The sequence below is a fragment of the Plantactinospora sp. A48 genome (assembly GCF_055793945.1).
The window spans coordinates 1-52428 of the sequence record NZ_JBTIXF010000047.1; the positions used below are offsets into that span (position 1 = coordinate 1).

The following is a 52428-nucleotide window of genomic DNA, read 5'->3' on the forward strand; positions in this document are numbered from 1 at the left end:
TCGGTTGTTCTCGGGGTGGGGGATCCGGACTCTGGCGGTGGGGGAGGGTCGGTACAACCCGATCGGTTATCACACGGGTACGGTGTGGCCGTTCGACAATTCGTTCATCGCCTGGGGGTTGCGCCGGTACGGTTTCGTGGAGGAGGCCGCCCGGCTCGCCGACGCGATGATCGACTCGGCGGAGTACTTCCACGGCCGGTTGCCGGAGGCGTTCGCCGGCTACGACCGCGAACTCACGAAGTATCCGGTGCAGTACCCCACGGCGTGCAGTCCGCAGGCGTGGTCGAGCGGGGCGCCGCTGCTGCTGATGCGTACGATGCTCGGCCTGGAACCGCACGAGGGGCACCTCGCGGTCGACCCGGCGCTGCCCAGCACGATAGGCCGGGTCGAGTTGCTGGACATCCCCGGCCGCTGGGGCCGGGTCGACGCCTTCGGCCGGGGCCGGATCGACGTCCGCGACCGGCGGCGGTTCACCGCCGACTGACCCGCACGCCGACTGACCCGCACGCCGACTGGCCCGCGCGCCGCCTGGCCGCACTCCGACTGATCCGCGCGCCGCTTGGCCGCGCGCCGCTTGGCCGCACTCCGTCGGGCCGGTCGTCCGACGGCGGCGGTGGAGCGGCAGAATCGGTGCGTGGTCGGTGTCGCGTCGGCGCCGACGAACCGCCGATCGAGGATGTGGTCACATGCCTGTCATGGTGCCGCCGGTCGCTGACGAGCGGGAGAACCTGCTCCGCTACCTCGACCATGCCCGGGACGCCGTCCGAAGGGCGGCCCACGGGCTGACCGACGAGCAGGCCCGGGCCACGCCCACGGCCAGCTCACTGAGCATCGGTGGCTTGATCAAGCACCTGGGTTTCGCCGAGCGTCGCTGGATGAGCATGGTGCGGGGACAGGGCCGCGGCGACGGGGACCACCAGGCCAGTTTCCGGATGGGGCCGGCCGAGACGCTGGCCGATGTGCTCGCCGGGTACGCGGAGGCGACCCGGAACACCGCCGAGGTGATCGCCGGAATCGCCGACCTCGACCAGGCGGTACCGGTGCCCCGGGGCGTTCCGGGCTATCCGACCGACGTCGAGAACTGGTCGGTGCGCTGGGTCCTGGGCAATCTGATCCAGGAGACCGCCCGGCACGCCGGGCACGCCGACATCATCCGCGAATCGATCGACGGCGCCACCGCGTTCCCGCTGCTGGCCGCCGTGGAGAACTGGCCGGAGGATGGCTGGGTGAAGCCCTGGCGCCCGCCGTCGCCGACCTCGCCGTGATCATGGGCTCCGCCGCGTGATCGTGCGCTCTGCCGGTCAGCGGCGCGGGTGCCAGCGGAACCGGACCGTGGCCCCCGGTCGGGCCTGGGCGACCAGCCACATGTCGTCCGGGTGGACCACACCCACGACCGGGTACCCGCCGGTGGTCGGGTGGTCGGCCAGGAAGATGAGCGGCTGGCCGTTCGGCGGCACCTGCACGGAACCCCGGACCATCCCCTCGCTGGGCAGGTCTCCCCGGCCCCCGACGGTCAGAGGCGGGCCGGTCAGCCGTACCCCGATCCGGTCGCTCGCCGGGCTGACCTCGTAGCCGGCGCCGACCAGGGCCGCGCGACCGGCGGGGGTGAACCAGTCGTCCCGGGGCCCCCGGAACAACCGCAGCCGGGCCAGTTCCGGGATGGCGGGTCGGGGCGCGACGTCCACCGCCGCGGGTGGGCCGGTCGGGTCGCCCAGCGGCAGGCGGTGGCCGGTGGCCAGCGGCGGCGGGCCGGTGCCGGAGAGCAGGTCGGTGGACCGGCTGCCCAGCACCGGCGGTACGGCGATCCCGCCGGCCACCGCGAGATACCGCCGTACCCCCCGGTCGGCCGGCCCGATCCGGATGGTGCCGCCCGGTCGGACGTACACCGGCCGGTCCGGGTCCACCGCCCGGGAGTCGACCCGGAGCGGACCGGGCGCGCCGGTGACCGCGATCCACCGGGCCGCCGTCAGGCGCAGTTCCGCGCCCAGCAGCGTGATCTCCACCCCGGCGGCCGTCACGGGGTTGCCGACGAGCCGGTTGGCCAGCCGCAGGCTGTCCGGGTCGGCGGCGCCCGAGCGCGGTACGGCCAGGTGGGCCAGGCCGGGCCGGCCCAGGTCCTGGACGGTGCTGAGCAGTCCCGGCGCGAGGACCAGCAGCGCGGCGGACGGGATCACCCGCCCACCGCCCCAGGCTCGAGGACCAGCGCGGCGGACGGGATCATCCGTCCACCGTCCCGACCGGGAGCGCCAAGAGCGCGGCGGAGGTGGGCGCGGTCATCCGTCCACCGCCGTGAACCGGACCCGGGTGCCGGGGGTGAGCAGCGCCGGCTCCGGCCGGTTCTCGTCCCACAGCACCAGCGAGGTCCGGCCGATCAGTTGCCACCCGCCGGGCGAACGGCGCGGATAGACCCCGCTGTACTCACCGGCCAGCCCCACCGCGCCGGCCGGTACGGCGGTGCGCGGCGTGGCCCGGCGGGGCACCCGCAGGCTGGCCGGGGTGCCGGTGAGGTAGGCGAAGCCGGGGGCGAAACCACAGAACGCCACGGTCAACTCGGTCCCGGTGTGCGCCGCCACCACCTCGGCACGGTCCAGACCGGTGTGCCGGCAGACGTCGGCGAGGTCGGCCCCGTCGTACCGGACCGGGATCTCGACCGGTGGACCCGGCGGCGCGTCGGCGGCGGATCCGTGGTCCCAGCCCGCGAGCAGGGTCGCCAGCCGGGACCGGTCCGGCCCGTCCGGGCCGGCGTCCAGCAGCACCGAGCGGGCGCCCGGCACCAGTTCGACGATGCCGGCCAACTCCCCGGCGGAGCGCCGGTCGGCGAGGTGCCGGTGCAGGGCCCGTGCGGCCGGGTCGCTCGCCACCTCCAGCAGCCAGGACCACCGGCCGACCGGGAACACCCGTACCGGGGTCACCGCCCGGCGTCCACGGCGGCGACGACCTGGCGCCGAGCCTCGTCCAGGTAACTGTCGAGTTCGGTGCGGGCCGCCGCCCAGTCCCCGGCCAGCAACAGGCCGGCGATCTCGTGGTTGCGCCGCAGGTACGGCGCGTGGAACTCGCGGGGGTCGGTCAGCGCCAGGAAGCCCAGTCGCAGCTCGGTCATCAGGCGCCGGAACAGCTCCTCGATCCGGGGACTGGCGTGCACCGCGACGAGGAGAGCGTGGAACCGCAGGTTGGCGGTGCCGGCCGTCACCCAGTCGTCCGCCTCGGCGGCCCGGTCGGCCTCGGCCAGCCGGGCGGTCAGGGCCGGCTCGTCGAGGCTGGCCTCCCCGGTCCCGAGCAGGTCGACGGCGGCGAGTTCCAGCATCCGGCGTAGCCGGTAGATGTCGCGTACGTCATCGGCGGTCAGCCGGCGGACGGTCACCCCCTTGTGCGGCTCGTACGTCAGCAGATGCTCGTTGACCAGGAAACGGAACGCCTCTCGCACGGTGTTGCGGGACACCTGGAGGGCCTGCGCCAGGCCGCTCTCCGGCAGCGCGGTCCCGGGCTGGAACCGGCCCTCGAAGATGTTGTCCCGGATCACCTCGGCGGTCCGCTCGGCGGCGGTCGGCAGGGGGGCCAGGGAGGGCAGGTCGAGGGTCGGCGCCGAGCGGGGCCGCGCGGGTGGGCGGCCGTCCGGATGCACCATCTTTTCTCCTGTTGAAGAAATCGACCGTTGGGTGTCGACCGCAGCGGGTGCCGGCGTCGTATTGTCGTCGATTGTAGGACGATCGACATCCAACAACCTACGGGTGAGAGTCGAGGAGAGCAGGAATGAGCGAGCAGGAAGCGACGGTCGCGGTCGCCAGCGCGGCGCGGGCGGCGCGGGCGGCCAGCGGATCGATCGCCGCCGCCGGTGCCGAGCAGGTGGACGCGGCACTGCACGCGATGGCCCGGCTGCTCGGCGAGACCGCCGAACCGGTGCTCGCGGCGAACGCCGAGGACCACCGGGCCGGGCGCGCGGCGGGGATGGGCACCGGCCTGCTCGACCGGCTGCGGCTCGACCCCGAGCGGCTGCGGGGGATGGCCGACCAACTGCGGGCCCTCGCGGCCCTCCAACCCGAACCGGCCCGCCGGTGGGTCCGCGACCTCGACGGCGGGCTGGCGCTGCACGAGTGGCGGCGGCCGGTCGGGGCGATCGGCGCCAACTTCGAGGCCCGGCCCAACGTGGTGGTGGACATCGCCTCGCAGTTGGTGAAGTCCCACAACGCCGGGGTGCTGCGTACCGGGTCCGCCGCGCTGGGCTCCGCGATCGCGCTGGTCGACCGGGTGGTGGCGCCGGCCCTGGCCGAGGCGGGCATCGACCCCGACGCCATCCAACTGGTCCGCCAGCCGGGCCGGGAGTCGGCCGAGGCGCTGGTCCGGCAGCCCGAGCTGTTGCCGCTGGTGATCCTGCGCGGCAGCGGCGAGAGCACCCGACACCTGGCCCGCACGGCGGCACTGGCCGGCGTGCGTACGCTGGCCCACGCCGACGGTGGGGCGGTGCTCTACCTGCACCCGGCGGCCGACCGCGACACGGCGACCGACCTGGTGCTGCGCGGCCTGGACCGGCTCGGGGTCTGCAACCGGCTGAACCTGCTGCTCGTCGACACCGCCTGCTGGGACGAACTGGTGCCGGTCGTGGTGGACCTGCTGGCCCGGCAGGAGCCGAAGATCAACGTGTCGCTGCCGCCGCATCCGCACCCGCTCGGCCACGAATGGGCCCTCGACGACGGCAACGAGGCCACCGTGACGATCGCTCGGGCCGACGGTCCGTTCGACGCGGCCCGGATCGCCAACGAGGAGACCTCGGGACTGGCGGCGGCGATCGTCACCGAGGACGCCGACGCCGCGGCCGACTTCCTCGGCGCGTACGCCGGCACCGGCGGGTTCTGGAACGCCACGACCCGCCTGCTGGACGGCTTCAAGCTGCTGTCGGTGCCGGAGACCGGCATCAACATCGACCGGGTACCCGGTCCCCGCGGCCCGGTCACCTACCGCGACCTGTCCCTGCGGCAGTACGTCGTCGTACCCGCCGGGCGCCTGACCGCCGCCCGCTGAGGGCAGCGCCGGGCGTACTCCTGGTCAGCGTGCTGGCGCGAGGCGGCGCGAGGCGTGCGGGTCGGTGCCGGGCCCGCCGGGCCGGTCCGGCGCGTCGGGCTCGCCGTCGAGATGCGTGGCGAGGAAGTCCGCTACCAGCGCCCGGAGTTCGGGCCGGTCCAGGTCCAGACCATGGCCACCGTGGGTGACCAGGAGGTGGACCGGGTGCCCGGCGGCGAGCAGGTCGGTGGCCAGGTCGAGGCTCTGGCTCACCGGCACGGCGGCGTCCGCCGAACCGTGCGCCAGCAGCACCGGTACGCCCGAACCGATGTGGGTGGTCACGGTGGCGTCGGCGGTGAACGGGTCCTCCGGGGCCGGTTCGTGGCCGAGCAGCCCGGTCCACGGGTTGTCGTGCCGGCGCAGCCGCAGGAAGTCCGGCGCCAGCGGATCCACCGGCGGCCAGAAGGCCAGCACGCCGGCCACGTCGCCGGGCTCGTCCACCCCGCGCAGGCCGACGTGCAGGGCCAGCATCGCGCCGGCGGAGTCGCCGGCAACCAGCAGCGGGAGGTGCGGCTGCGCGGCCCGCGCGGCGCGGGCCGCGGCCCGGGCGTCGTCGAACTGGGCTGGCCAGGTGGCCTCGCCGGTGAGCCGGTACCGGCCCTGGACCACCCGCAGGCCGTGACCGGCCAACGCGGCACCGTCCTCGGTCGATCGGGAGTGCCAGCCACCGCCGTGCAGCCACAGGAGGTTCGCGCGAGTGGTCATGGGCCCCATCGTGCCCACCGCCCGCGGTGGCGACCAAACCGCTCTGCTATGGGCAGAAGGACCCGCCGTGTCCGCGTTGGTCGGGGCCCCGGCTCGGCCAGGCGTCGCCCGCGCCATCCGGTGACCCGTCCGCCCTGCCCGGGTGCGGCCGGCCGGACCGATTGGGCACGGACCAGCCGATCACCTCCCCGTACCGGACGAACCCGGCCGGCACGTCGGCCCGTTCACCCGGCCCGTCGCACCGGGCACACCGCCCGACGGGCCGGTCACAGTCTTCGGCGGGCCGGTCCGGCGGCGTATCCGGCCCGCCCCGCCGGTAGTAGTCGTCGCGGTGCAGGAACTCCACCGGCAACGACCCCGGCAGGTCGATCCCGCTCACCGGGTCGGTCAGCTCGGCCGCGAACGCGACCCCGGACGAGCGGGCCAGCAGCGCGTCCCGCTCGGTGGGCGACAGGTCGGTGATGGTCGGGTCGGCCAGCCGGAACCGGGCCACCGCCCGCCGGACCAGATGCGCCAGCTCGACCGGGGCGTCCGGGCCGGCGAGGTCGGCACCGCCGAGCGCCAGCGTGGGCTGGCGGATCGTCCGCAGCGAGTCGCAGACCAGCAGCACCCGGGCCGAGCCGCGCGGGGGCGCCGCGGGGTCGGCCAGGACGTGCAGCCGGGACGGCCACTGCCAGCGCACCTGCCCGGTGGCGATCCGGGTGGGCGGCTCCCGCCGGCGGTGCCGGGCACCACCGGTCGAGGTGGCGGCGGCGAGGGTCCAACCGGAGCAGACGTACGCGAGCCGCCGATCCGTCACGGTGACGTCGGCGGGTCGGGGCAGCGTCCAGACCCGCTGCTCGCTGTCCACCTGACCGGGCTGGAGCAGGTAGCCGGCGATCTCCGCGCGGCCTCGCCACAGCACCCGCTCGCGGTCCTCCAGCACGAGTTCGCGGCGCCACCCGAGCGAGGGCGTCGTGCCGTCAGCCGCTTCGACACCGTCCAACCGGTGCGGCCGGACGAAGAACGGAGCCGTGTCGGAACTCATCGGGGAAGGGCCTCCTGTCGACGACCTTCTTCCCCGTCAGGTTGCCGGCTGCGCCGGCCCGTGTCATGACGGTCGTTGAGGGGTCGGCCGGTCGGTCGCCGCGTACGAACGGTAGGTGCCGATTTCGTCCGGGCGGATGAGCCCGTCCTCGATCGCCCGGGCGAGCAGCGCCGCCTTCGACGCCGCCGGCCGGCCGACCCGGGCGTACTTGATGCGGGCCCGGTCGACGTACTGCTTGACGGTGTGCTCGCTGATCCGCATCCGACGCGCCACCGACGCCTTGGACATGGACTGGAACCACAGCAGCAGCGCCTCGCGCTCCTGATCGGACAGGGCCGGCCGGTCCGAGCGGCGGTCCCCGACGAGCGCGCCGGCCAGCGACGGCGGCACGTACGGGCGGTCGGCCGCCGCCGCCAGCACCGTACCCACGCAGTGCTCCCGACCCTCGTGCTTGGCCAGGAACGCCACCGCGCCGGCGTCCAGGGCCGCGAGGATCGTCTCCTGCTCGGTGTGCTCGGAGTAGACCACCACCCGGCGTCCGGCGCTGCTCAGCTCGGCCAGCCGGTCCAGCACCATCCGCCCGTGCAGGCGCAGGTCCAACAGGATGACCTCGGCGGTCCGGCCCGGCCCGGCCAGCAGGATGTCCGGGTCGTCGCCGGTCGCCACCACCAGCAGCCGGGGTTCGGCCGCCAACCAGGAGCGGACCCCCTCCAGCACGACCGGGTGATCGTCGATGATCGCGACGGTCACCCGGGGTTCCGCCGGGTTCACCGCGCCCGCCATCGGGCCTGCGTCCATACCGTCCCCCCGTCGCGTTCGGAGAACCAGTCGATCCCGTCGGTGTCGGGTCCGTCCCGGTCCGCCGAAGCCCCGCCGTCCGATCCGGCGCTGTCCGACCCATCCTCCGGCCCGGTGCCGCCCGGCCCGTCCGCTGGGCCGGCGCCGTCCCATCCGGCGGCGTTCCATCCGTCCGCCGGTCCGGGGGCGTCCGGCCCAGCGCTCGTGGTGACGCTTACGACCACCTCGTCCGGCTGCCCGACGACGGTCAACCGGGCCCACTCCCGGGCGGTGGCCAGGGTGGCGGCGACCGGGTCGGCCAGCCGGCGTCGCACCGCCACCGGCAGGTCCGGCAGCTCTCCCACGGTGACGAACTCGACGGCCACCCCGTGCCGCTCGGCGATGTCCGCGCAGGCCCGCAACTCGTGCAGCAGCGGATCCGGCACGTCATCGGACTCGGCGATCAGCCGGCGCAGTCGGGCCGCCGCGAGGGCGCACCGCCGCCGTACCGCCGGGTCCGCCGGGTCGGCCCGACCGTCGGCCAACTCGGCCAGTACGGTTCCGGCGTCGTCGCTGACCACGGCGAGCCGTTCCCGGCGCTCCCGGCGGGTGCGGGCCGCAGCCGCCCGTCCGGCGTCCAACCTGGTACGGGCGGCCGCCGTACCGGCGGTGCTGGTCGCCAGCCGGTTCAGGGCGCCCGCGCCGACCACCAGGATCACCGGCAGTGACACCGTGCCGTAGACGTACATGCCGAACCGGCTCAGGCCGGCGGCCCCGGTGGCGTCCTCGGCCAGCAGCGTGACGAACGCGATGCCGGCACCGGTCACCAGCACCCCGAGCAGGGCGGCGATCCGGCGGTGCCACAGCACCAGGGCGACGAACCAGCCCAGCGTCCCCCAACCCCAGTTGGCCGGGTGGAACAGCAGGTCACCCGGGACGAAGACGAAGGACGTCGCGTCCGCCACCAGGAGCGCGGCCAGCAGCGGCCAGGCCGGCAGCGGTACGCCCCACAGCAGCCCGGCGGCGGCCACCAACCCCACCCCGGAGAACACCAGCCAGGCGGCCCCCTCGGCCCACGGCACCCGGTACGCCGACCAGTTTCCGAGCACCGCCGGCAGGTTGATGGCCAGGTGCCAGGCGAAGGCGATCACCACGGCGGCGATCCGGGTTCCCCGGTCGGCGGTGGCGGCGACGGCCGCGGCGGCGTCCCACGGGCTCCGGCCAGCGGGTTCGGCCCGCGGCTGGCTACCTGACCGGGGCAGGTCGTCCGCCGAGCCGACCGGGGTGGGCCTCGCCGGCCCGGTCAGCAGGTCACCGGTCACCGGCCCACTCCGGGCCGGTCGGTTCCGGGCCGGTCGGCGCCGCGATGGTCGGCTCCGGGCCGATCGCGGACCCCGCCACCGGTGCCGGGGTTCGCCGGCCACTCCAGCCGGATCCGGGTGCCCCGGCCGGGCGCCGAGTCGACGACCGTCCGGCCGCCCACCTCGGCGAGCCGGCCGGCCATCGACTCGCGTAGTCCGTACCGGTGGGCCGGGACCGTGGCCGGGTCGAAGCCGGGACCGTCGTCGGTCACCTCGACCACGACGCCGCCGCCAACAGCGCTGAGCGCCACCCGGACGGCCGCCGCCGGCGCGTGCCGGTCCGCGTTGGCCAACGCCTCCGTCGCGGCGCCGACCAGCGCGACCGCCACCGGGGCGGGCACGGTCACCGGCGTGAACGCCGTGCTCAGCCGCCGACCGGCCAGCACGGCCCGCAACCGCTCGTCGAGCCGTTCCCGGGCCGCCCCGCCCGGCTCGGCGCCGGCTGCGGACCCGGCGCCGCCGGTCACCGACTCGGTGCGGGTACCGGCCAGTTCGGCCAGTGCGCGCAGGTCGGCCGCCGCCCGGTCGCGCAGCTGGTCACCGGCGCGGGCCGCGCCCAGGCCGACCACGGTGAGCGTGGACAGGACGGTGTCGTGCAGGTCCCGGTTCTGCTGCCGCTCGGTGGCCCGCGCGGCGCGTTCCACGATGGACTGCCGGACCGCCGCCTGGTAACCGCCGAAGGTGGCGTCCGCGCTCCGGGCGCTGCGCCGGGCCAGCCAGGCCAGGGCCGCGGCGGAAACCGTCTGGATGGTGAGGGTGGCGGCGTGCGCCGTGCCCTCGGCATCGTTGGCCGCCAGATGCGCGCCACCGGCGTACGCCCCGGCCACCAGCAGCCCGGCCGGGACCGACCACCGGGCCGGTAGGCCCAGCTGGGTGACGATGACCGTGGTGCTGGCCATGATGGCCACCCAGCTCACCTCACCGGGCAGCACCTCGGCGCTGACCAGGCGGCCGAGGAGCAGGCAGGCGGCCACGGTGAGCACCAGGTCGACCGCGATCGGCACCGGTCGCAGACCACGGCGCCAGGTAAACCCGGAGAACAGCAGCGACCAGGTGGTCAGAACGCTCACCGTGGCCACCAGCAGCGGGATCTCGACCGGAGGTCGTCGTACCGCGAGGGCCGCGGCGCCGCAGGCCAGTCCGGAACTACCGTGCAGGACGGCGCAGAAGACCGCGAAGACCCGGTCCAACGCCGACCCGGCCGGCGCGGTGGTCTCCGGTACGACCCCGGACCGTCCGCGATCGCCCTGCGGTGTCCCGGCGGCCAGCGCGGGTAGCGGGATCACCTGATCCGTCCGTCCTCCCGTTGCTCACCCGCGCCGTCGAAACGCACCTCTCAGCAGCAGATTGACGCGGAGAAACAGCATACCGGTCGCTCACCCTCCGTCGATCCCTGACCATCCCCGCGTATCGCTGGAGGGTCAGGCCTGGGCTGTCGGGTCCGGAGCGCCGGTGTAGGCGGCCGTGACCCGTTCGGCGGCGGCTCGGGCCGCCGGCTCGGGCGTGCCCGCCGTGATGCTCGCGACGGCCCAGCGGTCGCTGGACTCCCGGACGAAGCGCCGACCCTCGTCCGAGGCCATCCAGGCCGCGCCCTCGGCGGCGGGGTCGCCGGTGGGGCCTTCGGACAGGTACGTGGCAAGTCCCAGCAGCCCCGAGTCCCAGCCGATGCCGACGGCGCCCGGCCCGAACTGCTCCCACATGTGGTCGTCCACGTGCGCGACATGGGTGATCCGCAGCCGGCTCCGCCCCGGCTTCTCCTCCTGGAGATCGACCTCGATCCAGCTCACCTGGCCGCCGTACTCCCAGGTGGCGGTGAAGGCCCGCGGTGGTTCGCAGCTGGAGATGGTGCCCGAGGCGTTGCCCTCGAGCTGGAAGTGGCCGCCCACCTTGAGTTCGCCGCTGATCGGCAGGAACCACCGGGGGATCCGCTCGGCATTGGTGCAGGCGTCCCAGAGGTCCGCGAGATCCGTGTCGTACGCCTGGCTGATGGTCAGGACCCGGGCCTCGCCGGCGGCCAACCGCCGGCTGCCGAGCTGCCGCTCCACCGTGTTGATCTGGTGGTCCACCTCGATCATCGTTGCTCATCCTCTGCTGTTCGTGGGTTTGTTCCGTCGGATCCCGGCCTGCCGCCGGGCTCCGGTCTGGCGTCGGGCTGCGGTCTGGCGTCGGGCTCCGGGCTGGCGTCGGGCTGCGGTATGGCGCCGGGCTCCGGCTCGGTCGCGGCCAGTCGGCGTTCCCGGCGTCCCCGGGCCAACTCGGTGGCCAGGGCGGCCAGGCGCGGCGTCCAGAACCGCCGGAAGGGATCCAGCCAGGCGTCCACCTCGCGCAGCGGCGCCGGGTCGACCGCGTACAGCCGGCGGGCGCCGGCCGGGCGGACGGTGGCGAAGCCGCTGTCCCGCAACACCTTCAGGTGTTGTGAGACGGCCGGCTGGGAGATGCCGAACTCCGCCTGGATGGTCGCGCCGATGGTGCCGGCCGTCGCCTCGCCGTCGGCGAGCAACTCCAGGATCCGCCGGCGCACCGGATCGCCGAGCACCTCGAACGCGTGCATGGCGGCCAGTGAACAGGCTGGCCTTATATAAGTCAAGCCTTAGATAGCCGTGTCACCCGCCGGGCGGACCGGATGTGGCGGTGCGCCGATCCGGCGGACCGAGTGCGGCGGCACCCGGTCCCACCACGGAACCAGCCGCTCCAACTGCCCGGCCAGCCGCAGCAGCAGGTCCTCCCGGCCGTACCGGGCGACCAGTTGGACCCCGATCGGCAGGCCGGTGGCGCTCTGTCCGAGCGGCAGGCTGATGGCCGGCTGGCCGGACACGTCGAACACCGCCGTGAAGGGCCCGTACGCGAAGACCCGACTCACCCAGTCGGTGAGGGTGCCGGGCGGCTCGTCATACCGGAGGGTGCCGTGCGGCGCCGGTAGCTGGCCGATGGTCGGGGTGACCAGCAGGTCGTACCGGCCGAAGAACGCGCCCACCGCGCGGCTCACCCGGTGCTGCGCGTCGAACGCCGTCATCAGGTCGGCCACCGTCTGCCGCTCGGCCTCGGCGAGGAGCTGCCGGGTGACGGCCTCCAGCCGGTCCGGTTCCGGTGGCCGTGGCGCACGTCGGAACGCGTGCGCCAGGAACGCGGTCTCCGATCCGACCATCGAGGTGAGCACGTCCGGCCAGTCCAGCTCGGGAGCCGCCTCGTCCACCCCGTGCCCCAACTCGGCCAGCAGCCGGGCGGTCCGCACCACCACGGCGGTCACCTCCGGATCCACCGCCACTCCGGACCAGGGCCGGGTCATCAGCGCCACCCGCAACACGGGAAGGTCCGCATGCCAGTCCCGCGCGTACCGGCCGGTGGGTGGGGGCGCCGGCGACCTGTCTCCGACGCTCGGGCCCCGCACGGCGTCCAGCAGGTGCGCCACGTCCCGCACGGTACGGGCCAGCGCGAACTCGTGCAGCAGCCCGGGCACCGGCTCGACCGGGTCCGGCCCGGTCGGGGTACGGCCCCGGCTGGGCTTCAACCCGACCAGCCCGCAACAGGAGGCGGGAACTCGGATCGAGCCGGCGCTGTCATTGGCGTGCGCCACCGGCACCGCGCCGGCCGCCACCAACGCCGCCGCGCCGCCGCTGGAGCCACCGACCCCGCGCGACAGGTCCCACGGGTTGCGGGTCGGGCCGGTCCGCACCGGCTCGGTGGCGAAGTTCAACCCCAGTTCGGGCATGGTGGTCAGCCCCAGGGTGACCAGGCCGGCCGCCCGGAACCGGGCCATCAGGTCGCTGTCCCGCCGGGCCAGCACACCGTCGCGCAGGGCGCGGCTGCCGAGGAAGAACGGCACCCCCTCCGCCATCGGTCCACTGTCCTTGATCAGGAACGGCACACCGGCGAACGGGCCGGTGGGATCGGCGGCCAGGGCCCGCCGGAACAGCGGTACGGCCAGCGCGTTCACCCGGGCGTCCGCCAGCTCGATGGCCCGTCGGGCGACCTGCTCGACCTCGGCCGCGGTCACCTCGCCGGCCCGGATCAGTTCGGCCAGCCCCACCGCGTCGCACCGGGCGTACTCGTCGAGTTCCATCGGTCATTCCCCTCTGCCCGGAGCACACCGGCCGGGTTGGCGAGCCGTCGGTACCTGTCCGCGACAGCGCGACGGCTCCGGGCAGGCACCAGTGTCGGCCGGTGTCGGGTGTCGGAAAATCCCGAAGCCTGGGGATGTCGCCGGTCCACACTCCTAGGCATGACCGTGGGAGTGGAAACCGGCGTACGCGCCCTGACCGCGCTGGCGGTGTCGACGGTGGCCGAGCTGGGTGCCGGGATCTCCGCCGAGGTCGGCCGGCTGGTGCCGCACGACGGCTACCAGCTGCGCGCGTTGGACCCGGTCACCGGGGCCGGTTGCCTCGCGGTCGAGGAACACGGCTACGGCGCCGCGGCGTACCACCGACTGGAGCGCAACGAGGCGGCCGGGCGCGACCTGCACTCGCTGGCCAGCCTGGTCGCCGGGCCGAGTCCCGTTGGTGTGCTCGGTGCCGGCACCCGGGCGGAACGGCACAGCGAACGGCTGCACGAGCTGATGCCGGCCGCCGGGCTCGGCGCGGAACTGCGCGTCGCCTGCCGACTCGGCGGAACCGTCTGGGGCACGCTGACGCTGCTGCGCGCTCGCGGCGCGCGACCGTTCACGGCCGAGGAGGCTCGTCGGGCGGCCGGGCTGGCCGGCCCGCTGGCCGGCGCGATCCGCGCCTTCGTGGCCGGTCGCCGGTTGGTCCCGGCCCGTGGCGGGCCCGCCACGGGCCTGGTGCTGGTGGACGCCGACGACCGGGTCCGGGCCGCGTCCCCCACCGCCCGGGACTGGTTCGGCCGGCTGGTTCCGCCGGCCGTCCGGGCCGATGACGACGCCCTGTTCGGGAACGTCTGGAACGTCGTGCTCGCCGCTCGCCGGTCGGGAACCGAAGCGCTGTCCCGGATCCCGACCTGCCGGGGCTGGCTGGTGCTGCGGGCCCAACCGCTCGACGCGGCGGGGCCGGCCCCGACGTCGAGCCGGGATCTGGACCGGGCCCGGGATCAGGGACCGGGTCCGGTCGCCGGGTCGGGGCCGGGCGGCGGCGCGCTGTCCGGTCCCGGCGCGGCGGAGGTGGCGGTCACCCTCGGGTCGGCCGGCGTCGACGTCCTGCTGCCGGCGTTGACCGCCTGGTACGGCATCAGCGCCCGGGAGCGGGCCGTCCTCGACGCGGCACTGGCCGCCGTGCCACCCCGGCAGATCGCCCGGCGGCTCGGAATCTCGCCGCACACCGTGAACGACCACTTCAAGTCGATCTACCGCAAGACCGGGGTGAGCGGCCGGGACGAGCTGCTGGCCGGCCTCGCTGGATGACGCGGGTCAGCCGGGGCCGTTGTCGAGCCAGCGGCCGACGATCCGGCTCATCCCACCGGCCTGCGGGCGGAACCCGAGCGTGGCGTAGAACGCCGCCATGTCGTCGGTGAACAGCGCGACGTGCTGGCCGGGCACGGTGGCCAGCAGCCGGCGTACCACCTCGGCACCCACACCGCGACGGCGGTAGGGCGCCGCGGTCCAGATGTCCACCAGGTACGCGTTGCAGACGCCGTCGCTGAGGATCCGGCCGTTGCCGACGTACCGGTCTCCGTCGCGGGCGAAGACCACCGCGTGCGAGTTCTCGTGCGAGCGCCGGTACTGCTCCGGCGTCCGGCCGTTGTCAAAGCGGTCGACCCCGAGCGCCGCCTTCAGCGCCGCCCAGTCCACCCCGTCGATGTCCATCGAGAACTCGATCCCGGTCACCTGACCACCGTGCCAGACCGGTCAACCGATTACCGGGTACCCGCCGTGGACGCCTTCCCCGGATGCGAGGGATCCGGGTCGGCCGTACCAACCGACGCCTCGGCGGTGTCGAGGCCGAACAGCGGCAGGCCCGGCTCCAGGCCCTCGATGGTGACCGGCGGGTGGACCGTCCGTTCCCAGTCCGCGCGGGTCAGTCGCAGCCGCTGCGAGACGACCACCCGGCCGTGCAGGAGGTCGCGGGTGATCCCGTCGGGCCGGTAGCCGAGCCGCGCCGAGATGGCCAGCGGCGCGGGGTTGTCCACGAACGACGCCGTCGTCACGTCGGTGGCGTCGAGCCCGGCGAACGCCAGGTGCAGGATCCCGGTCCGCATCTCGGTGCCGAGGCCCTGACCCTGGTGGGTGAGGCCGAGCCAGGACGCCGTCTCGGCCTCGCGCAGGGTGGGGAAGTCCGTCGCCCGGATCTGCTGTACGCCGATGGGACGCCCCCGGTGGAAAACCGCCAGACTCAGACACCAGTGGGCCACGCTCCACGCGCCGAGCTGGCGCCAGTGACTCTGCACAACCGTCCGGGCCCGCTCGGCGGGGGAACCGTCGGTCCACGGGGTGAGGAAGGGCTCCCGGCCGGGCTCGTGCAGTCCGGCCGCGGCCACGTCGGCCAGGTCGGCCAACTCCTCCTCGGTGGGCAACCGGAGTTCCAGACGCGTCGTACGGACGCGCAGTCCCCGCAGCGGCCAGTGATCGATCAGCACGCCGGCATTGTCCAGGAGCGCATCGGTTCGGCGCACCCGGTTTACGCCGTCAGCCGTGCCGGCTTCGCCCGACCCACCGTCCGGCCCGGACGCCCGGCCGCGACGCGGGCGGCCGGACGTCCGGTACCGGGCGGCCCGGCGGGGGTCAGCACTGCCAGGCCCGTGGCCCGGTGGTGGGTTCGTCGGACCGTTCGGCCCGGGCGTGCCCCACCACCAGCCCGGTGTCGGAGACGGCCGCCGCCCGCGCGACCTGACCGGCGGGGACGGTGAGTTCGACCGCGGCGTGGTCCACCAGCACGGATCCACCGGCCACCACCCAGCCGGCGCTGCTCACCGCGTCACCCGGCGCGGCCATCTCCCGCTTGGTGCTCACCGGCCGTCGCGGCCCGACCATGGTCAACTCGCCGGTCCGCAGGTTCCACCGGGCGGCCATCCCCGACGGCCACAGACCGCCGGTCACCCAGTCGCCCCGGCCCGCATAGCCGGCGGCGGACTGGCCGGTCGGCAGCTTCAGCATCCGGCCCCGGCCGTGCTGGTCCCAGACGTACGCGGCGACGGCGACACCATCCTTGTACATCGCGCCCACGATCGTGCCGTCGTCGGTGAGGTCCAGGCCGTTGGCCCCGGGTGGAAGGGGCAGCCTGACCGGCTTGGTCGAGCCGGCGGGCCAGAGCAGGACGATGCTGCCCGCGCCTCCCATCTTCGCGCTCGGCTCCGCGTTGATCAGCACATCACCCGCCGCGTTGATCCTCGGGTTCGGATAGACGCGCCAGCTTCCCGCCGGGGTACGCAGCCGGGTGTACATGCCGTTCTCGTACCGGAAGACATACTCCTCGGACCCGTCCGTGGCCAGGCCGACCACCACACCGCTGGCGTTGACCGCGGTCGCCTGGACCGAGCTGCCGAGCTTCGGCAGGGCCCGAGGTCGCCCGTCGGTCCAGAGGATCGCCCGGAAGTTCTGACCGACGGTGCTGTTGCCGACGATGTACCTGCCGGTCGGGTCCACCGCGTCGGCCGTGGCCCTGGTCGTGGCGTCGGCCATCCCGGCCGGCACCGACAGTTCCACCATCCGGCACGGGCCGGTCGGGTCGGGAGTGCCGGACGGGGTCGGCGTGCCGGTCCGGCTCGGTGCGGCGCCCGCCGCGGCCGGCAGCGCCGTCCCGGTCGTACCCACCTGCTGTGTTTTCCCGGTCCCCACCCTGGCCATCACCGACGGCACCGCCAGCAGTACCGCGGTGGCCAGCACCGCGGCGCTGCCCGTCTGGACCGAGCGGCGTCGAAAGGCCCGCCGACGACCGGCCCGGACCAGCGCGTCCGTCTCGATCCGGCTCGACGGTACGTCGACCGCCGCCAACAACTCGCGTAGCTGCTCTTCCTCGTTCATCACTGGGTCCCCGCTCCCTTCGCGGTCGTGACCGGACGCCGCGTTCCGAGTACCTCGCGCAGGGCGGCCAGCCCCCGGGAGCACTGGCTCTTGACGTTGCCCGTGGAGCAGCCGAGAACCTCCGCGGTCGCCTCAACCGACAGGTCGGCGTAGAAGCGGAGCACCACGATCGCCCGCTGACCCCTGGGCAGGGCCCGCAGGGCGGTCAGCAGCGCGTCCCGCTCCTCCACCGCGTGATCGGGGGGCGACGGCAGGTCGGGGAGGCGGTCGCCGAGCAGCACCTTCGACCAGCCGCGCCGCTGCTCATCCAGGAAACGTCGCACCATGATCCGGTGTACGTACCCGTCGAGGTTGTTCACCCCGGCGGTCCGCTTCCAGTTCACGTAGAGCGCCGTGAGCGTCACCTGGACGATGTCGTCGGCCTGGAAGGCGTTGCCGCACAACAGGTACGCCGTGCGGTGCAACCGGGGCAGCCGCGCGGTCACGTACTCGACGTACTCCCGTTCGTGGTCGGGCCGCATCCCGCTCCCTTCGCATCAGTCTGGACGTGGCGTGTCCGTCGGCTCGCTGGACATGGCGTGTCCGTCGGCTTGTCGGACGTGGCGTTTCCGTCGGATTGATGTCGGAGCCGGACCACCGGAAGGTTGCACGGACGACAGACTCAACCCTGGACGAGCGTGGCGAAGTGCTCGCCGTGGTTGAGCCGGTCGATGAGGTCGAGCACGGCCTGTTTCCCGCCCCGCGCGTCGACCCACCGGTACACCCGGCAGGCGGCCCTGGCGTACACCTGCTCGTCCGAACCGGCGGCGCGCAGCCAGGCCGACAGTGTTTCCGGCAGCGGCTGCGCGGCGGCGTCTGTCCCCGGCGACGCCTGTGCGGTCGCGTCCGTACCCGGCGACGCCTGTGCGGTCGCGTCCGTACCCGGCGGCGCCTGTGCGGCGGTGTCGCGGCAGCGGTCCTGGGCGGACGGCGGCAACAGGTACCGCGCGTCGTTCGAGACCAGGACGGCGAGCCCCTCGTCGAACCACTGGGGGACCTGGTCCCGGTGGGACCCGAGGCGCGCGTGGAACTCGACGTGCGACAGCTCGTGTGCGGCGATCACCGGATCGATGCCGCGAGGCGAGAGCATCAACGCCCGGTTGCGTACCGCGATGCCCCGCTCGCCGCCGCCACCGATCCGGCGATAGCAGCCGGACGTGAAGCACGCCAGCACGGTCGGTTCGCTCTCGCGTCCCCCGTAGAAGTCGTCGACCCGCTGGTTCCCCTCCTGGTACGCCTCGACGAGCCGCTGCCGGTCGGCGTCCGACCGGCCGCGCTCGACGTACAGGCCGTCCTGCACCGCCACCAGCCCGTAACAGCGCGGGCAGGTGGTCGCGGCGACCGACGGGAACCTCAGCACCAGCACCGCGCCCACGGCCAGGACCAGAACCACCAGGCCGGCCGCCAACCACGGCCAGCGCCGCCGTCGACGCGGTTGGCTACTCATTCGGTCTCCCCCTCGGTCCCCGCTCGGACCCGGAGTATCACCGGTCCTCCGAGCCAGGCTCAAGTGGATCAGGGGGCGGCGACCGCGAGGACCGCGGATGCGATCGCCAGCGCGAAGTAGGCGCCGGGGATCGCGATGTTGTGGAAGACGCGGGCCCGGACGTGCGTCACCAGGGCTCCGGCGAAGAACAGGACGAGTCCGATCGCGGCAGCGAACCCGAGGGGTCGCAGGCCGAGCAGCCCCAGCAGGAGCCCGGCCGCTCCGGCGCCTTTGAGGACCCCGAGCGGGATCAACCAGGGCCTCGGCACACCCACCTCCGCCATGTTGGCGAGGACGAACCTGGCCCGCATGAGATCGGCGACCGCCACCCACGCGTTGGCCACAATGGTGACCACGGTGACGATCACGTAAGTTACCAGCACTTTTCGTTCACCCTCTTTTCGTTTCTCCGGCTGCCGGGACCGGCGTCGCGGACGGATCAAGCCTCGTCAGGAGGCCATGCCTGCGTCCAATAGCGGTATCCATAACCTGATGGCATGGACGTCGACACTCGGCTGCTGCGCTCCTTTGTCGCCGTCGCCGAGGAAGGGAATCTCACCCGGGCGGCGGAACGGCTGTTCGTGTCGCAGCCGGCGCTGACCAAGCAGATAAGGCAGTTGGAGAGCCGGCTGGGAACGCCGCTGTTCGTCCGTTCCCGGGCCGGAATGACACCCACCGCGGCCGGACAGACACTCGCCGAGCGGGTACCCACGGTGCTGGCCGGGTTCGACCAGGCGATGCGAGAGGCGCGGAGCGCCGCCAGCCGGGCCGCCCGGGTGCTGCGGGTCGGATCCCTGGCCGGCGCCGCCAACGAGGCCACCCAGCAGATCATCGCCACCTTCGTGCACCGCCGGCCGGGCTGGCGGGTGGAGATGCGCGCCGCCGCCTGGACCGACCCCACCGCCGGGCTGGCCAGCGGCGACACCGATGTCGCCCTGCTGCGACTGCCCTTTCCCAGGCAGGACAGCCTGCGTACCGAGGTGCTGTTCACCGAGCCTCGCTGGGTGGTGCTACCGGTCACCCACCCGCTGGCCGGGCGCGAGCACATCGCCTTCCGGGACCTGTGGGACGAACCGTTCGTCGCCGCCCCGGCCGAAACCGGCTGGTGGCGGGACTGGTGGCTGGCCGTCGACGAGCGGGAGGGCCACCCGGTCCGGATCGGAGCCGTCACCGAAAGTGGCCAGCCCGAGGACTGGCTGACCGCGATCGCCAGCGGCCACGGCATCGCGCTGGCCCCCGAATCGGCGGCCCGTTACTACGGACGCCCCGAGCTCACCTATCGGCCCGTCACCGGCGTCAGCCCCAGCCAGGTCGGCGTCGCGTGGCCGGCGACCGCCGACACCAACCCCGTCGTCCAGGACTTCGTCCGCTGCTGCCTGGACAACAGGTCGCTCCGTGGCGGGGTGCCGGTCCGCGGCACCGGGTGACCCTGGCCGGCGTACGCCTGGTCACGGGTGACGCGATGGGATCGAGGCGGGGTCGATGCCGGCCGAAGATGAGTGACCAGTGCCGTGGCCACGCCCCGCACGGGTTCCGGCGGCCTCGGCCGTACCAGCTGGGGATGCATCCGGCTGATCCGGCCGATCGATCGGTGATCGTGATGGCTGCGATTGTTGATCGGATCTCGATCAGATGTGCGGTGCCGTCGTCCAATGGACGGGAACGGCCGATCACCGTCGCGCACCGTAACCAGGAGGTCGCCATGCCCACTGTCACCGTTCTTCAGGGTCCCCGCACCGTCGACCTGAAACGCGCCTTGGTCGAGCGGATCACCGACCCCTTCGTCGACACACTCGGCGTAACCGCCGACACCGTGCAGATCCGGATCCAGGAGACCCCTACCGAGAACTGGGGCCAAGGCGGGGCCCTCACCGCCGACAAGCGCTGAAGCGGTCCGGACGACGGAGAGGGATTCGACATGCACGCGTGGATACCCGGACGGCGCGGCGCCGAGCCGATCATCATGGCCGAGGTCGATCCTCCACGACCGGCGCCGGACGAGGTCATCGTCTCCGTCGAGGCGTACTCGATCAACCGGGGCGAGACGTTCCTGCTGGAGGCGCCGCCGCCGGGCTGGCGACCGGGCAAGGACGTCGCTGGTACGGTCGTCCGCGCCGCCGCCGACGGGGGTCCCGAGGTCGGCCAGCGGGTGGTCGCGCACCCAGCGCAGGGTGGCTGGGCGCAGGAGGTGGCGGTACCGGTCAGCAAGGTCGCCGCCCTCCCGGCCACTCTGGCGACCACAACGGCCGCCGCCCTGCCGTTAGCCGGCCTGACCGCGCTGCGGATGGTCCGCGTGCTCGGACCGTTGGCGGGTCGCCGGATCCTGCTCACGGGGGCTTCCGGCGGCGTCGGCCACTACTTCACCGAGCTGGCCGCCGGCCAGGGCGCGCTTGTCACGGTGGTCGTCGCCACCTCGCAGCGGGGCCGGCGGCTGATCGAGTGCGGGGCCGCGGAACTGGTGGACGACGTGGAGAAGGCCGAAGGTCCCTTCGATGTGGTCGTCGAATCCGTCGGTGGGCCCACCTTCTCGACCGCCTGGTCGCGGCTGCACCCGCGTGGGTTGTTCCTGTGGCTCGGGCAGGCGAGCCGGACACCGCCCACGATGGACTTCTTCGACTGGCGCGGCGGCGCGAGCGCGACGATGCGCAAGTTCAGCTACCTGGACAGCGACATCCCAGACGGCGAGGACCTTTCCACGCTGGTCCGGCTCGTCACCGGCGGCCACCTGCACCCCGAGATCGGCCGCGTCGAGACCTGGCGCAAGACACCAGAGCTGCTGCGCGCGCTGGTGGCCCGAGAGATCCGCGGCAACGCGGTCCTCACCATCGATTCGCAGCGCGACGCGCATGTTGCACAACATGGCTGAGCGCGACCTGCCAGCAGACCGAGTAGAAGGAGTAGAGATGTCCGGCACCGAACGAAGCAGGGCCGTCGTCCGCGACTATGTCGCCTCCCTGCAGAAGGGTGACGTTGACGCACTACGGGCGAGCTTCACCTCGGACGCGACCTGGTGGCTGCGCGGAGACCTACCCGTATCGGGAACGTGGACCGGGCCGGGAGAAATCCTCGACACCTTCCTCGCCGCGATGGTGGACCGCCTCGATACCAGTAAGCCAGTCACCCAGGTACTCAGGGGAATCGTCGCGGACGGCGACACTGTCGTCGCGGAGTGGACCAGCCGTGCCACCACCCGTAACGGCCAGCGCTACGAGAACGACTACGCCGTCGTCTTCGTAGTCCGCGAAGGAAAGATCGCCGCAGTGCGCGAGTACTTCGACACGGGGTACGCCCAGCGGGTCCTTTTCGGTGATCCAACGGGCGATCAGTCGTGAGCGGCTATCGCACAGGCCCGGAGTAGGGGAGCCACCGTCCGCGACGTCGCGTCCTCCCGGACCGCCAGCGCGGTCGGCATGACGAGCTCGGGATCGGTGGGCCGAAACGCCACCCGGGGCAGGTTCAGGGCACGGGCGTGGGCCTCGTACAGCACGGTCCAGTTCGCTGGACCCGCGGTCATCGCGGCCAGAGTGTTTTCGAGCGTGTCTGGGTGGGCTCCGGGTATCGGCGTGAACCCGGCCGCCGCGCAGGCGCCCAACAAGAGGTCGACCAGTGGCGGGTTGAGCCGGCGGGGCGCGATCCGCAGCGGAAGCTGCGCCAGCGCGGCCAGCCGGACGACGCTCGACCCGGCCAGCTCGTGAGTGGCGGGCAGCGCCACCAACAGTCGATCCCGCCACACCTCGATCAGTTCCACGCCGGGTGCGGACGGCACCCCACGGACGAACGCGGCGTCGAGCTGCCCGCTGGCCACCCGCTCCAGGCGGGCCCGGGTCGGCGCGCTGACCAGAGCCGCCTCCGTGTCCGGCTGAGCTTCCCGCAGTGCCTGGAGTACCCGTGCCAGCCGGTCGCCCAGGCCGGTGCTGCTGCCCAGCCGCAGGGTCCGGGTCGCGGTCCCGCTCGCCGAGGCCGCGACCGCCAGCCGAGCCCGGTCGGCGGCGGTCAACACGGCGCGCGCCTCGGGCAGCAACCGGTTTCCGGCGGCGGTCAGCCGCACGGTCCGCGCTGACCGGTCGAACAGGCAGACCCCCAACTCGCGCTCCAGCCGGGCGACCTGCTGGCTCACTGCGGGTTGGCCGATCGACAACCTCTCGGCCGCACGCCCGAAGTGCAGCTGCTCTGCGACAGCCACGAAGTACTCAAACTGACGCAACTCCATGCGCCCATACTGACAAATCTTCCGAGCAGGTAACCGGCCACGTCGCGTGACCACGCGACGCCGTCTCGCTGTCGCCCTCGACCACCGCCACAGCCGTCACGACGGACCTTCGCATCCAGGCGAAAGATCGCGAACTCCGCGCCCTCGATCAGGGTTGAGGGTTTCGTCTGCTGACAGGTTGGGTGCGCCCGGCAGGATTCGAACCTGCGGCCTTGGGATTAGAAGTCCCCTGCTCTATCCGCTGAGCTACGGGCGCCAAACGGTGCGCCAAGAGGGTACCCGGGAGCAGGGTCCAGGGAGATACCCGATAACCAGGGATGACCGAACCGGCGAGGCCATACTAGGTTTTCCGGGTGAAGGTGACGCGTACCCGGTTTCTGCCGGTCCTGTTGTCGGCGGCCGACCCGCAGGTGGGCCCGGACCACGTGATCGACGAGTTCACCGAAGAGGTCGGCGTCGCCTACTCCTACGGGCCACCGTACGGGCAGCGGTTGGTGACCTGGGCGGACCTGGACCAGATCGGGGTGCCCCGGCGGGTGCTGCGCCGGACGGCGCTGGAGAACCTGGACCGGGCGTTGGTCCGGCTGCGGATCGACGGGCAGCCGCCGGCGCCGATGCTCTCCTTCACCGGCCTCGAACGTGGCCTGGAGTCCTCCGCCCTGCTCGCCGACGAGGTGTGGCTGGATCTGGTCAACGCCGTGCCGGGCGATCCGGTCGTCGGGGTACCGGCCCGGGACGTGGTGATCCTGACCGGTACCGGGTCGCGGCCCGGCCTCGAACGGGTCCGGCGGGCCGTCGACCGGATCTTCTTCGCCGGCAACGATCACCTGCTCAGTCGGGACCTGCTGGTTTGGAACCAGGGGACATGGCTGCCGTACGAGCCGACGCCGGCCCGGGCCGGGACACCGTACGAGCCGAGGTCGGGTCCGCCAGCTCGGGCACCGTACGAGCCGAGGTCGGGTCCGCCGTACGAGCCGCCGAGGTCGGGTCCGCCGTACGAGCCGCCGAGGTCGGGTCCGCCGTATGAGCCGGAGCCGCAACCCCAGCCGTGGGGCGACCGGCCGGCGTACGCGCCGCAGTCTCAGTCGTGGGACCGGCCGGCGTACGAGGCGGAGCCGGAGCCGCGGTCGTGGGACCGGCCGGCGCCGGAGCCGGAGTGGGCTGACCGGCCGGCGCCGGAACTGCCCCCGGGGGCGCGTCGGTACCATCCGCCGGCACCGCGAGCGGCTGACGACCCCGCGGAACTCTGGTCGGATCCGCCGAGGCGTCCCGCAGGGCGTCGTCCCGGACCACGAAGGCGTCCACCCAGCGACCCAGCTCGCTGAACAGGCGTTCCCGGACCGCCGGGCCGGACAACGTGAGGTCGTGCATCCCGCCGTCGAAGCGGGCCACCGTGACGTGTTGGCCGAGCCGGGGTGCCCAGCGCACCATGTGTTCCACGTCCAGCACGGCATCGGCGAGTGCCGCCGAGTCGTGCCACCGGCTGCCCCGGAAGGTCCGGGCCGAGCAGGCCAGCAGGATCGGCGCCGGGATCGCCAGTCCGGCCCGCAGCCGCCGCTGGGCCGCGCGGATCGCGCCGAGCCAGCCGGCCCGGACCGGGAAGCCGGCGAGCGGCTTCCAGTCCAGGTCGTAGCGCCACTCACCCCGGTGGTCGGCGTGCAGGCTCTGGCCGTACACCGGGGAGAGCGTGCGGGGCACGGCGCGGTACGGCGCGCGGCGGCCGACCCGGGCGACGACGGCGGCCAGGGGCCGGCGGACCAGCCACGGGGCGTTGATGTCGAAGAACGGGCTGTTCAGGAACAGTCCGTCGACCAGGCCGTCGGCGCGGCGCGCGTCGGCCCAGACGGCCGCGATGAGTCCACCGGTGGAGTGGCCGTTGATCAGCAGCACGTCGTTGCCGTCCGCCCGGATGAGCCGGGCGGCCTCGTCCAGCTCCGGGAAGTACTCACTGAGGTCCCGGCAGAAGTTGGGCGTCTGGTGGGGCAGCAGGCTGCGACCGTATTTACGCAGGTCGAGCGCGTAGAAGTCCCAGCCACGGGCGACGAAGAAGTCGGCCAGGTGGGTCTGGAAGAAGTAGTCGACGAAGCCGTGCAGGTACAGCACCGCGCGGCCGGTGCGGTTCGTCGCCCGCCGCCGGACCAGGGTCGCGACGACCGGTCCCTCGTCGTCGTGGCCGAGGTCGATGGTCTGGCACTCGTACGGCGGGCCGAGCACATCGGGTTCCACCTGCTCGACGGTAGCGCGCCATAGCAGAGCTTTGCTTGATCAGGTTGTTTTCCACAGGCCGCCCCGTTGTCCACAGCCAGGGAACCGGTGCTGGTGACGGCTCCGGCGTGGACCGAGGCTGGATGGCGAGCCGGTTCGGACCGCAAGCCTCGACCAGTGGAGACGAGATGTTCGATACGTACGTAACGATCGTGGGCAATGTTCTCACCGCCCCCGAATGGCGGCGGACCACCCAGAGCGCCACCCTGGTGGCCAATTTCAAGATCGCCTCGACCGCCCGCCGGCTCGACCGGGACACCGGGCGCTGGATCGACGGGAACAGCCTCCGGGTCCGGGTCAACTGCTGGCGCCGGTTGGCCGAGGGAGTGGCGGCCTCGGTCATGGTCGGTGACCCGGTGGTGGTGGTCGGCCGGCTCTACACCCGGGACTGGACCGACGACGCCGGGACCCACCGCACGCTCTACGAGTTGGAGGCCGTGGCCATCGGACACGACCTGTCCCGGGGCCGGGCGAAGTTCGTCCGGAACCGGCCCAACCTCGCCACCAGCACCGTCGAGGACGACGAGGCGGAGGCGCGGATCAGGGGCGAGGCCAGCGAGTCGGTGCCACTCTCCGAGGCTCCTTCGCGGCCGGGTGAGGTTCCCGTGGACGAGGACGGGGAGCTGGCCGACGAGCCGTTCCCACCCTCCGGCGGCTACCGCTCGATCGTCGCGGCCGACCGGCGATTCCTCGGGTACGGGTCGCCGGACGGCGTCGAGGAGGACGGGTTCATCGTGCCCGGCGACGACGCCGATGAGCCGGTCGATGTCGATGAGCCGGCCGATCGCCGCAAGCCGGTCGGCCTCGATCTGGACCTCGGTCCGCTGCTCGACGTCGACCGCGAGATCGGGCCGGCCGACGTGTCCGGGTCGGCCAACCGTGCCGGGTCGGCCGACGGAGCCGGGTCGGCCGACGGAGCCGGGTCGGCCGACAGGACCGGGGGGACCGGTCCGGAGACGACCGGTGGACCGGAGGGGACCGGCTCGGAGACGCCCAATGGACCGGCGGTGGGGGCCGGTCCGGAGACGACCAGTGGACCGGCGGAGGGGTCCGGTCCGCGGGGTCGACGCGGACGGGCGCGGGCCACCGCCGGCGTCTGACCGTGGGCCGGCCGGGCGGCGGATCCGTCCGGCCGGCCGGGCGCCGCTCGCGGCAACGGGCGGCGCCAGCGGTGGGGAGGCGGTCCTGGGCGGCACCGGGAGGCCGCCTCCCCACCCACCAGCGAGGGCCCTAGGCTGCCCGCACGGACCTGACCGAGGGGGAGGGCATGGACCTGGGACGAGCGGTGCGGGCCTGGCCGGCGGACGCGGTGGGGCTGGCCGCCGGCTATGCGGCGGATGCCGTGTTCGGCGATCCGGCCCGGTGGCACCCGGTGGCCGGGTTCGGCCGGGCGGCTGCCGCGTTGGAGCGGCGGACCTACCGGGACGCCCACGGGGCCGGTGGCACGCACACCGCCGTCGCGGTCGGGGCCACGGTGCTGCTCGGGGTGGCCGGTGCCGCGCTCACCCGGCGCAGCCCCGTGGCGCGTGCCGCGCTGGTGGCCGCCGGGACGTGGGCGGTGCTCGGCGGGCGGACGCTGCGCCGGGAGGGTCGGGTCATGGCTCGGGCGCTGAGCCGGGACGACCTGCCCGGTGCCCGGGCCCGGCTCAACCACCTGTGCGGCCGGGACCCGTCCGAGCTGGACGAGGCCGAACTCGCCCGGGCGACGGTTGAGTCGGTCGCCGAGAACACCGCCGACGCCGTGGTGGCGCCGCTGTTCTGGGGAGCGGTGGCGGGGCTTCCGGGGCTGCTCGGCTACCGGGCCGTCAACACCCTGGACGCGATGATCGGCCACCGCTCCGCCCGGTACGCCCGGTTCGGCACGGTGGCGGCGCGGCTGGACGACCTGCTCAACCTGGCACCGGCCCGGTTGACCGGGCTGCTGACCGTCGCCGTCGCCCCGGTGGCACACGGCGACCGGGAGCGGGCCTGGCGGGTCTGGCGGCGCGACCGGTCCGCCCATCCCAGTCCCAACGCCGGGCAGTGCGAGGCGGCGATGGCCGGCGCCCTCGGGGTGCGGCTCGGCGGTCGCAACGTCTACTCGGGTCGGGTGGAGGTCCGGCCGTACCTCGGTGACGGGCCGCGACCGGAGTTCCGGCACATCACCCGGGCGGTGCGGATCTCCCGGGCCGTGGGCCTGGCCGCGGTGTGCGGCGCCGTCGTCGTGGCGACCGTCCGGTCCGGGGCGGGGCGGCGTCGGGCTGCACGCGCCACCGCGTCCGGGTCACCGGGTGGACGTCCGTGAGCGGCGGGCTGCTGGTCGCGGGGACCACCTCGGACGCCGGCAAGAGCGTCGTGACCGCCGGCATCTGCCGCTGGCTGCACCGCAAGGGTGTCTCGGTGGCACCGTTCAAGGCGCAGAACATGTCCAACAACTCGGCGGTGGTGGTCGGGACCGACGGCCGGGGTGGTGAGATCGGCCGCGCCCAGGCCATGCAGGCCGCCGCCTGCGGGCTCGCCCCCGACCTGCGGTTCAACCCGGTCCTGTTGAAGCCCGGCAGCGACCGTTCCAGCCAGGTGGTGCTGCTGGGCGAGGCCGTCGACACCATCGACGCGGCCAACTTCCGGGCGCTGCGCCCTCGACTCGCCGAGACGGCCTTCGCCGCGCTGACCGAGTTGCGCGACCGGTACGACGCGGTGATCTGCGAGGGCGCCGGCAGCCCCACCGAGATCAACCTCCGCGACACCGACTACGTGAACATGGGCCTGGCGAGACAGGCCGGGCTGCCGGCGATCGTGGTCGGCGACATCGACCGGGGTGGCGTCTTCGCGGCGATGTTCGGCACCCTGGCCCTGCTGGACGCCGCCGACCAGGCGCTCCTGGCCGGGTACGTCGTCAACAAGTTCCGTGGCGATCTCGACCTGCTGCGTCCCGGACTGGACATGCTCACCGAGGTGACCGGCCGGCCGACGTACGGGGTGCTGCCGTGGAACGTCGACCTCTGGCTCGACGCGGAGGATTCCCTCGCCTATGGCCGGGTGCTCGGCCGGCCCGCCGCGCCGCGCGGCACCGAGTGGCTGGACGTCGCGGCGATCCGGCTGCCGCGCATCTCCAACGCGACCGACCTGGAGGCGCTGGCGGTCGAACCGGGGGTCCGGGTCCGGTTCACCGTCGAACCGGCCGAGATCGACGCCGCCGATCTCGTGGTGCTGCCCGGCACCAAGGCCACCGTCGACGACCTGGACTGGCTCCACCGGACCGGCCTCGCCGACGCGGTACGCCGGCACGCCGCGGCCGGTCGGCCGGTGCTGGGCATCTGCGGCGGGTTCCAGATGCTCGGTCGGCGCGTCCACGACGACGTCGAGAGCCGGCGGGGTGAGGTGACCGGCCTGGGGCTGCTGCCGACCGAGGTGGTGTTCGAACGGTCCAAGACGGTGCTGCGGTCCACCGGCACCGCCTTCGACGCCGTCCCGGTGGACGGCTACGAGATCCACCACGGTCGTGTCGTCGCCACCGGACCGGGTTGCGAGCCCTTCCTGACCTACTCCGACGGCCGACCCGAGGGAGCGGTCCTGGGCGGGGTGTTCGGCACCCACTGGCACGGCGCGTTCTGCGCCGACGGGTTCCGCCGCCGGTTCCTCACCGAGGCGGCCCGGCTCGCCGGTCGCCACGGGTTCCGGGTGGCCCCGGAGACCTCGTTCGAAGCGGTCCGCGAGCGGACCCTCGACCTGCTCGGCGATCTGGTGGAGGAGCACCTGGACACCGACCGGCTCTGGCGGCTGATCGAGTCCGGACCCCGACCCGGCCTGCCGTTCGTCCCGCCCGGCGCACCACCGGCCCGACCCCGGTAGCGGCGCACCATCGGCCCGACCCCGGTAGCGGCGCACCATCGGCCCAACCCCGCCGGTCCGGCGCCGGTAGCGGCGCACCACCCCGGCCCGGGCCTACCGGTGGCAGGCTGGGTACCGACCTACCCTCGAACGGCGGAGGAAACGAGCCGGTGTCGACGCTGGAGACGTACGCGGAACTGGCCCGGCGGATCCGGGCGGCGCCGGCCCGACTCGGCGGCGTCCGGCTGGTCGCCGTGGACGGACCCAGCGGCGCCGGCAAGACCCTGTTCACCAAGCGGCTCGCCGCCGCGCTGCGCACCGTCGGGGCCGGTCAGCCGGTGCCGGGCGCGGTCACCGTGCTGCACACGGACGACCTGCTGGACGGCTGGGACGACCAGTTCACCTTCTGGAGCCGCCTGGAGGAGCAGGTGCTGACGCCACTGCGGTCCGGCCGGCCGGGCGGCTACCACCGGTACAGCTGGCTGCGCGAACGGTTCACCGACGCCCGGATACCGGTGCCGGCGCACGGCGTGCTGCTGCTGGAGGGGGTCAGCGCGGCCCGCGCCGTGATCCGCCCCGAGTTGTCCCTCGCGGTCTTCGTCACCGCCGACGAGACGTTGCGGCTGGACCGGGCCCTGGCCCGGGACGGCGCCCGGCTGCGGCCCCAGCTGATCCGCTGGCGGGCGGCCGAGGTCGGGCACTTCGCCACCGACGGTACGGCCGAGGCCGCCGACCTGATCGTCGACGGGGCGCCCGGCGGGCTGCCCGACCCGGAGCATCGGTACCAACGCCTGCGGTGATGGGTTGCCGCAGGGCATGGACGTGGCGGGCCGGCTGCGGCACGATCGGGGCGTGGCCCGCCGGGCACGAAGGCCGGCGGCGGGGCCGGCCGGCGAGCGGAGACACCCATGACGACTGCTGACGAGACCGCCGCGCTACCGGCCCGGCGCCGGGTGGTGCTCACCGGGATCTCGTCCCGGGCCTGGGAACATCCCGCCGACCGGGGTGCGCTGACCGCGTTGCGCGAGCTGCGCGGCTTCGACGAGGTGGTCAAGGCGTTCTTCGGGATGTGGAACGAGCGGTCGTTCCGGCTGTCGTACCTGGCCGCCGGGATCCGCGTCGATCATCGCCAGTATCCCCGGGTACACCAGCGGTACGCCGAGGCAGCCGCCGCGCTCGACCTGCCCGACCTGCCCGAACTGTTCGTCACCCAGTCGCCGATGATCACCGGCGAGGCGGTGGGCCTGGACCGGCCGTTCGTCGTGCTCGGCTCGGCGGCGGTCAACCAGCTGGACGACGACGAACTGCGCTGCCTGCTCGGCCACGAACTCGGGCACGTACGCAGCGGGCACGCCGTCTACAAGACGATGCTGACCATCCTGACCCGGTGGGCGGCCAACCTCAGCTGGCTGCCGGTGGGCGCGCTCGCGCTGCGGGCGATCATCGCCGCGATGCTGGAGTGGTGGCGCAAGGCCGAACTGTCGGCCGACCGGGCCGGATTGCTGGCCGGCCAGGATCCGGCCGCCGCCACCCGGCTGCTGATCAAGCTGGCCGGCGGGGGCGACCTCAGCCAGATCGACACGGCGGCGTTCCTGGAACAGGCCAGCGAGTACGAGGGCGGCGGTGACCTGCGGGACAGCGTCCACAAGCTGCGGATGACGGCGTGGAGCACCCATCCGGTGCCGGTGGCCCGCGCCGCCGACCTGCGCCGGTGGGTCGACTCGGGGGCGTACGGCCGGATCCTGGCCGGTGACTATCCCCGGCGCACCGAGGACGCCACCTCCTCGGTGACCGACGAGATCAGGGCCGCCGCCGAGTCGTACCGGGAGGACTTCGGTTCCTCGGCGGACCCGCTGGTCGGCCTGCTGCGCCGGCTGGGCGACGGCGCCGGTGACGTCGGTGCGTTCGTGGGCGGCGGTGTCGGCCGGGCGCGGGCCTGGGCCGGCTCGGCCGGCGAGGCCGCCGCGCGGGCCGCCCGGGCCCGGCGACCCGGCCAGCCGGGCGGCGGAACCGACGACTACCGGCCGGGACCGGGCGCCGGCGCCGGACCGGACGGCGGCTGACCCATCCCGGGTACGCCGCCGGCCCGGCCCCGCGCGCCGGCGGTCAGCCCGGCGGCGCCCGGCCCGGGGTGGGGGCGCCAGCCCCGGCCGTCGGTCCCGGTGCGGCGGCCTACGATCGCGGTCATGACCACAGCGATCCTCAGCGAGTCCGACCTGCGTGCCGCCGTCGAGCGGGAACTGCCCGGCGTCCGCGCCGACCTGGAGCGGCTGATCCGCATCCCCGGCATCGCCTTCGACGGCTTCGACCACTCGTACGTCGAACAGTCCGCCGAGGCCGTCGCCGAGCTGCTGCGGGGCTGCTCGCTCGAGGTGAAGATCGTCCGGTCCGGTGGCCAGCCCGCCGTGATCGCGCGCCGTCCCGCGCCGCCCGGCGCGCCCACGGTGCTGCTCTACGCCCACCACGACGTTCAGCCGGTGGGCGACCGGGCGCTGTGGGAGAGCGACCCGTTCGAGCCGGTGGAGCGGGACGGTCGGCTCTTCGGGCGGGGCGCGGCCGACGACAAGGCCGGGGTGATGGCCCACGTCGCGGCGCTGCGGGCGTTCGGCGACCGGTTGCCGGTGGGCGTGGTGCTGTTCATCGAGGGCGAGGAGGAGTTCGGGTCCGACTCGCTGGAGCGGCTGCTGACCGAGTACCGGGCGGAGTTGGCGGCCGACGTCATGGTGATCGCCGACTCGGGCAACTGGGACATCGGCACGCCGGCGTTGACCACCTCGCTGCGTGGCGTGGTCAACTGTTTCGTCGAGGTCCGGACCGCGACGCACGCCGTACACAGTGGGATGTTCGGGGGTGTGGTGCCGGACGCCGTGACGGTGCTGGCCCGGCTGCTCGCCACGCTGCATGACGAGGCGGGCGATGTGGCGGTCGAAGGGCTGGTCGGCAACACCGGCGCGACCGTCGACTACCCGGCGGACCGGCTGCGGCACGAGGCGGGGATGCTCGACGGGGTCGAGTTCATCGGCACCGGCCGGCTGACCGACCGGATCTGGACCAAGCCGGCCCTGGCGGTCCTCGGTGTCGACGCCCCGCCGACGGCGGGTGCCCCGAACGCCCTGGTCCCGGTGGCCAAGGCGAAGCTGAGCCTGCGGCTCGCGCCCGGCGACGACCCGAAGCGCGCGTACGCCATCCTGGCCGCCCACCTGGAGAAGCACGTTCCGTGGGGCGCCGAGGTGACCGTGACCCTCGAACACGACGGTCACCCCTGCGTGATCGACAGTTCGGGCCCGATGTACGACGCCGCCCGCGCGGCGTTCACGGCGGCCTGGGACGGTACCCGTCCGGTGGAGGTGGGCATCGGTGGCTCGATCCCGTTCATCGCGACCTTCCAGGAGATGTTCCCGGCGGCGGCGATCCTGGTGACCGGCGTGGAGGACCCCGACTCCCGGGCGCACGGGCCGAACGAGAGCCTGCACCTGGCCGAGTTCGCCCGGGTCTGCCTGGCCGAGGCGCTGCTGTTGGCGAACGTCGCGAAGGTGCGAACGGGACGCCCCTGACCTCGGCCGACACGCGGTACGGAAGTTCGGCGAACTTCCCATACCGGGGGTTGCGGTGCGGTAAGCTTTCGAACATGAGTACGAACGAAGCCATTGCGCGGCTTGACGCCGCCGTCAGTGCGCTGGGGGACGTCGACGTCTCCGCGTGGTCCGACGACACGCTCAAGGACCAGCTTGCCGAGCTTTCCACCGCACTCGTGGCACTCGACGCCGCGCTCAGTCGGGTGGCCGACGGGATCCGGGCCCGAGGGATGCGGGTGGAGGAACCCGTCGCGGCGTGACACCCGACCCGGCCCCGCACGGCCCGGGTCGAAGCATCGGTCCGGCCCCCGCACGGCCGGGCGGAAGTGCCGGTCCAGCCCCCGCACGGCCCGGCACTTTGACCCGGGCCGTGCGGCCGAGCCGGCCCGGTTGTCGGGGGTGGCTGTCAGGATGGGACCGTGCGGTTCCTCGACCTGGCGGCCACCTCCGCCGCGGTGACTGCGACCTCCGGCCGGCGCGCCAAGGTCGAGTTGCTCGCGGGCGCGTTGCGCGGGCTGGCCGTGGACGAGATCAGCGTGGGCGCGGCATATCTGGCCGGTGAGCTGCGACAGCGGCAGACCGGCGTGGGCTACGCGAGCCTGCGGGAGCTGCCGCCGCCGGCCGACGAGCCGTCCCTGGGGGTCCGGGACGTCGACGCGGCGATCGAGGAACTGGCCGGGGTTTCCGGGGCCGGATCCCAGGCCCGCCGCCGGGCGTTGCTGGGCGGTCTGTTCGCCCGCGCGACCTCGGACGAGCAGCGGATGCTGGTGGGCCTGTTCAGCGGCGAGGTGCGCCAGGGCGCGCAGGCGGGGCTGCTGGCCGAGGCGGTGGCCCGCGCCGCGGAGGTGCCCCTGGCGCTCGTCCGGCGGGCCCTGCTGGTCACCGGCGACCTGCGCGCGGTCGCGGTGGCCGCGTTGACCGGGGGTGCGGCCGGGTTGGGCGAGTTCGCGCTGACGGTGGGCCGGCCGCTCGCCCCGATGCTCGCCCGGAGCGCCACCTCGGTCGACGAGGCGCTGGCCGCCACCGGCACCCCGGCGGTGGTCGACGTGAAGCTTGACGGGATCCGGATCCAGGTCCACCGGTCCGGCGCCGACATCTCGGTCTTCACCCGGAGCCTGGACGACATCACCGCCCGGGTGCCCGAGGTGGTGGCGGCGGTCCGCGCGCTGCCGGCCCGGGAGCTGGTGCTGGACGGGGAGGCGATCGCGCTGGACGCCGCCGGCCGGCCGAGGCCGTTCCAGGAGACCGCCAGCCGGGCCGCCACCCGGGGGGCGCGGCGGCGCACCGCGAGCAGCGCCGGCTCCGCGCCGGCCGCCGCCGGCGTGTTGTCCGCCGCCGAGTCGAGCGGCACGACCATCCTCACGCCGTACTTCTTCGATCTGCTGCACCTGGACGGCGCGGACCTGCTGGACGAGCCCGGCCGGGACCGGTGGTCCGCGCTGGCGGCGACGGTGGACGCGCCCATGATCGTCGGTCGGGTCGAGGTGGACACCGCCGAGCAGGCCGCCAGCGCGTTCGCGGCGGCCGTCGACGCCGGCCAGGAGGGCGTCGTGGTCAAGGCGCCGGACGCGCCGTACGACGCCGGCCGGCGGGGCGCCGCGTGGATCAAGGTCAAGCCCCGGCACACCCTCGACCTGGTGGTGCTGGCCGTGGAGTGGGGCAGCGGGCGGCGCACGGGCTGGCTGTCGAACCTGCACCTCGGCGCCCGCGACCCGGAGACCGGTGGTTTCGTGATGCTCGGCAAGACGTTCAAGGGGCTCACCGACGAGCTGCTGCGCTGGCAGACCGAACGCTTCCTCGACCTGGCCGTCGACCGGGGTGACCGGGTGGTGCGGGTCCGTCCCGAGCAGGTGGTGGAGATCGCCTTCGACGGCGTGCAGAGCAGCCCCCGCTACCCGGGCGGGGTGGCGCTACGGTTCGCCCGGGTGGTCCGCTACCGGGACGACAAGACGGCGGCTCAGGCCGACACCATCGACGCCGTCCGGGCCATCCACGCCGGCCGGCCAGCCGGCTGAGCGTCGCGGGGATCCCGGTCCATACCCCGGTCGGAGCGGCCGGCGAGGGGACCGCTCAGGGCGTACTCGGGACCGGTTCCACGCGGTCGGCGTTCCGGTCCACGGCGGCGGGCCGGTCGCCCCGCGCCTCGCGGCGAGCCGCCCAGCCGTACCCGAAGAGGACCATCCCGGCGAACAGCCACCACTGCACCACGTACCCGGCGTTCTGCCAGTCGTTCTGGTGCTCCACGGGCACGGGCACGAACGCCGGATCGGCGGCCGGGGTCTGCTCGTCGAGCAGGAGGTAGCCGCCGTGCACCGGGTAGGGCAGCTCGGCGGCGAGTCGCGGCACGGCGATCCGGCGGGACTCCAGCCACCCGTCGAGCCGACGTACCGCGTCGGGCCGGCTCTCCGACCGGCGTACCTTGGCCACCACCGTGACCTGACCCGAGGGTGTGCCCGGCACCTGGGGCACCGCCGTGGCGGCGCCGGGCGCCGGCGGGATCCAGCCCCGGTCCACCAGTACCGCCGAACCGTCGGCCAGCCGCAGCGGGGTCACCACCTCGAATCCCACCCGGCCGTCCACGGTGCGACCACGGATCAGGACGAGGTTCGCCGGATCGTACGTGCCGGTGGCCGTGACCCGGCTCCACTCGGTGGTCACCGGCGGCTCGGCGCCGGCCCGGCCGGTCGTACCGGCCGGGGGCAGCACCTGGGCCAACGGCGCCGGGGCGACCGACCCGGCCGCGTCGATCCGCGCGTTGGTGCCGGCGCGCTGGTGGTACCGGTGCAATTGCCAATTGCCGAGCAGGACCATCACCGTCGCGGCGGCCAGCGTGAGGGCCAGAAACCCCAGCCAGCGCGGCGTGAACAGGAAGCGGTACACGCCCCGAGGCTACCCGGCTGGCCGGGACCACCGGCCGGCGCGCCGTCCGCGGGGGGTGTGTTGTGTCCAAGCTGCCCGGTATCGTCACGCCGGGCATCCGCTCGTCCGGCCGGGCTCGTCCCGGTTGTGCCAGATCATCCCGGCAGCACACCTCCGAGGAGTCGATGATGACCGCCGTGCCACGCCTGGTCGTGAGCGCACCCTCATCCGGTCACGGCAAGACGGCGATCACCGTCGGCCTGCTCGCCGCGTGGGCGGCCCGTGGCCTGGACGCCACCGGATTCAAGGTCGGGCCGGACCGTACGGACGCGGCCTATCTCGGGCTCGCGGCGGGCCGGCCCGGTCGTACCCTGGATCCCCGGCTCATCGGCCCGCACCGGGTCGGGCCGCTGTTCGCGCACGGCGCCGCGGGCGCCGACATCGCGGTGGTCGAGGGCACGATGGGCCTGTTCGACAGCCTCTCCGGCCGGCCCGAGGCCGACTCCACAGCGGCGGTGGCCACCACGTTGCGCGCCCCGGTCGTCCTGGTGATCGACGTTGCCGCGATGGGCCAGTCGGTGGCCGCGCTGGTACACGGCTTCCGCGCGTACGACGAGCTGGTCTGGCTGGGCGGTGTGATCCTCAACCGGGTCGCCTCGGACCGCCACGAGGAACTGCTGCGGGACGCGCTGGACGACATCGGGGTCCCGGTGTTCGGCGCCCTCCGCCGCCGCGATCTGCCGACCGTGCTGCCGTCCCGGCAGCACGGCGTGGTCCCGGTGCTGCGCGGCAGCGTCGAGGCGGCGCAGGGGGTACGGCGGCTCGGCGAGGCCGTGGGCGGCACCGTGGACCTGGACGGGATGATCCGGCTGGCCTCCTCGGCGCCCCGGCTGGCGGTCGAGCCCTGGTCCCCGGCCGACGCCGCGGCCATCGGCCCGGCGGGCGAACAGGTCACCCTGGCACCGGGTCAGCGGCCCCTGGTGGCGGTGGCCGGCGGCATCGCCGGCTCGTACTCCCATCCGGAGACCGCGGAACTGCTCGCCGCCGCCGGCGCCGACGTGGTCACCGTCGACCCGCTGCGGGACGAGGCGCTTCCCGCCGGGACGCACGCCCTGGTCGTCGGCGGCGGCCTGCCGGAGGGGTACGCGCCGGAGCTGTCGGCCAACCGCCGGCTGTGTATCGCCGTCGCCGAGCTGGCCCGGACCGGGCACCCGGTGATCGCCGAGGGCACCGGCATGCTCTGGCTGCTGCGCGAGTTCGACCGGCGCCCGATGTGCGGCGTGCTGGACGCCGAGGGTGGCAGCATCGACCAGGTGGTGGCCGGCTACCGGGAGGCGACGGCCCGTTCGGCGAGCGTGGTGGCCGAGCCCGGTGACCGGGTGGTGGGCTACAAGCAGCACCGCGGGGTGGTCCAACCGCGTTCCGGTGAGAGCCCCGCGTGGAGCTGGGGTGGCACCGAGGAGGGGCACGTCTGGCGCGGCGTGCACGCCTCCCAGCTCACCGTCCACTGGGCCGGCGTACCGGGGTTGGCCGGTCGGCTGGTGACCGCCGCGGCGCCGGCCGAGCAGACCGCGCCGGCCTACCGGTCGGCCACCCGGCCGACCCTGGTACCCCGGTCGGTGCTCACCCCCGCCGGGGGTGCCCCGGCGGCCTCCGATGCCGACCCGACGCTGGTACCGGCGCCCTCGTCGCCGCCGGTGAGCGCGGCCCCCCGGTCGCCGTCGCCGTCGGGCGGGGGCGCGGCACCCCTGTCGCCGTCGCCGGTGGGTGCGGCGTTCGGTTCGGCGGCGTCGGTTGACGGTCGGCCGGCGCCCGTCTCCGCCGCGCCGGAGCCGGTGCCCGCTTCGGCGTCGGTTGACGGTCGGTCGGTGCCTGTTTCGGCGGCGTCGGTTGATGGTCGGCCGGTGCCTGTTTCGGCGGCGCCGGTGGCCTACGCCGGACCGGGTGGGTCCGGCGTGCCGGTGCCGCCGGCGCTGTCGGCCGAGCCGGACGGGGGCGCTTCCACCGGCGCGGACCGTCCGGCGTGACCGGCCACGTCGCGGTTCGCCGCTTTCCCCGGCTGATCGTCTCGACCCCGCGCGCCCATGTCCGACCACTGAGCGTGGTCGACATCGACGCGGTGGCCGGGGTCTTCGCGGACAAGCAGACCCTGCGCTGGCTTCCGCTGCCGCAGCAGGGCACCGTGGACGCCCGTGGCTGGTGTACCGAGATGGCCCAGGAACGGCGGGACAGCGGCAGCGGTGACCACTACGGGGTGGTGCGCCGCGAGGACGACCGGCTCGTCGGGTGCCTGTGGACCAAGCGGACCGACTGGGCCTGCCGGGTCACCGAGGTGTCGTACGCGATGGCGCCGGAGGCCCGGGGTTTCGGCCTGGCCGCCGAGGCGGTGGACGCGGTGGCGATCGCGTTGCTGCTGGAACATGGCTTCCACCGGGTCGAGGTGCGGGTGGCGCCGGGTAACACCGCCTCCCGGCGGGTGGTGGAGAAGGCCGGGTTCAGCTACGAGGGGCTGCTCCGCAACGCCGGGTACGTCCAGGGCGGCCGGGTGGACCTGGAGGTGTGGTCGTTCGTGGCGTCCGACCTGCGCTGAGCGCTCGGCGCGCTGCGCGGCCCGTTGACAAGGGGTCCCTGCTATACAAAATGCGATAACAAGGTGCCCTTCCTTTCATGAGCTGCCGACGATGGTCGGGGAGGGCGGGATGAACTGGCGGACCGGCTGGCCCTTCAGGGCGTCCCGCAGGGTGTTGGCGACCGCGTCGACGGGCTTGTTCGACTGTCCGTCACCGACCGCGTTGTTTGGATTGTCCGGGTCGGAGATGAAGCTCGCCGCCGCGAGCTGGGGCGTGAAGCCGACGAACCACGCCGACCGGGTGCTGTCGGTCGTACCGGTCTTGCCGGCGACCGGGCGGCCGACCGTGCCCCGTACGCCGCTCGCGGTGGACCAGCCACCGCAGCTGCCCCGGGCCGGGGTGTCGCCGGTGGGGCACCGGGCCGCGTCGGTGGCGGCCCGCGCCACGTCCGCGCTGAACGCCTGGTGGCAGCGCCCCTTGGCGACCGGGACGATGTTGCCGTCGGCGGCCTGGTAGGTGGTCGGGGTACCGTCCGGGTTGCTCACCGACAGCACCGGCAGCGGCTCGCAGTACCGGCCCTCGGCGGCGACCGCGGCGTACGCGCCGGCCATCTCCAACGGGTTCACGTCGGAGACGCCCAGGGTGAACGCCCCCCACTGCTTGCGTTTCTCCGGCGACGCCTGCCGCTGGTCGATGTCGGTCCGCCAGGTGAGCCCCAACTCCTCGGCCATCGCCACCGCCCGGTCGGCGCCCACCTTCTGCTCCAGCCAGACGAAGTAGGTGTTCACCGACTTGCCGAAGCCCGACCACATGGTCTGCAGGCCGCTCATCGCGCCGCTGGCGTTGGACGGGCACCACATTCCGCCGCAGTCCGCGTTCCCGCCGCCCGGATAGATGCTGATGATCCGGTTCGGCGCGTTGTACGTCGTGTTCAACGGCAGCCCGGCCTTGAGCGCGGCCAGCATGGTGAACATCTTGAACGTCGAACCCGCCTGGTATCCCGGCAGGTCACCACCGCCGAGCAGCGGCACCACGGTGTTCGGGTAGTTGCCCTTGATCCTGCCGCGCAGGGCCGGGTTGGAGTTCTCGTTGTTCTGGCTCTGGTCCAGTGAGTAGATCCGGTTGACCGCCAGCGCCTTCACCCGGCCGGTGCCCGGTTCCACCACCGCGATGCCGTGCGCGAACGGGCTGCCGGTGGACTCCCGGGACGACACCTGCTGCTCGGCGATCTTCTGCACCCGCGGGTCGATGCTGGTCACGATGTTGTAGCCACCGCGCCGCAGCTTGTCCAGGCGCTCGGAGTAGTTGTCGCCGAACGCGGGTTGCCGGCCCCACCACGCCTTCAGGTAGTCGCAGAAGAACCCCCAGCTGTTGTACGACTTGTCGATCGACACGCAGTCGTTCGGTGGGGTGGTGAGCCGCAGCGTGATGGGCTGGGTCTGGTACGCGGCCGCGTCGGCCGGGGACACGTAGCCCATCGTCCGCATCCGCTCGATCACGTAGTTGCGCCGGTCCGTGGCGTCCTTCTGGTCGGAACTGGCCGGGTCGTACTCGGTGGGGGCCTTGACCAGGCCGGCCAGGGTGGCCGCCTCCAGCGGGGTGAGGTCGGCGGGCCGCTTGGAGAAGAAGATCTCCGAGGCGGCGTAGACGCCGTACGCCCGGTGGCCGAAGTACGCCGAGTTCAGATAGCGCTCCAGGATCTCGGACTTGGTCATCTCCTTCTCGACGTCGAGCGCCATCCGCATCTCGCGGACCTTGCGCACGCTGGTCTGCTGGGTGGCCTCCAGTGCCTCCTTCGGGTTCTCGGCGCCGTCCCGCATCGCCATCCGGACGTACTGCATGGTCAGCGTCGAGGCGCCCTGGGAGACCCCGCCGGCCTGCTGGTTCGCCACGAAGGCCCGGACCACGCCCTTGGTGTCCACCCCGTGGTGCCGGTAGAACCGGGCGTCCTCGGCCGCCACGATCGCCTGCTGCATGTACGGCGAGATCTGGTTGATCGGCACGTACTTGCGGTGCTCCTCGTAGAACATCGTCAGCAGCGTCCTGCCGTCGGCGGCGTACACGTAGGTGGTCTGTGCGGGGTGTACCTGGCGCAGGTCGCGGGGATGGTCCCCGACGGCACCGGAGAACGCCTTGGCGCCGAGCCCGCCGGTGGCGACGATCGGGAAGGTCACGGCGGCCACGGCGACGCCGGCGACCAGACCGGCGCGGGCCATGGGAGCGAGGCGGGACGAGGAGGAGGTGGACTGCTTCATCACCACCTCACGCTAGGGCGACCCTCGACAGATCATGAGGATTATTCACAAACATGGTGACGCGCCGGCCATGGTGCCGGCCGGAGACGATGGCGTGGCCCGTGGTGGCGGCCGGTGATGGTGACGGTGCCGACCATTGCCGGGGCCGCGCGACGGGACCGGGGCGTACCCGGCAGGATCGCCGGCATGCCCGACGCCGCCCTTGGCCGGTCCCGCGCCGGTGGCCCGGACCTGGGTCACCACGGCGACGCGGAGGCCACACCCGGTCTGGTCGACCTGGCCGTCAACGTCCGTCGGGGGCCGCTGCCCGAGTGGCTGAGCCGGCCGATCTCGGCGGCCCTCGCCGACCTGTCCCGGTATCCCGATCCCGGTCCGGCCCGGGCGGCGGTGGCGGCCCGGCACGGTCGGTCACCGGCCGAGGTGCTGCTCACCGCGGGCGCCGCCGAGGCGTTCGTGCTGCTCGCCCGCGCGCTGGTCGGTGTCCGCCGGCCGGTGGTGGTACATCCGCAGTTCACCGAGCCGGAGGCTGCGCTGCGGGCCGCCGGCCACCGTGTCCACCGGGTGCTGCTGCCCGCCGACACGGGTTTCCGGCTGGATCCGGCGCTGATCCCCGCCGACGCCGATCTGGTGGTGCTGGGAAACCCGACAAACCCCACCTCGGTGCTGCATCCCGCGCCGGTGGTCGCCGAACTGGCCCGGCCCGGTCGGGTGCTCGTGGTGGACGAGGCGTTCGCCGACGGCACCGCGGCGCCTGGCGTACCCGGTGAACCCGAGTCCCTCGCCGGCCGGACCGACCTGCCGGGCCTGGTGGTGATCCGGAGCCTGACCAAGACGTGGGGGCTGGCCGGGCTGCGGATCGGCTACCTGCTGGCGGCGGCCGACCTGGTCGACCGGCTGGCCGCCGCGCAGCCGCTCTGGCCGGTCTCCACGCCGGCGCTGGCCGCCGCCCGCGCCTGCGCGACGCCCACGGCGGTCGCGGCCGAGCGGGAGATCGCCACCCGGCTGGCGGCCGACCGCCGGCATCTGGTCGCCCGGCTGACCGCGCTGCCCGGGGTACGCGTGGCGGGCGTACCGGCCAGCGCCTTCGTGCTCGTGCACCTGCCCGGCGCGGACCGGGTCCGGCTCGCGCTGCGGGACCGGGGCTGGGCGGTCCGGCGCGGTGACACGTTTCCGGGGCTCGGCCCGGACTGGATCCGGGTGGCGGTGCGGGACACGGCCACCACCGACGCCTTCGTGGCGGTGCTGGCCGGGATCCTGACCGAGGGATGAACGGACGGCCCGGGGCGGGTGAGCGGAGCGGGCGGGCCGGGTCCGCGAGCCCGCCGGCGAACCGCGCCATGATCCCGAGGAGCGGGCCGGATTTGCCAGTCCCGCCGTCGCGGACAAAGGTCAGGACCGTGGCGTGCGACCTCACGGGTGCGGTCGCGGCGCGGCGAGGCGAGCCGGGACGTGGGTGACACCGGGCCGGTGGGTCCGGTCGGGAACGAGAGGGTGGGCTGTCGGAGATGCTGTCGGAGATGCTGGCCACGATCCGTCCGCCGGACGCGGTGGCCATGGCACGGGCCCGGACCCTGCACGGCCGGCTGACCAAGCCGGCCGGCTCGCTGGGCGTCCTCGAGGAGTTGTCGGTGCGGCTCGCCGGCCTGGCCGGGGTCTGCCCTCCGCCGCTGGCCGCGCCGGGCGGGGTCGGCGTGTTCGCCGGCGACCACGGGGTACACGCCCAGGGTGTCACCCCGTGGCCGCAGGAGGTGACCGCCCAGATGGTGGCCAACTTCCTGACCGGCGGCGCCGTGGTCAACGCGTTCGCCCGGCAGACCGGGGCCGCCATCCAGGTGGTGGACGTCGGGGTGGCCACGCCGATCCCGGTCGGCCCGGACGGCGGGCTGACCGCCGCGCGGGTCCGGGCCGGCACCCGGGACATGACGGTCGAACCGGCGCTCACCCGGGACGAGGTGCTGGCCGCGATCGACGTCGGCATCGAGGTGGCCGGCGACTTCCTCGGCGACGGGGTGGGCGTCCTGCTCACCGGGGACATGGGGATCGGCAACACCACGGCCGCGGCGGCGCTGGTGGCGGCCTTCACCGGCACGCCCGCCGCCGAGGTGACCGGCCGGGGCACCGGGGTGGACGACCCGACGTACGCCCGGAAGGTCGACGTGGTGCGGGCGGCGCTGGACCGGCACCGGCCCGATCCCGCGGACCCGGTCGGGGTGCTGGCGGCGTTCGGCGGCCTGGAACACGCGGCGTTGGCCGGGTTCATCCTGGCCGGTGCCGCGCACCGGACACCGGTGATCCTGGACGGGGTGAGCACGGTGGCCGCCGCGCTCGCCGCCGTGGCGTTCGCCCCGGACGCGCGTGCCGCGCTGGTCGCCGGGCACCGCTCGGTGGAGCCCGGGGCCACCGTCGGGCTCCGGCACCTGGATCTGGAGCCGCTGCTCGACCTGGGAATGCGGCTGGGCGAGGGCTCCGGCGCGCTGCTCGCGCTGCCCGTGGTGGCCAGCGCCGTCCGGGTGCTGCACGAGGTGGCCACCTTCGACGCGGCGGGGGTGACGGAGAAGTGACGGCCAGCGGTGCGGAAAGTTATCCCCTGGCGCTCCGCCTGGCCGGCCGGCGGGTGCTGGTGGTCGGCGGGGGCACCGTCGCCACCCGGCGGGTGCCGGCGCTGCTCGCCGCGGGTGCCCGGGTCGAGGTCGTCTCGCCGGAGCTGACCCCGGCGTTGCAGGCACACGTCGACGCCGGCCGGCTGCGCTGGACCGCCCGGCGGTTCGTGGCGGAGGACGTGGACGGCGCCTGGCTGGTGCAGGCGGCGGTCGACGACCCGTTGGCGGCCGCCGCGGTGAGCGCCGCCGCCCGGGAACGCCGGGTCTTCTGCGTCCGGGCCGATGACCGGAGCGCGGCGACCGCCTGGACGCCGGCGGTCACCCGGCGCGGTCCGGTGACGGTCGCCGTGCTCGGCGGGAACCCGCGCCGGGCCATCGCCGTCCGGGACGCCATCGCCGCCCTGCTGGAAAGGAAGGGCCCCTTGCTATCGGATTCGGTAGAGGAAGGGTCCCCGGTTAACGCTTCCGGCGGTCGGATCGGTCGGGTCGCGCTGGTGGGCGCCGGTCCCGGTGACCCCGAACTGATCACCGTGAAGGGCCGCCGGCTGCTCGCCGAGGCCGACGTGGTGGTGGCCGACCGGCTGGTCCCCGGCCTGCTCCTGGACGAGCTGCGGCCCGAGGTCGAACTGGTCGACGCTTCCAAGATCCCCTACGGGCCGGCACGGACGCAGGAGGAGATCAACCGGATCCTGGTGGAGCGGGCCCGCGCCGGTTCCGTCGTGGTCCGGCTCAAGGGCGGTGACCCGTACGTCTTCGGCCGTGGCGGCGAGGAGCTGCTGGCCTGCGCGGCGGCCGGGGTGCCGGTGACCGTGGTGCCCGGGGTGACCAGCGCGCTCGCCGGGCCGGCCATCGCCGGCATCCCGGTGACGCACCGGGCGGTGGCGCACGAGTTCACCGTGGTGTCCGGGCACGTCGAGCCGGACAACCCCGCCTCGCTGGTCAACTGGGCGGCCCTGGCCCGACTCCGCGGCACCCTGGTCGTGCTGATGGGGCTGCGGAACCTGCCGGCGATCGCCGCGACGCTCCAGGCGTACGGCCGGGCACCGGAGACGCCTGCCGCCGTGGTTCAGGAGGCCACCACGGGGAGTCAGCGGATGCTGCGCTCCACCCTCGGGGCGGTCGCCGCGGACGCGGTCCGGGCGGGTCTGCGCGCCCCGGCTGTGGTCGTGATCGGCCCCGTGGTCGACGCCCTCAGCGACGCCCGCACCGACGCGCCGGAGGAAGCGTCACCCGCGCCGGCTGATTGAGTCGGGTCGCGGGTGGCGTCCCGCGCCGGCTGGTTTGATCACGTCGGGGCGTCCCCGCGTCGGTTGATCGGTGCTGGGCTGGCGGGCCCCCCGGAAAAGGTGCTGGGGCTGGCGGGCCCCCGGAAAACCGGAAGGCCCGCCAACCCCGGCGTCGGCGCGTGCCGAGACGCCGGATCAGCGCGTGCCGGGTACCGCGTTCGGCCGGGTCAGTTGCCGACCTGGCCGTCGAGCAGCAGCGCGCAACGGATCAACCCGAGATGGCTGTACGCCTGCGGGTGGTTGCCCAGGCCCCGCTCGGCGAGCGGGTCGTACTGCTCGGGCAGCAGGCCCGTCGGCCCGGCGGTGTCCAGCATCTGCCGGAACAGCTCCTCGGCGTCGGCCCGGCGTCCGGTGCGCAGGTACGCCTCGACGAGCCACGCCGTGCAGATGTGGAAGCCACCCTCCCGGCCGGGCAGGCCGTCGTCCCAGTGGTACCGGTAGACGACCGGCCCGCTGCGCAGATCCGCCTCGATCTTGAGCACGGTGGAGAGGAACCGGGGGTCGTCGTCGGGCAGCAGCCCGGACAGCCCGATCCACAGCGACGAGGCGTCCATCTCCTCGTGGCCGTAGGCGACCGAGTACGCCTCGGAGTCCGGGTGCCAGCCGTACTCCAGGACGTTCTCGCCGATCCGTTCCCGCAACTCGGCCCACTCCGGCCGGTCCCCGGCACCGTGCCGGTCCACCATGTGCAGCGCACGGTCCACCGTCATCCAGCACATGACCTTGGAGAAGACGTGGTGCCGTGGTGGGAGGCGGGCCTCCCACAGGCCGTGGTCGGGTTCGTGCCAGCGGCGGCGTACCGCCTCGACCATCGACTCCAGGACCCGCCACTCCTCTTCCCGGACCGACCCGCGCTGGTCGGCCACGGCCGCCAGCAGGTCGGCGATCGGGCCGAAGACGTCCAGCTGCAACTGGTGGTTGGCGAGGTTGCCCACCCGCACCGGCCGGGAGCCGGCCCACCCGGGCAGGGTGTCGATGACCGCCTCGGCGCCCAGTTCGTAGCCGTCCACCGTGTAGAGCGGGTGCAGCCGTTCGGGGTGCCCACCGGTGCGTTCGACCACGCCGTCGACCCAGCGCAGCAGCGCCTCGGCCTCACCCAGCGACCCCAGGTCCACCAGCGCGCGGGCGCTCATGGCGGCGTCCCGCAGCCAGCAGTAGCGGTAGTCCCAGTTGCGGACCCCGCCGACCTCCTCGGGCAGCGAGGTGGTCGCCGCGGCCAGGATCGACCCCGACGCCTCGTGGCAGAGCCCCCGCAGCGTGAGTGCGCTGCGGGCGACCATGTCCCGGGCGACGGTCGGCAGGCGCAGCCCGCTCACCCACTCCTGCCAGGGGCGTTCGGCGAGCGCCTGCCGCTCCTGGACCGGCAGCCGGTGGTGTTCCAGGCTGTGCGAGCCGAACCGCAGCTCGCAGATCACCGTGCCGCCGGCGGCGGAGAGGTCGACGACGGCCCGCGCGGACTCGAAGTTGCCGTCCTCGTGGATCTCCCATTCGACACCGGGGGAGTAGAGGCTGACCGGCTCGTTGGAGCCGAGCACCAGTACCCCGTCGCCGAGCGGCTGGAGCTGCACGGCGACCTGGCCGAACTCGGGTCGCGGCGCGAACTCCAGACGTACCCGGCCGGAGCCGGTGAGCACCCGGATCAGGGTGGAGTCGCCCGAGATCACGCTCGACCCGCGAGGGGTCTCGTCGGCCGAGGGACGGTCCAGCCAGTCGGTGACGGTCAGACCCGACCACCGGGTCTCGACGGTCATCGTGTTGGTCCGGTACCGCTGGCCCAGCGGCAGGCCACCCCGCTCCGGAGCCACCGAGAAGTGCCCGGCCGGGGCCCCGCCGACCAGATCGGCGAAGATCGCCGACGAGTCGGGCTTGGGGTGACACAGCCAGGTGACCCGGGCCTCCGGGGTGAGCAGCGCGACGGTACGGCCGTTGGCCAGCATCGAGTGCCGTTCGATCGGCACCGCCCGCTCGCCGAACAACCAGGTCCGACGCAGCTCCAGCAGCAGCGCGAGCAGCCGGGCGGCGTCGATCGGCTCCCCGACCCGGTAGTCGGCCCCGGTCTCACCCGGGCCGATCTTGACCCCGATGTCCGGTCCGTGCAGGTTGGTGAAGACGTTCTCGTCGGTGACGTCGTCCCCGACGAACAGCACGGCGTTGGCGGACAGTTGGGTGCGGAGCTGGTCGACCGCGGCACCCTTGTTGGTGGGGATCACCGACAGCTCGATGACCTCCTTGCCCTGGGTGATCGTGACGTCGGGCCAGGACCCGGGCCCGGTCCGGGCCGCGTGCAGCACCTCGGCGGCCACCGCCGGGTCAGCGCCGCGTACGTGTACGGCGACGCTGGCCGGTTTGCGCTCCAGTCGTACGCCGGGCCGGTCCGCCACGATCTGTCGCAGCTCGTTGCGCAGCCGGGCCCGTACCTCGATCAGCTCCGGTGCCAACCGTTCCACGAACCCGATGTCGAACTCGGAGCCGTGGCTGCCCACCAGGTGCACCTCGCTGGGCAGCCGGGACAGCGTGGCCAGGTCGCGCAGCGCCCGCCCGGAGACCACCGCCACGGTGGTCTGGGGGAGCGCGGCCAGGGCCCGGACCGCGGCCACCGATTCGGGCAGCGGTACGGCCTTTGTGGGGTCCTCGACGATCGGCGCCAGGGTGCCGTCGTAGTCACAGGCGATCAGCAGCTGTGGTGAACGGGCGATCCGCCCGAGCGCCGAACGCAGGGCGGGATCCAACCCGTCCGCGCCGCGCCGCGCCGCCTCCAGAACGGACGTGGTCACGCGGGTTCCGCCTCTGGGACGCCGAGCTCCCGCAGGAACGTCTGCGCCCACTGCCCGACATCGTGTGACCGCAGGTGGCGCTGCATCAGGCGCATCCGCCTGCGTGCCTCCACGCTGTCCACGTGAACGGCGCGCAGCAGCGCGTCCTTCACCCCGTCCGGGTCGTGCGGGTTACACAGAAAGGCCTGCCGCAACTCTGTCGCGGCTCCGGCGAACTCACTCAAGACAAGCGCACCGCCCGTATCGGCACGGCACGCGACGTACTCTTTTGCCACCAAATTCATCCCGTCTCGCAGCGGGGTCACCATCATCACATCGGCCGCGCAGTAGAGCGCGGCCAATTCACTGCGACTGTACGACTGGTGGAGGTAGTGGACGGCGGGCACACCCACCTTCCCAAATTCGCCGTTGATCCGGCCCACTTCGCGCTCGACCTTGACCCGGAGCGCCTGATAATGCTCGACCCGTTCCCGGCTGGGCGTCGCCACCTGGACCATCACCGTCTCGGGCACGGTGACCTTGCCGTCCGCCAGCAGCTCGCGGAACGCCTTGAGGCGCAGCTCGATGCCCTTGGTGTAGTCGAGCCGGTCGACTCCCAGGATGACGGTCTTCGGGTCGCCCAGCTCGGCCCGGATCTGCTTGGCTCGCGCCTGGACGGCCGGGTCGGCGGCCATCCGCTCCATCTCCCGGACGTCGATGGAGATCGGGAAGGCGCCCGCCTTCACCTGCCGGCCGTCGACCTGGATCATCTGTCCTTCGTACCGTAGTCCGAGCAGGTGCCGGGCCAGTCGGACGAAGTTCTGTGCGGCCAGCCGCTGCTGGAAGCCGACCAGATCGGCGCCGAGCAGGCCGCGCAGCACCTCGGCCCGCAGCGGCATCTGCATGAACAGCTCGATCGGCGGGAACGGGATGTGCAGGAAGAACCCGATCCGCAGGTCCGGCCGCAGCTCGCGGAGCATCGCCGGGACCAGCTGGAGCTGGTAGTCCTGGACCCAGACCGTCGCGCCCTCGGCCGCGACCTCCGCCGCGGCCTCCGCGAACCGGGCGTTGACCAGCCGGTACGCCTCGCGCCAGCGGCGCTTGTAGGCCGGGGTCTCCACGGCGTCGTGGTACAGCGGCCAGATGGTGGCGTTGGACTGGCCCTCGTAGTAGCGCTCCAGCTCCTCGGCGCTGAGTGGGACCGGGTGCAGGCCGATACCGTCGAGCGAGAACGGCTCGGGGGCCGCGCCGACGCCGCCGGCCCAGCCCACCCAGGTGCCCTGGTGCTCGACGAGTACGGGATGCAGGGCGGTGACCAGACCACCGGGGCTGCGGCGCCACTGCTTTCCCTCGGGGGTGGTCACCTCGTCAACGGGTAGACGGTTGGCCACGACCACGAATGAGCTACGTTCCGCCACGCTCCGCACACCTCCGGTGATAACGGGTCCACCGCTGAGCGTACTGAATCGCGCAGCGGCTTCAGGTCCCCGGTGCTGGAACTCCTACCCCGTGGGCGACGTGCGAAATCGTCAGATGATCATGGAAACCCTCACATCTCGGTGATCCGCCGGCCGCCGGTCGGCACCGTCCAGCGTCGCGGATGGCGGGGCGATGTGGGCGGAGCACGCCGAACCTGTCAGGATTGACGATGGCGTGCGCGCCGCCGGACCCTCGGGTCGGCGTGGCGGACGGAGTCGGCCCAGGCCGGCGGCGGCCGGCGATGCCGGCTGCTGGCCGGCGCTGCCGGACGGATTCCTCGCTCGCGCGCGCCGGCTCCCAGACGCAACGACGGAGGTATTCCGCACCGTGGCCCAGTACATCTACGTCCTGGAAAAGGCGCGCAAGGCGCACGGCGACAAGGTCGTGCTGGACAACGTCACCCTGAGCTTCCTGCCCGGCGCCAAGATCGGTGTGGTCGGCCCGAACGGCGCCGGTAAGTCCAGCCTGCTCAAGATCATGGCGGGACTGGACAAGCCGAGCAACGGCGAGGCCCGGCTGATGCCCGGCTACACCGTCGGCATGCTCGCCCAGGAGCCCCCGCTGAACGACGCCAAGACCGTCCTCGGCAACGTCGAGGAGGCGGTCGCCGAGACCAAGGCCAAGCTGGAGCGGTTCAACAAGATCGCCGAGCAGATGGCGACGGACTACTCCGACGAGCTGATGGCGGAGATGGGCAAGCTCCAGGAGGAGCTGGACCACGCCGACGCGTGGGACATCGACTCCAAGCTCGAACTCGCGATGGACGCGCTGCGTTGCCCGCCGCCGGACGCCGACGTGACCCAGCTCTCCGGTGGTGAGCGCCGCCGCGTCGCGCTGTGCAAGCTGCTGCTGGAGGCGCCCGACCTGCTGCTGCTCGACGAGCCCACCAACCACCTGGACGCGGAGAGCGTCTCCTGGCTGGAGCAGCACCTGGCCAAGTACGCCGGCACCGTCATGGCGATCACCCACGACCGGTACTTCCTGGACAAGGTGGCCGGCTGGATCCTGGAGCTGGACCGCGGCCGGGCCATCGGGTACGAGGGCAACTACTCCACCTACCTGGAGAAGAAGGCCGCCCGGCTGGCCGTCGAGGGTCGTCGCGACGCCAAGATGAAGAAGCGCCTCACCGAGGAGCTGGAGTGGGTCCGCTCCAACGCCAAGGCCCGGCAGACCAAGTCGAAGGCCCGCCTCGACCGGTACGACGAGATGGCCAATGAGGCGGAGAAGACCCGCAAGCTGGACTTCGAGGAGATCCAGATCCCGCCGGGCCCGCGCCTGGGCAGCACGGTGATCGAGGCGCAGAGCCTCAGCAAGGGCTTCGGCGACCGGTTGCTGATCGACAACCTGTCGTTCTCGCTGCCGCGCAACGGCATCGTCGGCATCATCGGCCCGAACGGCGTCGGCAAGACCACGCTGTTCAAGACCATCGTCGGGCTGGAGGAGCCGACCGGCGGCGAGGTCCGGGTCGGCCCCACCGTCTCGCTGTCGTACGTCGACCAGAACCGGCAGGGCCTCGACGGCGACAAGACCGTCTGGGAGGTCGTCTCCGACGGGCTGGACTACCTGATGGTCGGCAAGGTCGAGATGCCCTCGCGGGCGTACATCGCCGCGTTCGGGTTCAAGGGTCCGGACCAGCAGAAGCCGACCAAGGTGCTCTCCGGTGGCGAGCGCAACCGGCTCAACCTGGCGCTGACCCTGAAGATCGGCGGCAACGTCATCCTGCTCGACGAACCGACCAACGACCTGGACGTGGAGACGCTCTCCAGCCTGGAGAACGCACTGCTGGAGTTCCCCGGCTGCGCCGTGGTCATCTCCCACGACCGGATGTTCCTGGACCGGGTGGCCACCCACATGCTGGCCTGGGAGGGTACCGACGAGGACCCGGCCCGCTGGTTCTGGTTCGAGGGCAACTTCGACGCGTACGAGAAGAACAAGATCGACCGGCTCGGTGCCGAGGCCGCCCGGCCGCACCGGGTGACGTACCGCAAGCTCACCCGTGACTGACGGTTCTCCGGCGGCCGCCGACCCGGCCGTTTCCGGCCCAGGTGCCGGCCCGGCGGTTTCCGGCCCGGCGGCCGGATCGGGCCGGCGCTACACGCACCACTGCGTGCTGCGCTGGTCCGACCTGGACGCCTACGGGCACGTCAACAACGCCCGCTTCCTGACCCTGTACGAGGAGGCGCGGGTGGCGTTGATGTTCGCCGGCGGCCGGGCGAGCGGGTTGGACTCGTTCGCGGCGGGGGTGGTCATCCGCCGGCACGAGGTCGACTACCTGCGCCCGATCGACTATCCGCTGGACTGGCCGGACCCTGCGCACGCACCGACCGTCCGGATCGAGATGTGGGTGGAGGACCTGGGGGCCGCCCGGTTCACGATCGGGTACGAGTTGTTCGACGGTGCCGTGCTGGCCGGCCGGGCGCGCTCGGTGCTGGTCCCGTACGACCTGGTTCGCAAGACGGCACGCCGGCTCACCGATGCCGAACGGGAGTTCCTGCGGAGGTACACGGCCGATCCCCAACCGGCGCCAGAGCCGGCTCCGGTGCTGGGCCCGGCTCCGTCTCGTACCCCGGCCCCGGCGGAGCCGGCCGGGACGCCGGACGCCGCACCCGACGGCCGGGTGGAGCCGGCCGGGACGCCGGGCGCCGCACCCGACGGTCGCAGCGATGGCTGAGCCGGGGCACGGGATCGTCGGTACGGCCGACGCGGGCGCCTTTCTGGCCCGGTTGGCTCGGCTGGACTCGACGGCGCCGGTCCGGCTCCGGGCGGCCGGGGACGGCCGGAGCATGCTCTGGGGTCGGCTGCCCTGGGGGGTGCTGGTAGCCCGGACGGTGGCCGGCGGCGCCGACGCGGATGTCACGGTCGGCGTGGCCGAGCTGCTGGCCCGACTCGAACGGGACGATCCCCGGCTGCCGTCGCGCCGGGACGCGGACTGGCGGTGGCCGTTGCCCCCGCCCACCGCCCGTACGGTGGAGGAGTTGCCCGGCAGCGAGCTGCGCCGGGTGGCCGTGGCCGCCGAGGAGGCACTCCGGACCGCCGCCGCACAGGGCGTCCGGGGACGGGCCGTGGGTCAGCGGGCCCTGCGGGACGCGCTGCTGGACCACGTACCGATCGTGGTGACGCCGGAGACCGCGACCACCGCGCCCGCCGGGTCGGGAGCGACCACCGCGCCCGCCGGGTCGGGAGCGACCACCACGCCCGCCGGCTCGGGAGCGGCCACGGCGCCGGCCGGGCCGGGAACGACTCCCGGGGTCCCCTCGGGCGCTCCCGGCGCTTCGGACGGTCCCGGTGGTGATCATCCGGTCGAGATTTCGCAGCGGTTGGTCCAAGCCGTGACCCGGATGGGCTTCCTGGGTACGCCGACCGCCGGTGCGGACGCTCCGGTGCAGGTCAGGGTGGCTGGACGGTGGACCGGCCTGCTCGCACCGTACGGCGAAGCCTGGCTACTCACGCCGGGAATTCTGTCCATTAGGCCGATGCGAAGTTGACCGAAAGTACGACCCATGGTCATACATATGGACCGGGGCACTCGGTGGGGGGGTGTCTCCGGCCGGCTATCCGGGTACCGTCGTCCCTCGGATCCAACGCAACGTAGGCGGCTGGATCCGCTGGGGAGTGAGGTGCACGAGATGCCGTGGTGGTCGTGGCGTCCCGGTCAGCCCGGAGGCGACGAACCGGAAACGCGCAGCATTTCTTCAGTCGACAGTGTTATCCGACTCGGGCCACCCGCGCCGCGGGAGCCCGAGCACGACTGCTCTCCGGTCGGTCGAACCCCACCAGGGATGGCTGACCGTGGAGCCGGCAACGGGCTGCCCGACTGCGTCGGGCGGCCCGAACGTGGCGGGTTCCGGCCGTCCCGGCGCGACGCGCCGGCCGGCGTGGCACCGGTCACCCTGGCCCGGGTGGGCATGGCGTTGGATCGGCTCGACATGAGCTACCTGGCCGACGGTGAGGAGAGCCTGCTCGCCCTGTGGGAGCGGCACGCCCTGCTGTTCAGCCTCGAAGGTCCGGATGACGAGATCCTGGTGATCCGCGCCCGCCCGCACTCCACCGTGCCGCCGGACTGGGCGGACCGGGCCTACCGGGCGGTCAATGAGTGGAACCACACCGGCCGCTTCTGCAAGGCGTACGTGGGCGATCCCACTGATCGGGGACATCTGCCGATCTACGTGGAATTGCAGGTGCCGTTCGGTGCTGGCGCGCACGACGCGCTGCTGACCGAGGTGGTGGAGTGCGGCGCCCGGTCGGCAACCGCGTTCGTCGACTGGTTGCACGACGAGGGCGCCCTGCTCTGACGGGTCGGCGCGTCCAGCTCGACCGAACGGCCGGTGGCGAAGGTCCGCTGCACCGTGAGGTCGCCGACCTTGCCGCCGTGAGCGGCTGCGTCGATCTTGCCACCGTGGGCGGCGATCA

The 52428-nt window shown here is 73.6% G+C and carries 47 protein-coding genes, 1 tRNA gene and 3 pseudogenes; 26 read left to right on the forward strand and 25 right to left on the reverse strand.

The features are described 5' to 3' along the window. Positions 1-484, forward strand: a 484-nt coding sequence (locus ACXN5W_RS21635; protein WP_473160166.1) for an amylo-alpha-1,6-glucosidase, incomplete at its 5' end; no start/stop codon positions are given. A gap of 202 nt (positions 485-686) precedes the next feature. Next, positions 687-1265: a DinB family protein gene (locus ACXN5W_RS21640; RefSeq protein WP_473160167.1), complete on the forward strand. Its 579-nt coding sequence runs from the start codon at positions 687-689 to the stop codon at positions 1263-1265. A 36-nt stretch (positions 1266-1301) separates the two neighbouring features. On the opposite strand, the gene ACXN5W_RS21645 is transcribed toward ACXN5W_RS21640, so the two are convergent. The 3 genes from ACXN5W_RS21645 to ACXN5W_RS21655 all read right to left on the reverse strand — a co-directional run bounded on the left by ACXN5W_RS21645 (position 1302) and on the right by ACXN5W_RS21655 (position 3625). Next, a complete protein-coding gene (locus ACXN5W_RS21645; RefSeq protein WP_473160168.1) occupies positions 1302-2174 on the reverse strand; it encodes a 5-oxoprolinase subunit C family protein in 873 nt (290 codons plus the stop codon). 99 nt (positions 2175-2273) lie between these two features. Further along, on the reverse strand, positions 2274-2912 hold the full coding sequence (locus tag ACXN5W_RS21650) for a 5-oxoprolinase subunit B family protein (RefSeq protein WP_473160169.1): 639 nt from the start codon (positions 2910-2912) through the stop codon (positions 2274-2276). After that, entirely contained in the window at positions 2909-3625 is a 717-nt protein-coding gene (locus tag ACXN5W_RS21655; protein ID WP_473160170.1) for a GntR family transcriptional regulator, read from the reverse strand. Before ACXN5W_RS21655 ends, ACXN5W_RS21650 begins: the two co-directional genes overlap by 4 nt. A gap of 125 nt (positions 3626-3750) precedes the next feature. On the opposite strand from ACXN5W_RS21655, the gene ACXN5W_RS21660 reads away from it, so the two are divergent. Then, complete coding sequence (locus tag ACXN5W_RS21660; RefSeq protein ID WP_473160171.1) at positions 3751-5016, forward strand: aldehyde dehydrogenase family protein; 1266 nt, start codon at positions 3751-3753, stop codon at positions 5014-5016. Positions 5017-5040: 24 nt separating this feature from the next. On the opposite strand, the gene ACXN5W_RS21665 is transcribed toward ACXN5W_RS21660, so the two are convergent. From ACXN5W_RS21665 to ACXN5W_RS21700, 8 genes are all read right to left on the reverse strand, one after another. Next, complete coding sequence (locus ACXN5W_RS21665; protein WP_473160172.1) at positions 5041-5760, reverse strand: alpha/beta hydrolase; 720 nt, start codon at positions 5758-5760, stop codon at positions 5041-5043. A 46-nt stretch (positions 5761-5806) separates the two neighbouring features. Then, positions 5807-6787 (reverse strand): hypothetical protein, encoded by a 981-nt coding sequence (locus ACXN5W_RS21670; protein WP_473160173.1) that lies wholly within the window; start codon positions 6785-6787, stop codon positions 5807-5809. 63 nt (positions 6788-6850) lie between these two features. Next, entirely contained in the window at positions 6851-7585 is a 735-nt protein-coding gene (locus ACXN5W_RS21675; RefSeq protein ID WP_473160174.1) for a response regulator, read from the reverse strand. Then, positions 7555-8886 (reverse strand): hypothetical protein, encoded by a 1332-nt coding sequence (locus ACXN5W_RS21680; protein ID WP_473160175.1) that lies wholly within the window; start codon positions 8884-8886, stop codon positions 7555-7557. The genes ACXN5W_RS21675 and ACXN5W_RS21680 overlap by 31 nt, the downstream gene beginning before the upstream one ends. After that, complete coding sequence (locus tag ACXN5W_RS21685) at positions 8883-10211, reverse strand: sensor histidine kinase (RefSeq protein WP_473160176.1); 1329 nt, start codon at positions 10209-10211, stop codon at positions 8883-8885. Before ACXN5W_RS21685 ends, ACXN5W_RS21680 begins: the two co-directional genes overlap by 4 nt. A gap of 135 nt (positions 10212-10346) precedes the next feature. After that, a complete protein-coding gene (locus tag ACXN5W_RS21690; RefSeq protein WP_473160177.1) occupies positions 10347-11000 on the reverse strand; it encodes an SRPBCC family protein in 654 nt (217 codons plus the stop codon). After that, complete coding sequence (locus tag ACXN5W_RS21695) at positions 10997-11476, reverse strand: ArsR/SmtB family transcription factor (RefSeq protein ID WP_473160178.1); 480 nt, start codon at positions 11474-11476, stop codon at positions 10997-10999. The genes ACXN5W_RS21690 and ACXN5W_RS21695 overlap by 4 nt, the downstream gene beginning before the upstream one ends. 39 nt (positions 11477-11515) lie before the next feature. Continuing rightward, positions 11516-12985, reverse strand: a complete 1470-nt coding sequence (locus ACXN5W_RS21700; RefSeq protein ID WP_473160179.1) for an amidase — start codon at positions 12983-12985, stop codon at positions 11516-11518. A gap of 159 nt (positions 12986-13144) precedes the next feature. On the opposite strand from ACXN5W_RS21700, the gene ACXN5W_RS21705 reads away from it, so the two are divergent. Then, entirely contained in the window at positions 13145-14275 is a 1131-nt protein-coding gene (locus ACXN5W_RS21705; RefSeq protein WP_473160180.1) for a helix-turn-helix transcriptional regulator, read from the forward strand. Between the two features lie 6 nt (positions 14276-14281). On the opposite strand, the gene ACXN5W_RS21710 is transcribed toward ACXN5W_RS21705, so the two are convergent. From ACXN5W_RS21710 to ACXN5W_RS21735, 6 genes are all read right to left on the reverse strand, one after another. Next, a complete protein-coding gene (locus ACXN5W_RS21710; RefSeq protein ID WP_473160181.1) occupies positions 14282-14698 on the reverse strand; it encodes a GNAT family N-acetyltransferase in 417 nt (138 codons plus the stop codon). 29 nt (positions 14699-14727) lie between these two features. Then, on the reverse strand, positions 14728-15447 hold the full coding sequence (locus ACXN5W_RS21715; protein WP_473160182.1) for a GNAT family N-acetyltransferase: 720 nt from the start codon (positions 15445-15447) through the stop codon (positions 14728-14730). 145 nt (positions 15448-15592) lie between these two features. Beyond that, positions 15593-16831: a hypothetical protein gene (locus ACXN5W_RS21720; RefSeq protein WP_473160183.1), complete on the reverse strand. Its 1239-nt coding sequence runs from the start codon at positions 16829-16831 to the stop codon at positions 15593-15595. Further along, positions 16831-17352: a SigE family RNA polymerase sigma factor gene (locus tag ACXN5W_RS21725; RefSeq protein ID WP_473160184.1), complete on the reverse strand. Its 522-nt coding sequence runs from the start codon at positions 17350-17352 to the stop codon at positions 16831-16833. The genes ACXN5W_RS21720 and ACXN5W_RS21725 overlap by 1 nt, the downstream gene beginning before the upstream one ends. A gap of 140 nt (positions 17353-17492) precedes the next feature. Then, complete coding sequence (locus ACXN5W_RS21730; protein ID WP_473160185.1) at positions 17493-18317, reverse strand: hypothetical protein; 825 nt, start codon at positions 18315-18317, stop codon at positions 17493-17495. A gap of 68 nt (positions 18318-18385) precedes the next feature. Continuing rightward, the gene (locus ACXN5W_RS21735; RefSeq protein ID WP_473160186.1) at positions 18386-18739 is read right to left on the reverse strand and encodes a DoxX family protein; all 354 of its coding nucleotides are present in this window, start codon (positions 18737-18739) and stop codon (positions 18386-18388) included. A gap of 114 nt (positions 18740-18853) precedes the next feature. Here ACXN5W_RS21735 and ACXN5W_RS21740 point away from each other — a divergent pair, with 114 nt between their 5' ends. From ACXN5W_RS21740 to ACXN5W_RS21755, 4 genes are all read left to right on the forward strand, one after another. After that, complete coding sequence (locus ACXN5W_RS21740) at positions 18854-19783, forward strand: LysR family transcriptional regulator (RefSeq protein ID WP_473160187.1); 930 nt, start codon at positions 18854-18856, stop codon at positions 19781-19783. 134 nt (positions 19784-19917) lie between these two features. Beyond that, positions 19918-20244, forward strand: coding sequence for a tautomerase family protein (locus tag ACXN5W_RS21745; RefSeq protein WP_473160188.1), 327 nt, complete (start codon positions 19918-19920; stop codon positions 20242-20244). A gap of 30 nt (positions 20245-20274) precedes the next feature. Continuing rightward, entirely contained in the window at positions 20275-21222 is a 948-nt protein-coding gene (locus ACXN5W_RS21750; RefSeq protein WP_473160189.1) for a zinc-binding dehydrogenase, read from the forward strand. 37 nt (positions 21223-21259) lie between these two features. Then, positions 21260-21688 (forward strand): nuclear transport factor 2 family protein, encoded by a 429-nt coding sequence (locus ACXN5W_RS21755; RefSeq protein ID WP_473160190.1) that lies wholly within the window; start codon positions 21260-21262, stop codon positions 21686-21688. Here the strand turns inward: ACXN5W_RS21755 and ACXN5W_RS21760 are convergent. The 4 genes and pseudogenes from ACXN5W_RS21760 to ACXN5W_RS21775 form a co-directional block, all read right to left on the reverse strand. Then, on the reverse strand, positions 21679-22566 hold the full coding sequence (locus ACXN5W_RS21760; protein WP_473160191.1) for a LysR family transcriptional regulator: 888 nt from the start codon (positions 22564-22566) through the stop codon (positions 21679-21681). The genes ACXN5W_RS21755 and ACXN5W_RS21760 overlap by 10 nt on opposite strands. A 183-nt stretch (positions 22567-22749) precedes the next feature. Next, positions 22750-22822 (reverse strand) — tRNA-Arg (locus ACXN5W_RS21765). 210 nt (positions 22823-23032) lie between these two features. After that, positions 23033-23194, reverse strand: coding sequence for a hypothetical protein (locus ACXN5W_RS21770; protein WP_473160192.1), 162 nt, complete (start codon positions 23192-23194; stop codon positions 23033-23035). A gap of 664 nt (positions 23195-23858) precedes the next feature. After that, positions 23859-24792: pseudogene (locus ACXN5W_RS21775) on the reverse strand (alpha/beta hydrolase); the annotation flags it as partial. 167 nt (positions 24793-24959) lie between these two features. On the opposite strand from ACXN5W_RS21775, the gene ACXN5W_RS21780 reads away from it, so the two are divergent. From ACXN5W_RS21780 to ACXN5W_RS21815, 8 genes are all read left to right on the forward strand, one after another. Further along, entirely contained in the window at positions 24960-25931 is a 972-nt protein-coding gene (locus ACXN5W_RS21780) for a single-stranded DNA-binding protein (RefSeq protein WP_473160193.1), read from the forward strand. A gap of 167 nt (positions 25932-26098) precedes the next feature. Then, the gene (locus tag ACXN5W_RS21785) at positions 26099-27115 is read left to right on the forward strand and encodes a cobalamin biosynthesis protein (protein WP_473160194.1); all 1017 of its coding nucleotides are present in this window, start codon (positions 26099-26101) and stop codon (positions 27113-27115) included. Further along, on the forward strand, positions 27112-28662 hold the full coding sequence (locus ACXN5W_RS21790; protein WP_473160195.1) for a cobyric acid synthase: 1551 nt from the start codon (positions 27112-27114) through the stop codon (positions 28660-28662). Before ACXN5W_RS21785 ends, ACXN5W_RS21790 begins: the two co-directional genes overlap by 4 nt. A 158-nt stretch (positions 28663-28820) precedes the next feature. Beyond that, positions 28821-29441, forward strand: a complete 621-nt coding sequence (locus ACXN5W_RS21795) for a uridine kinase family protein (protein ID WP_473160210.1) — start codon at positions 28821-28823, stop codon at positions 29439-29441. A gap of 108 nt (positions 29442-29549) precedes the next feature. After that, complete coding sequence (locus ACXN5W_RS21800; RefSeq protein ID WP_473160196.1) at positions 29550-30704, forward strand: M48 family metallopeptidase; 1155 nt, start codon at positions 29550-29552, stop codon at positions 30702-30704. Between the two features lie 123 nt (positions 30705-30827). Beyond that, positions 30828-32195 carry a M20/M25/M40 family metallo-hydrolase gene (locus tag ACXN5W_RS21805; protein ID WP_473160197.1) on the forward strand — a complete coding sequence of 456 codons (1368 nt, stop codon included), beginning with the start codon at positions 30828-30830 and terminating at the stop codon, positions 32193-32195. Between the two features lie 74 nt (positions 32196-32269). Then, positions 32270-32476, forward strand: coding sequence for a hypothetical protein (locus tag ACXN5W_RS21810; protein ID WP_473160198.1), 207 nt, complete (start codon positions 32270-32272; stop codon positions 32474-32476). Between the two features lie 159 nt (positions 32477-32635). Further along, complete coding sequence (locus ACXN5W_RS21815; RefSeq protein WP_473160199.1) at positions 32636-34231, forward strand: ATP-dependent DNA ligase; 1596 nt, start codon at positions 32636-32638, stop codon at positions 34229-34231. Positions 34232-34286: 55 nt separating this feature from the next. On the opposite strand, the gene ACXN5W_RS21820 is transcribed toward ACXN5W_RS21815, so the two are convergent. Next, on the reverse strand, positions 34287-35096 hold the full coding sequence (locus ACXN5W_RS21820) for an SURF1 family cytochrome oxidase biogenesis protein (protein WP_473160200.1): 810 nt from the start codon (positions 35094-35096) through the stop codon (positions 34287-34289). 167 nt (positions 35097-35263) lie between these two features. Here ACXN5W_RS21820 and ACXN5W_RS21825 point away from each other — a divergent pair, with 167 nt between their 5' ends. Beyond that, positions 35264-37102, forward strand: a complete 1839-nt coding sequence (locus tag ACXN5W_RS21825; protein ID WP_473160201.1) for a cobyrinate a,c-diamide synthase — start codon at positions 35264-35266, stop codon at positions 37100-37102. Beyond that, positions 37099-37665, forward strand: coding sequence for a GNAT family N-acetyltransferase (locus tag ACXN5W_RS21830; RefSeq protein ID WP_473160202.1), 567 nt, complete (start codon positions 37099-37101; stop codon positions 37663-37665). Before ACXN5W_RS21825 ends, ACXN5W_RS21830 begins: the two co-directional genes overlap by 4 nt. Before the next feature lie 75 nt (positions 37666-37740). Here the strand turns inward: ACXN5W_RS21830 and ACXN5W_RS21835 are convergent, their stop codons facing one another. After that, the gene (locus tag ACXN5W_RS21835) at positions 37741-39903 is read right to left on the reverse strand and encodes a transglycosylase domain-containing protein (protein WP_473160203.1); all 2163 of its coding nucleotides are present in this window, start codon (positions 39901-39903) and stop codon (positions 37741-37743) included. Between the two features lie 183 nt (positions 39904-40086). On the opposite strand from ACXN5W_RS21835, the gene cobC reads away from it, so the two are divergent. The 3 genes from cobC to cobA all read left to right on the forward strand — a co-directional run bounded on the left by cobC (position 40087) and on the right by cobA (position 43747). Beyond that, positions 40087-41169 (forward strand): Rv2231c family pyridoxal phosphate-dependent protein CobC, encoded by a 1083-nt coding sequence (gene cobC, locus ACXN5W_RS21840; protein ID WP_473160211.1) that lies wholly within the window; start codon positions 40087-40089, stop codon positions 41167-41169. Between the two features lie 236 nt (positions 41170-41405). Then, positions 41406-42461 carry a nicotinate-nucleotide--dimethylbenzimidazole phosphoribosyltransferase gene (cobT, locus tag ACXN5W_RS21845; RefSeq protein ID WP_473160204.1) on the forward strand — a complete coding sequence of 352 codons (1056 nt, stop codon included), beginning with the start codon at positions 41406-41408 and terminating at the stop codon, positions 42459-42461. After that, entirely contained in the window at positions 42458-43747 is a 1290-nt protein-coding gene (gene cobA, locus ACXN5W_RS21850; protein ID WP_473160205.1) for a uroporphyrinogen-III C-methyltransferase, read from the forward strand. Before cobT ends, cobA begins: the two co-directional genes overlap by 4 nt. 206 nt (positions 43748-43953) lie before the next feature. Here cobA and otsB read toward each other — a convergent pair whose 3' ends face one another. Next, a complete protein-coding gene (otsB, locus tag ACXN5W_RS21855) occupies positions 43954-46560 on the reverse strand; it encodes a trehalose-phosphatase (protein WP_473160206.1) in 2607 nt (868 codons plus the stop codon). Continuing rightward, complete coding sequence (locus ACXN5W_RS21860) at positions 46557-47957, reverse strand: alpha,alpha-trehalose-phosphate synthase (UDP-forming) (RefSeq protein WP_473160207.1); 1401 nt, start codon at positions 47955-47957, stop codon at positions 46557-46559. The genes otsB and ACXN5W_RS21860 overlap by 4 nt, the downstream gene beginning before the upstream one ends. 388 nt (positions 47958-48345) lie before the next feature. On the opposite strand from ACXN5W_RS21860, the gene ettA reads away from it, so the two are divergent. From ettA to ACXN5W_RS21885, 5 genes and pseudogenes are all read left to right on the forward strand, one after another. After that, positions 48346-50022 carry an energy-dependent translational throttle protein EttA gene (gene ettA, locus ACXN5W_RS21865; RefSeq protein WP_473160208.1) on the forward strand — a complete coding sequence of 559 codons (1677 nt, stop codon included), beginning with the start codon at positions 48346-48348 and terminating at the stop codon, positions 50020-50022. Between the two features lie 103 nt (positions 50023-50125). Then, a pseudogene (locus ACXN5W_RS21870) lies at positions 50126-50527 on the forward strand (acyl-CoA thioesterase); the annotation flags it as partial. Positions 50528-50681: 154 nt separating this feature from the next. Then, positions 50682-51140: pseudogene (locus ACXN5W_RS21875) on the forward strand (DUF8010 domain-containing protein); the annotation flags it as partial. Then, positions 51132-51503 (forward strand): DUF8185 domain-containing protein, encoded by a 372-nt coding sequence (locus ACXN5W_RS21880; RefSeq protein WP_473160212.1) that lies wholly within the window; start codon positions 51132-51134, stop codon positions 51501-51503. The pseudogene ACXN5W_RS21875 and the gene ACXN5W_RS21880, both read left to right, overlap by 9 nt. 141 nt (positions 51504-51644) lie before the next feature. Continuing rightward, a complete protein-coding gene (locus ACXN5W_RS21885; protein WP_473160209.1) occupies positions 51645-52310 on the forward strand; it encodes a type III secretion system chaperone family protein in 666 nt (221 codons plus the stop codon). Positions 52311-52428 lie beyond the last annotated feature (118 nt).

Bases quoted from the DNA above. Each gene is read 5' to 3' on its own strand.
- ACXN5W_RS21745 (WP_473160188.1), top strand. From the start codon at position 19,918: ATGCATCCGGCTGATCCGGCCGATCGATCGGTGATCGTGATGGCTGCG.
- ACXN5W_RS21785 (WP_473160194.1), top strand. From the start codon at position 26,099: ATGGACCTGGGACGAGCGGTGCGGGCCTGGCCGGCGGACGCGGTGGGG.
- ACXN5W_RS21655 (WP_473160170.1), bottom strand. From the start codon at position 3,625: ATGGTGCATCCGGACGGCCGCCCACCCGCGCGGCCCCGCTCGGCGCCG.
- ACXN5W_RS21885 (WP_473160209.1), top strand. From the start codon at position 51,645: ATGCCGTGGTGGTCGTGGCGTCCCGGTCAGCCCGGAGGCGACGAACCG.
- ACXN5W_RS21720 (WP_473160183.1), bottom strand. From the start codon at position 16,831: ATGAACGAGGAAGAGCAGCTACGCGAGTTGTTGGCGGCGGTCGACGTA.
- ACXN5W_RS21805 (WP_473160197.1), top strand. From the start codon at position 30,828: ATGACCACAGCGATCCTCAGCGAGTCCGACCTGCGTGCCGCCGTCGAG.
- ACXN5W_RS21760 (WP_473160191.1), bottom strand. From the start codon at position 22,566: ATGGAGTTGCGTCAGTTTGAGTACTTCGTGGCTGTCGCAGAGCAGCTG.
- ACXN5W_RS21750 (WP_473160189.1), top strand. From the start codon at position 20,275: ATGCACGCGTGGATACCCGGACGGCGCGGCGCCGAGCCGATCATCATG.
- ACXN5W_RS21675 (WP_473160174.1), bottom strand. From the start codon at position 7,585: ATGGACGCAGGCCCGATGGCGGGCGCGGTGAACCCGGCGGAACCCCGG.
- ACXN5W_RS21640 (WP_473160167.1), top strand. From the start codon at position 687: ATGCCTGTCATGGTGCCGCCGGTCGCTGACGAGCGGGAGAACCTGCTC.
- ACXN5W_RS21705 (WP_473160180.1), top strand. From the start codon at position 13,145: ATGACCGTGGGAGTGGAAACCGGCGTACGCGCCCTGACCGCGCTGGCG.
- ACXN5W_RS21800 (WP_473160196.1), top strand. From the start codon at position 29,550: ATGACGACTGCTGACGAGACCGCCGCGCTACCGGCCCGGCGCCGGGTG.
- ACXN5W_RS21660 (WP_473160171.1), top strand. From the start codon at position 3,751: ATGAGCGAGCAGGAAGCGACGGTCGCGGTCGCCAGCGCGGCGCGGGCG.
- ACXN5W_RS21725 (WP_473160184.1), bottom strand. From the start codon at position 17,352: ATGCGGCCCGACCACGAACGGGAGTACGTCGAGTACGTGACCGCGCGG.
- ACXN5W_RS21810 (WP_473160198.1), top strand. From the start codon at position 32,270: ATGAGTACGAACGAAGCCATTGCGCGGCTTGACGCCGCCGTCAGTGCG.
- ACXN5W_RS21780 (WP_473160193.1), top strand. From the start codon at position 24,960: ATGTTCGATACGTACGTAACGATCGTGGGCAATGTTCTCACCGCCCCC.
- ACXN5W_RS21665 (WP_473160172.1), bottom strand. From the start codon at position 5,760: ATGACCACTCGCGCGAACCTCCTGTGGCTGCACGGCGGTGGCTGGCAC.
- ACXN5W_RS21730 (WP_473160185.1), bottom strand. From the start codon at position 18,317: ATGAGTAGCCAACCGCGTCGACGGCGGCGCTGGCCGTGGTTGGCGGCC.
- ACXN5W_RS21690 (WP_473160177.1), bottom strand. From the start codon at position 11,000: ATGATCGAGGTGGACCACCAGATCAACACGGTGGAGCGGCAGCTCGGC.
- ACXN5W_RS21825 (WP_473160201.1), top strand. From the start codon at position 35,264: ATGACCGCCGTGCCACGCCTGGTCGTGAGCGCACCCTCATCCGGTCAC.
- ACXN5W_RS21740 (WP_473160187.1), top strand. From the start codon at position 18,854: ATGGACGTCGACACTCGGCTGCTGCGCTCCTTTGTCGCCGTCGCCGAG.
- ACXN5W_RS21700 (WP_473160179.1), bottom strand. From the start codon at position 12,985: ATGGAACTCGACGAGTACGCCCGGTGCGACGCGGTGGGGCTGGCCGAA.
- cobC (WP_473160211.1), top strand. From the start codon at position 40,087: ATGCCCGACGCCGCCCTTGGCCGGTCCCGCGCCGGTGGCCCGGACCTG.
- cobT (WP_473160204.1), top strand. From the start codon at position 41,406: ATGCTGTCGGAGATGCTGGCCACGATCCGTCCGCCGGACGCGGTGGCC.
- ACXN5W_RS21755 (WP_473160190.1), top strand. From the start codon at position 21,260: ATGTCCGGCACCGAACGAAGCAGGGCCGTCGTCCGCGACTATGTCGCC.
- ACXN5W_RS21670 (WP_473160173.1), bottom strand. From the start codon at position 6,787: ATGAGTTCCGACACGGCTCCGTTCTTCGTCCGGCCGCACCGGTTGGAC.
- ACXN5W_RS21695 (WP_473160178.1), bottom strand. From the start codon at position 11,476: ATGCACGCGTTCGAGGTGCTCGGCGATCCGGTGCGCCGGCGGATCCTG.